The organism is Thalassobacillus sp. CUG 92003 (assembly GCF_013618635.1).
GTDB lineage: Bacteria > Bacillota > Bacilli > Bacillales > Halobacillaceae > CUG-92003.
Genome location: NZ_JABLSJ010000004.1, coordinates 346,029 through 391,023, shown reverse-complemented (window position 1 = coordinate 391,023; position 44,995 = coordinate 346,029). Strand labels below are relative to the sequence as shown.

Here is a 44,995-nt window from a genome sequence, read left to right as displayed (position 1 = left end):
AAAATCGCTCTTTTTTTATTCAGACCAAAAAACAGGACAGTATTTCAGTGGCCTCGGCGAAGCCTGAGGAGGCTTGCCCGTTCCCCCGCAGGAAAGCGAATCCTTCCCCAGCGGCCCTACACGCCCACAAACATCTCGAAATCGAGTCTTACAGAATTCTGCCTAAGTCTTGTCGTTTCACATTTGCCCCTTTCGACATAGAAAACAGCTTGAACTTTTGGGCTATTTATCTTCCGTTGGTCAATCCATAGTAGGATGGTGCATATACTGTTGTAGGGAGTGATGCTAAAATGAGAATATCCGACTTACAAATTAAAGACGTCATTGCACTGGAAACTGGAGAAAGATTAGGCCATATCAGTGATTTGGATATTGATACGAACCATGGCAGGTTGAAGGGTCTCATCATCACCTTAAAAGGAAAAGCGATGGGATTATTCGGTAAAGATGAGGAAATCATGATACCATGGAGTCAAATTGTGAACATTGGTGCGGATGTTATTTTAGTCAGAAAAGAAGGGTCCCCTTCTTTGTTGTCGTCTCCTAAATCAGAATAAATGTGAAACTAGGGGAAATACGCAAATAAATGTGGTAAAATGAAGATAAAATGAGGTGGTGCCCGTGTCAGAACTATTATTTCTTAGTCATCCTTCATACTTTACGATCCCCTCATGGCAAGACGAGAATGGATTAGTCGTAGCAGGGATTACAACGAAAAATGGAGGTGTGAGTCAGGCACCTCTTGAGTCATTTAATCAAGCTCTTCATGTCCATGATAATCCTGTAGACGTGATTGCTAACCGCAGACTTTTGGCGGAGCAACTAGCCTTTCCGCTTGAAACGTGGGTCATCGGGCAACAAACCCATGGAACAGGAATCAAGCGTGTGAATCAACAAGACATGGGAGCGGGCGCTTATTCACAAGAAACGGCAGTAACTGGGGTAGATGGTTTGATAACTGATGTTAAACACGTGCTGTTAGCTGCTCATTATGCTGATTGTACGCCGTTGTTCTTTTATGATCCCGAAGGTGAACGAATCGGCATTGCCCATGCGGGATGGAAAGGGACAGTCAAAGGAATGGCACGTGAAATGGTTCACGCATTCCAGGAGGCCGGGACAGATGTGGAGAATGTACGCGTTGCGATTGGGCCAGCTATCAGTGCCCGTCATTACCACGTGGATCGGAATGTCGTCGATCAGGTGGCCGATCATTTCCGCGGTCACGTCGTTTCCCAAGTGTCTGAAACGCATTATCAACTTGACTTGAAGTCGCTAAACAAACTTTACTGTTTAGAGGCAGGCGTCCCAGAGGATCGAATTGAAATGACTTCCCTTTGTACATATGAACAGTCTGATTTATTTTATTCCCATCGTCGCGATGATGGGGGCACAGGGCGGATGCTTGGTTTTATAGGTATGAGCCGTTAGGATTTACAGAGAAAGGAGTCTGGTCATGACCGTCGCAGATCACTTACAATCCCTTCAACAGAGCATACGTCAAGCTTGTGAAAAGAGTGGACGGGCTCCAAGTGATATTACCATTATTGCTGTTACGAAATATGTTACCATTGATAGAGCAAAAGAAGCGCTCGCAGCTGGAGTCAACCACTTGGGCGAAAATCGCAAGGAGGAATTTTTAGAAAAGTACCAGGCAATTGAAGGCGAAGCGTTTTGGCATTTTATCGGTTCGCTGCAATCTCGCAAAGTAAAAGATATCATTTCTTATGTCGATATGATTCATTCTTTGGACAGGCGCTCGCTTGCAAAAGAAATAAATAAGCGCGCTGATCAACACGTTGCCTGTTTTGTTCAGGTCAACGTAAGTGGTGAGGCTTCCAAACATGGGGTCGCCCCGGATGAAGTCGTTGATTTCGTCCATTCGTTAGAGGATTTCCCGAACATCAAAGTAGTCGGTTTGATGACCATGGCGCCTCACATTGAAGATGAGGATAAGCTCAGGGGGATTTTCCGAAACTTGAAAGCATTACAGATCGAGATTCAAAGTATGCATTTAAACCATGCGCCCTGTGATTATTTATCCATGGGAATGAGTAACGATTTTCAGATTGCGATCGAAGAAGGAGCTACTCATATCCGTATAGGTTCTAGTCTTGTGGGCGACTGATTAAAAAGAGGTGAAGCTTTATGAGTATGAAAAATAAATTCAAATCGTTCTTTACATTAGAGGATGAATACGAGTATGTTGATGATGAAGATGCTCTTGAAACCAATGAATACCGAAATGAACCGTCTTTAAAGCAAGACAATAAACAACAAAAAGGCAATTCTCAAAATGTTGTAAGTTTGAAGAGTGCTCAAAACTCCTCCAAAATGGTATTATTAGAACCACGGAGTTATAATGAAGCCCAGGAAATCGCTGATAATCTCGTGAACCGCAAAGCAGTGGTCATTAATTTGCAGCGCGTCGAACATCAACAAGCCAAACGCATTGTTGATTTTTTAAGCGGCACCGTGTATGCAGTAGGTGGAGATATTCAGAAACTCGGGGCACAGACGTTTTTATGTACACCAGAAAATATTGAAATCACAGGATCTATTTCTGATATTTTGACAGAGGACGATGACCTGGAAAAAAGGTGGTAAACAATGCTCATCCAATTATTTGAAATCTTATCATTAGCGCTCCGCTTATATAGCTGGGTTTTGATCATCTATATTCTTATGTCCTGGTTTCCAGGGGCAAGAGAATCATCGTTTGGTCAAGTTTTAGCGAGAATGGCTGAGCCTTATCTCGAACCCTTCCGTAAGATCATTCCTCCGTTGGGCATGATCGATATTTCCCCGATCGTCGGCATTTTGGTACTGCAATTTGCAGGGCGCGGGCTTGAAGAATTGTTCCGTATTCTATTAGGCTTATAACGGACGAGAGGTAAAAGTAAAGCTGGTGTATATTCAGCTTTACTTTTTCATTTCATTACTTTTGCAGGGTGGTCACACAATGGATATATATCAGCACTTTCGTGCGGAAGAACGACCTTTCATTGACCAGGTTCTTTCCTGGCAGACAGAAGTGGAACGGCAATTCCAAAGAAAACAGAGTGATTTTCTAGATCCGAGGGAACAGTATATATTTCAATCCCTCTTGGGGAACCATCCTGATCTCGTCTGGTCAATGAGTGGAGGAAAGGATCATACCGAGAGAAAACGCGCAATTTTAGCCCCATACTACGAAAATATCGCATTAGAAGATTTCGCGTTAACGCTGCTTGAAGCTGAGTATCCGGAAAAATTTATTCAAATCTCACATCGTGATGTGCTGGGCGCCTTTATGTCTTTGGGCATCAAGCGTCAAAAAGTGGGCGATTTGACAGCTGGTGATGGAAAAGTTCAAATAGTGGTCGCTTCGGAAATCAGTGATTTCGTTAAAATGAACTTAACCGGCATAAAAAAAGCGACGTTGAATTTTTCTCAGGTACCGATGGAGCACATGAATGAAAACCATGAGTATTGGATGCATCAAGATACAACGGTATCTTCGTTAAGGCTCGACAATATAGTGAAAGAAATTTACCGTATTTCTCGTAATAAAGCTGTTTTGTATATTGAAAGAGGGCTTGTGAAAGTTAATTTCAGGACGGTGGAACATCCCTCGTTTCAAATGGAGGCGGGAGATATCATTTCCTTAAGAGGTAAGGGCAGAAGCAAGTTGACGGAGATTCATGGGGTTACAAAAAAAGAAAAATATAAAATAACTACGGCAAAATTAAAATAATTGACCCCGGAGAGAAGGATTCAGCACATTTTTGTCGAAAACAGTTATCAACAGAAATGCCGGGTCGATAAAAACAAGGAGGTGGCGAGTGTGTCTTTAACACCACTTGACATTCATAATAAAGAATTCACACGAGGTTTCAGAGGTTATGACGAAGATGAAGTGAACGAATTTTTAGATCAGATCATTAAAGATTATGAAGCCGTAATCCGTGAGAAAAAGAACATGGAAGAAAAAGCTGAGCAGTTGAACGAACGGCTTAGTCATTTTAACAATATTGAAACGACGCTGAACAAGTCGATATTAGTGGCTCAGGAAACGGCAGAGGACGTTAAAAGCAGTGCTAATAAAGAATCTAAATTGATCATTAAAGAAGCTGAAAAAAATGCCGACCGGATTATCAATGAAGCCTTACAGAAATCCAGACGCATATCATTAGAAGTTGAAGAGATGAAAAAACAAGCTAAGGTCTTTAAAACCCGCTTGCGTATGCTGGTGGAGGCTCAAATCGATATGATCGACAACGATGACTGGGATCATTTATTCGATGTTGAAATCAATGAGGAGACCGAATACGAGCAAGAACTAGCGGAAAACAATCAATCCTGAAGGTCTTTCTTACATACAAGCGCTTATGGGTATATGGCAGGGATATGATGCACCAGGTTGAGTGAAACAGTGTTGTACATTCATACAACACTGTTTCTTTCTGCCATGTGGGGCCACTGCAGGAATTTAGCAGGCGGGCGCACATAAATTATGGTACAATGCATTATGAAAATGATTGTGGAGGATCGATATGATTTGGTATTATGTTTTGGCCTTAATTATCATAGTGGTTGATCAATGGACGAAGTGGCTGGTTGTAACGTACATGGAACTTGGTCAAAGCATGAGAATCATCGAAGGTTTTTTTTACTTAACCTCGCACCGTAATAAGGGAGCTGCATGGGGGATACTTCAAGGTCAGATGTGGTTCTTTTATATCATCACAGTGATCGTTATCTTCTTTGTCCTCTATTATTTACAGCAATACGCTAAAAAAAGTCCGTGGACCGGCTTAGCATTAGGGTTAATTCTGGCTGGTGCCATTGGTAATTTTATCGACCGGTTGTTCCGGAGAGAAGTCGTCGATTTTTTTGATTTCATTTTGTTTCGTTACGATTTTCCCATATTTAATGTTGCGGACTCTTCACTTGTCGTAGGGGTCGCGATAATTATGATCGCTACATTTGCTGATGATCGAAAGAAAGGAAGTACACGTACGTGAAGGAACACTATCAAGTTGTGGAAAAAGATGAAGGAAAACGCGTGGATAAGCTGCTGACTGAGTTAGCACCCGATGCGTCAAGAACCCAAGTCCAAACCTGGATCAACAAAGACGCTGTCTGGGTGAATCAAGCTGTCGTGAAAAGTAATTATAAAGTCCAGAACGGTGATACTGTTACGTGGAGCATCCCAGAGCCAGAAGCACTGAATATTGAAGCTGAACAAATTCCGCTTGAGATTATTTATGAAGACAGTGATATCATTGTGGTCAATAAACCGAGTGGCATGGTGGTCCATCCATCGGCCGGTCATATGTCCGGCACGTTAGTAAATGGATTGCTCCATCATTGTAAGGACTTATCTGGGATAAATGGTGTCGAACGCCCGGGTATCGTCCACCGGATCGATAAGGATACAAGCGGCCTGGTGATGGTGGCTAAACATGATCAGGCCCACCAATCACTTGGGGATCAATTAGCAGATAAGACGGTCGAACGAACGTATGAAGCGATTGTTCACGGCGAGATCAATCATGAATACGGTACAATTGATGCTCCTATCGGGCGAGACCCTAAAGACCGGCAGCGCATGGCGGTCATCGAAGCAGGAAAGTCTGCGGTCACCCACTTTAAAACAATCGAGCATTTTAAGGACTTCACTCATATTGAATGCGTACTGGAGACAGGTCGGACTCATCAAATTCGTGTGCATATGAAATATATTGGTCATCCGATTGCAGGAGACCCTAAGTACGGTCCTAGAAAGACGTGGGGGCTATCTGGACAAGCGCTTCATGCTAAATCGTTGGGGTTCAACCATCCGGTGACAGGTGAACATTTATCTTTTCACGCAGAGGCGCCTGAGGAATTTACTGATATGTTGACGTTTTTGCACAAGCGTAGTTGACAGTAGTCTCATTGTTTGCCATACTGTCTAATAGTATATGAATAGCCTTTAATAACAGTCCCGTGAGGCTGGAAAGGTGTCGTGAGCCCTGTGTCAATTGCAGGTAAACCCTTTTCTGCCTTTATGCGGAAAAGGGTTTTTTGTTGCTTAGGGAACTATAAAATTTGGGCCCTGTGGCTAACACATACGTTATACGCCACGTCCGGCTCCAGCGCCCAGCTCCTCGCGCCATAAGCAACCCACCCTGCGAAGGAAAGACCACCTTTCTCATGGTGTTTGCTTATGCGTGTAGGAGCTCCCGGGGCGCTTGCGCCTTTGTTCTTGAAGCGATCTGTTGAGGGGGGAATAAACATGGAGCAAAAAGCTAGCGTTATGGACGAAGCTGCGATTAGACGCGCATTGACGCGCATTTCGCATGAGATCATTGAAAAAAACAAAGGGGTTGAGGATCTTGTCTTGGTAGGCATAAAGACAAGAGGCGTCCCTTTGGCTGAACGTGTCAAAAAACGGATTAATGAAATTGAAGATGTCCACCTTCCCGGTGGAGAGCTTGACATTACCCTCTACCGTGATGATTTAACGTATAATAAAGAAAGTCGAGAACCGGAATTGGTAGATTCACATCTCGAAGTCCCTATTAATGGAAAAAAAGTCGTGTTAATTGATGATGTCCTTTATACTGGTCGGACTGTTCGAGCCGCAATGGACGCCCTTATGGACATAGGTCGACCGTCTCAAATACAATTGGCCGTACTTGCTGACCGCGGGCATCGGGAGTTGCCGATTCGAGCGGATTATGTCGGAAAGAATGTACCGACTTCCCAGAAAGAAGTGGTTACGGTCAGTTTAAATGAAAATGATGGGCTGGATGAAGTCTCCATCTTTCAAAAATGAAATGATTATCGCCTTTAATTGAGTCCAGAGAGACTTAAAAGGTCGAAACTAGGAAGCGTGTCCGAAAAGACACGTTCACCTCTTTGCGATCTTTTAAGCAAAGAGGTTTTTTATTTAGAAGAAGGAGGAGAAAAAATGAAGAAACATGAGACGGTGCTCGGCATTCGAGACATTCCGAGAGGGAAGCAATGGTTGATATTAAGCTTACAACATTTATTTGCTATGTTTGGCGCCACGATTTTAGTTCCTTTTCTCACGGATTTGCCTCCTTCAGTTGCCTTGATTTCCAGTGGTTTTGGTACTTTGGCATATTTACTGATTACACGTGGCAGAATACCAGCTTATTTAGGTTCGAGCTTTGCTTTCATCGCGCCGTTGACTGAAGTCTCTTCCTCTCATGGGGTGGCAGGCGCGATGGTTGGCAGCTTTTTAGCAGGTCTGGTTTATGGCGCTGTGGCTTTGTTAATCACACTATTTGGTCTCAAATGGTTGATTAAATTGCTGCCACCAATTGTGGTAGGACCAATCATCATTGTCATCGGACTTGCTCTTGCTTCAACGGCGATAGATATGGCGATGTATTTACCTGGAGATGAACAGGTGTATAGCGGGACTCATTTCATGGTTGCCCTCGTCACATTAGCTATCACCATCATCGCAGCGGTTTTCTTTAAGGGATTCTTCAATTTAATCCCGATTTTAGCCGGTATTCTGGGTGGCTATCTGTTTGCTTTGTCTCAAGGCATCGTGGATACCAGTGACCTTCAGGCAGAATGGGATGCGCTAATGTCAGCTGGTTCAATCGGTGCGTTTTTCACGGCGCTGTTCCAATGGCCGGATATAGTGGTTCCTTTCAAGGATTATGCTCCTATGGACGTGATAAACTGGGATATCGCCTTTCTCATGGTCCCTTTTGCACTCGTAACCATCGCTGAACACATAGGCGACCAAATGGTACTGTCCAAAGTGGTCGGGCAAAACTTTTTAAAGAAACCCGGATTAAACAAGTCCATTCTAGGTGACGGCGTTGCCACATTTATTGCTTCATGCCTGGGAGGGCCCCCGAACACGACATACGGTGAAAATATCGGCGTGCTTGCGATCACGAGAGTCTTCAGTGTATTTGTCATTGGTGGAGCGGCTGTGTTTGCCATTCTCTTTGGTTTTATTGGATTAAGTACGGCTCTGATTGGGTCAATCCCTTCCGCTGTTATGGGCGGCGTATCCATTTTACTGTTTGGCATTATAGCGTCGAGTGGTTTGCGCATGTTGATCGATAATCAAGTCGATTTAGGTGAAAAACGGAATCTGATTATCTCCTCCGTCATCTTAGTAATCGGAATAGGGGGAGCTTTTATCCAGGTGACAGACGACGTTCAGGTTTCCGGCATGGCCTTATCTGCTATTGTTGGTGTGCTTTTGAATCTTATCCTTCCCGGCAAAGAGTCAGGGATGGGCAATGGCAGTATGTTTGAAGTACCTGAAGAAGTTAAGGATGCTGATGATCAAAATAGTGTAGCGTAAAAACAGTGAACATGTTTTAACCAAGTCCTGAGAGGCTTAGAAAGGTGTTCGAGCGCGGATATTGTTCTCTCTAGTGAGATATGAACAATGAAGCCCTCTTGCACCTGCAAGAGGGTCTTTTAATGGAAGGAAGGTAGGAAATGATGAAACATTTTATTTCTGTGGAAGATCTATCACCGGAATCGATGTATCAGCTGTTTTCATTGGCCGAATCGTTGGAGACGAAGAAAATCAGACCGAAATGGGAGGATTACTTTGCTGTCAACGTGTTCCTCGAGCCCAGCACACGAACACGACACAGTTTCCAAATGGCAGAGCAGAAATTAGGGATCAACGTCTTAAATGCGACAAACGAAGATTGCAGTATGACAAAAGGAGAAAGCTTACTCGATACGATTAAAACGTTTGAAGCGCTAGGGGCTCACTTTGCTGTCATTCGTCAATCCGAAACAGGGGCTCTGCAGTCACTGGCAGATCATATCTCGCTTCCGATTATAAATGCGGGAGATGGGACCGGAGAGCATCCGACGCAAAGTTTGTTGGATCTCTATACCATCTATAAGGAGTTTGGCACATTTCATCAGCTGAAGGTGACGATTGCTGGAGATATTAAACACAGTCGTGTTGCACGATCAAATGCTTATATGCTCAAAAAGTTAGGCGCTCATATTCAATTTGCTGCCAAGCCGGCTTTCCGGGAGCCAGAGCGAGAGAGTGACTATCTGTCGATGGACGAGGCTGTTAAAGATAGTGATGTTCTGATGCTCTTGCGCATTCAACATGAGCGGCACGATTGCGCACATCATGACGCTGATTATCTTACGCAATATGGCTTGACCCTGGATCGGGAAAAACAAATGAAAGACCATGCCATTATCCTTCATCCCGCGCCCGTCAACCGCGGCGTCGAGATAGAAGGGTCGTTAGTGGAATCGCAGCGTTCCCGGATATTTAAACAGATGACCAATGGCGTCCATATCCGGATGGCCCTCATTCACCATATCTTAAAGGAGGAATATACGTATGAAAATTCTTTTCAAGAACGTCAAGCGACTTGAAGAAGAGAGTCTAATTGATCAAAATGTCTGGGTGGAAAATGGCCTCATTTGTAAACCTGACTCTTTTGACGAGTCTACTGCTGATCAGATCATAGACGGCAAAGGCAACCTTCTCATTCCAGGTTTGGTGGATGTCCACGTTCATTTACGAGAACCAGGAGGAGAAGCAAAGGAAACCATTGCGACAGGAACAGCTGCTGCAGCTAAAGGCGGATTTACAACGATATGTGCGATGCCGAATACGCGGCCTGTTCCAGATACTAGTCAACATATGGAGAACGTGCAGGCCAAAATTGCTTCAGATGCACGTGTCCGTGTCCTGCCTTATGCTTCGATTACGAAGAGACAGCTTGGGGATGAGCTTGTCGATATGAAAGGTTTGAAACATGCCGGCGCTTTTGCGTTCACCGATGATGGTGTCGGGGTGCAGGAGAGCAGGCGTATGTTAGAGGCTATGCAGACAGCGCGGTCCGCAAACGGCAGCATAGTAGCGCATTGTGAAGATAATAGTTTGACTTATAACGGTGTCTTGCATGAAGGTACAAAAAATCAGCAGCTTGATATGCCTGGTATTCCGTCTGCCTGTGAATCTGTTCAAATTGCTCGAGATGTGTTGCTGGCAGAAAGCGCAGATTGTCATTATCATGTTTGCCATGTTTCAACGAAGGAGTCCGTACGGGTCATCCGTGATGCCAAACGGGCTGGTATTCCAGTGACGACGGAAGTCACCCCTCATCACTTATTGTTGACTGAGGATGATATCCCGGGAGATAACGCCATGTTTAAAATGAATCCTCCTTTGAGAAGTGATGAAGATCGAGAAGCACTTCGGACAGGGTTATTAGACGGCACGATTGATTGTATTGCCACAGACCATGCCCCTCATACGGCTGAGGATAAAAAATTGGGATTATTGTCAGCCCCATTTGGCATTACGGGGTTAGAGATCGCTTTTCCACTGCTCTATACATACCTGGTTGAATCAGGCATGTTTACGCTCCGCCAGTTGGTGGATTGGCTTACCATACGACCAGCGGACATTTTCGACTTACCGTATGGTGTTTTAGAAATTGATCAACCAGCTGATCTTACTCTGATCGATTTGAACACGGAACAAAACATTGCCCCACAGTCGTTTCTTTCAAAAGGAAAAAACACGCCCTTTGACGGTTGGAGTGTGAAAGGATGGCCGATTCTTACCATGGTTAATGGTGAGATCGTCTGGAAGGAGGATCATGTATATGCGTAAACAATTGGTTTTAGAAGATGGAACCGTTCTGACAGGAGAAGGATTTGGCAGTGATCGTACCAGGTTTGCCGAAGTTGTCTTCAACACAGGGATGACAGGCTACCAGGAGGTTATATCCGACCCTTCGTATTGTGCCCAATTTGTGTGCTTCACCTATCCCTTAATTGGAAACTATGGGATCAATCGCGATGATTTCGAAACCGTCAATCCTGCTATTGCCGGTGTGATTGTCAAGGAACATTGTGAGCACCCTTCCAATTTTCGCAGTGAAGAAACGCTGGATGAATTTTTAAAGGCAAAAGATATACCAGGTATCGCAGGGGTGGACACACGGAAATTAACGAAACTCATTCGTCGGAATGGGACGATGAAGGCGATGATTACGTCCGTCGATGAGTCGATCGATCATGTGCTTAGGCAAATAGAATCGACGGAGCTGGCAAAAGATCAAGTCAAACACGTCTCTACCGTTAAACCTTATGTGGTGCCCGGTCGAGGACAACGCATCGTGTTGGTTGATTATGGGATGAAGCATGGTATCTTGCGAGAGTTAACGAAACGCTCTTGCCACATCACCGTCGTCCCTTACCACACGACAGCTGAAGAGATCATTCGGTTAAAGCCGGATGCCATTATGCTTTCTAATGGGCCTGGTGATCCTAAGGATGTGCCAGAAGCGATCGACACAATCCGTCAATTAATCGGCACCGTTCCTATTCTAGGAATCTGTTTAGGGCATCAGTTGATTGCTTTAGCATGCGGTGCAGATACGGTGAAGATGAAATTCGGGCACCGTGGAAACAATCAGCCAGTTAAGGACTTAAGGACGGGAAGGACGTATATTACCTCGCAAAACCATGGCTATGCCGTCGATCATACTTCTATTGATCATACTGCGCTGGAATTGACACAAGTGTCGTTAAACGACCAGACCGTTGAAGGTTTGAGCCATACCGACTATGCGGTCAGAACCTATCAATATCATCCAGAAAGTTCTCCCGGTCCTCAGGATACGGAACACTTATTTGATGAGTTTCTCGATTTGTTAGCGACAGAACCACGGAAACTTAAGGAGGTCGAATCATGCCACAGCGTCAAGATATAAAACGGATTCTCGTCATCGGGTCAGGGCCGATCATTATTGGGCAGGCAGCAGAGTTCGACTATTCAGGAACGCAGGCTTGCCAAGCATTAAAAGAAGAAGGGTACGAGGTCATTCTGTGCAATTCCAACCCCGCCACGATTATGACGGACCATACCTTTGCTGATGAAGTCTATATGGAGCCTTTAACGAGTGAATTTATAACTAAAATCATTCGTAAAGAACAACCAGATGCTATTCTCCCGACGCTTGGCGGCCAGATTGGGTTGAATTTGGCTGTAGAACTTAATGAGAGCGGGATATTAGCTGAATATGAGGTCGATTTATTAGGTACGCCGATTGACGCCATTCAAAAGGCTGAAGATCGGGAAATGTTCCGCAACTTAATGCATGAATTAGAACAGCCTGTACCAGACAGTGAAATTGTGCAGACCGTTGATGAGGCAGTAAATTTTGCAAACGCAATTGGTTATCCGGTAATTGTCCGGCCTGCCTACACGATGGGAGGAACGGGCGGAGGAATGTGTGATGATGAAACGCAATTACGAGAGATCGCTCGTAATGGTATAGCGTTGTCCCCCGTCAATCAATGTTTGATCGAAAAAAATATTTCAGGCTTTAAAGAGATTGAGTATGAAGTGATGAGAGATGGCTCTGACCATGCCATCGTTGTGTGTAATATGGAAAACTTTGACCCCGTCGGTATTCATACAGGGGATTCGATCGTGATGGCCCCTTCACAAACATTAAGCGACCGTGAATATCAATTGTTGCGAAATGCTTCTATTACCATTATCAGGGCCCTGGAAATTGAAGGAGGATGCAATGTGCAAATAGCGATTGATCCTCACAGCTTTCAGTACTATATCATTGAAGTTAACCCGAGAGTCAGTCGTTCTTCAGCGCTGGCATCCAAAGCGACGGGATACCCTATCGCCAAGCTCGCTGCAAAGATAGCTGTCGGGATGACACTTGATGAGATTAAAAATCCTGTGACCGGGACGACGTATGCTTGTTTCGAGCCTGCTCTTGACTACGTAATCACGAAAATACCGCGTTGGCCGTTCGATAAGTTTGCCGCGGGAAATCGTAAGCTGGGCACTCAAATGAAAGCTACAGGGGAAATCATGGCCATCGGACGAAACGTTGAAGAATCGTTATTGAAGGGTGTGCGTTCACTCGAAGGAGAAACCGAAGACTTGTTTCTTTCCACCGCTTTTGCTCTGACTGATTCAGAGTTGACGCTTCGCTTGCAAAAGGCAGATGATGAGCGGATATTCGTACTAGCAGAAGCAATTCGACGTGGATTCTCCGTTGATGACCTTCACGATCTTACACGTATTGATCGGTTCTTTCTTCACAAGATGCAAGGGATTATTGAACTTGAAGAAATCGCCAGGGAACGACGCTGGGATCCGGAAATCATCAAGCGGGCCAAGGAGCGAGGTTTTTCGGACGCTCAGCTTGCTCGGGTTTTGGAAACGACGATAGATGAGGTTTATGATTTTCGTATGAAGAACCGTCTAGCCCCTGTTTATAAAATGGTCGATACGTGTGCCGGTGAATTCGTTTCCGAAACGCCTTACTTCTATAGTACCTATGAGCAGGAAAATGAAGCGATTCCTTCCCCACAGAAGAAAGTATTGGTAGTCGGTTCAGGGCCGATCCGCATCGGTCAGGGGGTAGAGTTTGACTACGCTACAGTCCATTCGGTTCTGGCTTTAAAAGATATGGGATATGAAGCTATTATTATGAACAACAACCCTGAGACTGTGTCAACAGACTTCAGCGTTTCTGACAAATTGTACTTTGAGCCATTGACGCTGGAAGATGTCTTGCATGTCATAGAGTTGGAAAAGCCTGAAGGTGTGATTGTGCAGTTTGGCGGCCAAACAGCGATTAACCTGGTTCAAGGCCTGAACCGCCATGGCGTCAAAATTCTTGGAACGACGATGGATGCCATCAACCAGACAGAGGATCGTGATTTGTTTGAGCAGTTGATGAACAGGCTGGAAATAGCCAAACCAGGTGGAGAAAGTGTAACGAGTGTCTCAGAAGCAGTTACAGCAGCCGAACATATCGGCTACCCTATTGTTGTCAGGCCTTCTTACGTCCTGGGGGGCAGGGCGATGGAAATCGTCTATTCTAAACAAGAACTGCTTGCTTACATGGAAGAGAATGTTAAAGATTACAACGAGCATCCGATCTTAATCGATAAGTACTTGACCGGGATGGAGATCGAAGTGGATGCCATCAGTGATGGAGAAACAGTCGTCATTCCTGGTATTATGGAGCATATTGAACGTGCAGGCGTTCATTCCGGAGACTCAATGGCGGTCTATCCGACTCAACGTCTTGAACAAGAACTTGAGCAGCAATGTATTGATGCGACAGTCCTTATTGCCAAAGAACTGAACATGAAAGGGTTGATCAATATTCAGTTCGTTGTCCACAACGGCATAGCTTATGTCCTTGAAGTGAATCCGAGAGCAAGTCGCACAGTACCTTTCTTAAGCAAAATAACCGGTGTTCAAATGGCTTCGCTGGCTACGAAAGCGATCATGGGCGAAAACCTTCGGGAAGGAGGCTATACCACTGGTGTAGCAGGTAAACCGGAAGGTGTATATGTAAAGGTGCCGGTCTTTTCTTTTGAAAAATTGCGCAGCGTTGATACGACACTGGGCCCGGAAATGAAATCGACCGGCGAAGCAATTGGTTATGATCAAACCCTGGAAAAAGCGTTGTTCAAAGGGCTGACGGCTTCAGGTTTGACCATCCCCACAGAAGGATCTGTTTTGCTGACGGTAGCGGATAAGGACAAACAGGAAATGCTTTCGATCGCAGAAATATTCCATCAACTTGGCTTTCAACTGTATGCCACGGAAGGAACCGCGGCAGTTATCGCAGAATCCCAGATTCCTGTCACAGCAGTCGGCAAAGTGGGGGCTCATAACCAGGATGTCGTTGATACCATTCAAGCAGGGAAAGTCCAATTTGTGGTGAACACCTTGACAAAAGGACAGCGTTCGCGCTCAGATGGGTTCCGGATTCGTAGAGAAGCGGTCGAGCATGGCATCCCATGTTTGACAAGTCTTGATACAGCCATGGCTATCGTAAATGTCATCGATGCCATGACATTTACAGCTCGCTCCATCAAGCAGAGGGAGGTTTTGCCGGTATGATGAAGCAAGAACTGATGACCATCATGGAGCACTCCACTGTTGCCAAAGACACGTATATGCTCGTGATCCAGGGAGAAAGTGTTGCCCCACCTATAGACCCAGGGCAATTTGTCCATGTACTAGTCAGCCGGGATTTTTTTCTGCGTCGCCCCTTATCGATTGCTGATGTCAACTTTGCAAACGGCACATTAACGCTTCTTTATAAAGAGCTTGGGAAGGGAACCCAGGCTCTTTCCTTGAAGCAAGTTGGTGAGACATTAGATGTTTTAGGGCCTGGGGGACAGGGCTTTCCGGTTGAATCGCTAAATATTGAGAAGGCGCTTCTCGTCGGAGGTGGAATCGGCGTTCCGCCCCTTTACTATTTAGCTAAGCAACTGACGGATAAGGGAGTTGCAGTCGAGTCGGTTTTAGGTTTTCAAACGAAGGAGGATGTGTTCTATGAGGAACATTTCCGAGCTCTAGGGGAAGTTCGCGTTATGACCAATGACGGGAGTCGAGGCGATAAAGGTTTTGTGACCGATGGATTGCCAGAGGGGGAAGAAGCGTTTGATATGTACTTTTCCTGTGGGCCCGCTGTTATGCTGAAAGCTGTGTCCGACCAATTGGCTTCTTATCCAGGCTATATTTCAATTGAAGAACGCATGGGATGCGGGATTGGCGCTTGCTTTGCATGTGTTGTACCGGCAGATTCGGGAAAAGGCTATAAAAAAATATGCCGTGACGGTCCGGTATTCCGTCCGGAAGAGGTGATTTTATGAACACGTTAGCGGTGAAATTGCCGGGTCTTGATTTAAAAAATCCAGTCATGCCAGCTTCGGGATGCTTTGGCTTCGGACGAGAGTACAGTGAATTTTATCAATTATCAGAACTTGGAGCTATCATGATTAAGGCCGCTACAGTCGAGCAACGTTATGGAAATCCTACTCCCAGGGTAGCTGAAACCGCAAGTGGTATGTTAAATGCTATCGGGCTGCAAAACCCCGGGGTCGATCAAATCGTGGGTGAAGAGCTTCCTTTCCTTAATCAATATGACGTGCCCATTGTGGCGAATGTAGCAGGCAGCACAGTCGAAGATTATGCCCAGGTTACCGAAAAATTGACAGCTTCCAATCGCGTCTCAGCGCTTGAGTTGAATATTTCATGCCCCAATGTAAAAGAAGGAGGCGTGCAATTTGGGACGGATCCGGACTTAGCCTATAATGTGACGCAAATAACTAAACAACACACGCATCTCCCGGTATATGTGAAGCTTTCGCCTAATGTAACGGATATTACAGCAATGGCTCGGGCCGTTGAAGCGGCAGGGGCTGATGGATTAAGCATGATCAATACCCTGACAGGGATGAAAATGGACCTTCATAAACGAGAACCATTGATTGCCAATCAGACAGGCGGCCTTTCGGGACCGGCTATCAAGCCTGTAGCGATCCGGATGATCCATGAAGTCTACCGTTCCGTAAAGATACCGATTATCGGCATGGGGGGGATTGAATCGACCGAGGATATTTTGGAATTCATGCTGGCCGGTGCAAGTGCCGTGGCTGTAGGAAGCGCCAATTTCAAAAACCCGTATATATGTCCACAGTTGATTAAGGAGCTGCCAGCTACGCTTCATGAGCATGGTTGGTCATCCGTTCATGAGGTCATAGGAGGTGCTCATCGTGAAAACAATCAGTCCAGTGTATCTCGCGCTTGATTTTTCCAGTTCAAACCAAGCCATGGCGTTTTTAGCAGATCATCAACTCGATGATATCCCTGTTAAGGTAGGCATGGAACTGTATTTTCGGGAAGGACCGGCCATTATTCATAAATTAAAGGATAAAGGTCACGCTATATTTCTCGATCTCAAGCTGCACGATATTCCTCATACCGTCTATAACACGATGGTTAATTTATCCAAGCTTGATGTAGATATGGTCAACATTCATGCCGCCGGGGGCAGTGCTATGATCCAGGCAGCCAAATCAGGTTTAGAAGACGGCTCTTTTGAGCAGCGCCCTCTCTTAACCGCTGTGACACAACTGACCTCTACGGATGCAATGACCTTTCAATCAGAAAATTTAACCGCCCATTCGATTGAAGAAGCGGTTTTACATTATGCTGATTTGGCCAAACACGCCGGGGCAGATGGCGTAGTCAGTGCTGTTGGCGATGTTTCGCTCATTAAACAGCAATGCGGCTCTTCATTTATAACGGTTTCACCAGGTATTCGACTCGCTAACGACTCGATGGACGATCAAAAGCGGGTCTCTGATCCTGGTATGGCTTATGAGGCAGGGAGCGACGCCATCGTCGTAGGACGGGCTGTCACACGCTCAGCTGATCCTAAAGATACGTACGAACGCATTAGAAAGGAGTTTCAAAATGTCCCACACACTCGCAGGTAAGCTTCTGCAAATCGGAGCGGTGCAAATTAATGTGGAGCAGCCCTTCATTTGGACCTCTGGGATTGAATCGCCCATTTATTGTGATAATCGTTTGACGATGTCTTACCCTGAGATCAGAACGCAAATAGCTGAGTTTTTCATAGACAAGATTAAGGCCATGGATGAAGATGTGGATGTCATTGCCGGATGTGCTACGGCTGGCATACCTCATGCTGCTTTTGTAGCAGACCGTTTGAACCTCCCGATGGTTTATGTCCGGTCTTCAGCTAAAAAACACGGTAAGCAAAATCAAATTGAAGGGACATTTGCACGAGGGGAAAAAGTGGTGCTCATTGAAGATTTAGTATCAACCGGCCAATCATCTTTACACGCAGCACATGCGATTAGGGATGCCGGTGGAGAAGTCCTGCAGGTCCTGTCTATCTTCAGCTATGGTTTAAACCGTGCTCACCAAGCTTTTCAAGAAGCGTCCTATCCGTTTACCTCCTTGTTTGATCTGAACGAACTGATGACCATGATGAAAAGAGAAAATCAACTATCCTCACAAGATGAAACAAAATTACAAGAATGGTTGGAAAACCAATAATTGCAGAAACGCCTGAAGCAATGAGATATAAAGAACGAAGAGGCCGGTACCCCTCGTGGGCTATGGCCTCTTCGTTTCTTCAGTTGCCGTGTCTTCTTTTAATTCCCTTACAAACGATTCATCGGGCGTGACGAATAACGTTTGTTGATGGTCATACGTGACATATCCGGGCTTAGCACCGGATGGTTTCTTGACGTGATGGATTTTTGTGTAGTCGACTGGCACGGACGAAGAGTGCTTGGATTTGCTGAAAATGGCTGCTAATTGAGCCGCTTCAAGCAATGTATCCTCGCCCGGGTTTTCCCCGCGAATGACGACGTGAGAGCCTGGAATATTTTTGGTGTGGAGCCACGTATCGTTTTTATGGGCAAGGCGTGTCGTTAGGTACTCATTTTGTTTATTGTTTTTACCGACATAGATGGGCGTCCCTTCGCTCGATACGAACTGTTCCGGCGAAGGCCTTGTTTGTTTTTGTTTCTTTTTGGAACGACTTGGTTTTTTTCTCAAATAGCCTTGCTCACGCAGCTCTTCCCGGATTTCGTCGATGTCTTGTTCACGTGCTGTTTCGACTTGTTGAATGAGTTCTTCAAAATACGTGATTTCCTGCTTTGCTTTCTCGATCTCTTTGTGTACGACTTCCCCTGATTTTTTCATCTTTTGATACGTATGGAAAAAGTTTTGGGCATTAGTGCTGGGCGATTTGTTCGGGTTGAGTTCGATAGTCAATTCCCTTTGCTCGGGGTCATAATAATCAACTACCGTTACCGTTCGATCGCCAGCGCGAACCTTGTGAAGGTGTGCTGTCAGTAACTCGCCCATTTTTTGATAGTAATCAGCTGATTCAGCTCTTAGCAAGGTTTGCTCGTGCTTTTTGATTTTACGTTTGTTTTTGTCTCGTTCGTTTTTTAAGAATCGATACAAATCACCTGCTTGTTGTTTGACACGATCGCGCTCAGCTTTGCCTGAATAAAACGCATCCAGCATGCCGCTTACCGTTGTAAATGTCTCTTTCGCATGTTCGATCGTTTCTAAAGGCAGCACGTAAAAATACTCGTGCGACCCGCGCGCGACCCAGGGATGATAATCATGTTCAATAATTGCCTGCTGGACTTTTTCGAATTGATGCTTGTAGGCAGCTTGGGACCCCAGACGGGCTTGAAAGGCGATTTCTTTCGTCAGGAGGGGGGAAAACCCCATCACTATACTAAGAATTTGCCGGTCAAGTTTACCAGTGTTAAAATCAAGCTTCTTAACGAATGCGTCCGGGTGTAGTGTTGTAGGGTCAAGTTTACCTTGTTCAGGTGGTAATTTATAAGGTTGCCCTGGCATGATAATGCGGTGTCTATTTTGAGAAGGCGATATATGTTTCACGCTATCGAGTATGTGCCCTTCTTCGTCATCAACTAAATGGATGTTAGAATGTTTCCCCATTACTTCAATGATTAGGGTTTTGCGTGTTTCATCACCGACTTCATTCCGTGTGTGGACATGAATCTTCACAATCCGCTCCATGCTCACTTGTTCAATGGATTCAATAAAACCCCCGGTAAGATGTTTTCTGAGTAACATACAAAGCATAGGTGGTTCTTTCGGATTGCGATATTGGTCCTCAGTCAAATGGAAGCGGGCATAGCTGGGATGCGCCGATAGTAATAGACTGTGGTTCTTTCTGTTATGCCTGATCGTAAAGACTAATTCCGTATCAGTTGGTTGATAGATTTTCATTATTCTACCCGGCATGATGGTTTCTTGTAATTCGTGTACCATAGCCCGGGTTACAACGCCGTCAAATGACATGATCGTTCACCTCTCATGATTGCTAGTATAGCATGAATAGCCGGAGTTTCTCCATGTTGGAAGAGAAGTGGCATGTTAAACGGAGCAGTGCCGCGCATTATGCTTCCATATCGAAACACGTTGATTGATGATAGGTGATTAGAGAGAATTTTGAAATAAAAATACTTTTAAACCCCCGGTGGGCATTTCAGGGTTAGATTAGCCAGGCTGCAATTGTTTTTGCTAGAATATGGGTGAGATAAAAGGAGTGAGGTGACGCATCATGGTGTATAGCATGACGGGTTATGGGAGAGAAACGGTCCATTTTCAAGAAAGCTACATAACGGTGGAAGTTCGCAGCGTTAATTATCGCTATTTAGACATTTCCCCTAAACTCCCCGGGTCGCTGCTTTATTGGGAGGAGCGATTGAAGAAGGTCATTCACCATTACATCCACAGAGGCCGGGTCGATATCTTCGTGACCATTAAAGGTGCTGGAATCACGAAGCGAGCCTTGCATGTAGATTGGGATGTAATGGAGCAATACATGGCGTTTGTCCAACAAGCGAAACAAAAATACGACTTGACTGGAGACGTATCAGTTGATAATGTTACGAAGCTGGAAGCGTTATTTTCCGTCAATGAGCAGGAGACAGACATAGATGAGCTTGAAACCCCATTAATCACGGCATTGGAGCGGTCAATGGAACAGTTAGTTTCCATGAGAAGCCAAGAAGGGGATGTGTTGGCAGAGGATTTAATTGAGCGCATGACTGTCGTAAACAAACACATCGCTAACATCGAAGAACGAAGACCTTTGGTAGTTCGTGAATATCAGGAGCGAATCAAGGCAAGAATTGAAGCATATACGGAAAACGAATTCGCCTCAGATGATGGCAAAGTGGTGCAGGAAGTTGCGTTATTAGCGGAAAAAGGCGATGTGTCAGAGGAAATTACGCGATTAGCGTCTCATTCTGAGCATTTTATGCAAACGATCAGGCAGGATACGCCTCTCGGTCGCCGCCTTGATTTTATCGTGCAAGAGATGCATAGGGAAGTGAATACGATTGGTTCTAAAGCGAATGATCCCAAAATTAGCGAATGGGTCGTCTCATTAAAGAGTGAACTTGAGAAAATTAAAGAACAGGTACAAAATATAGAGTAATTATTTGAGATTTGACCGTTTTTTCTCATATAATAGAAATAGTGAACAGAGACGCGGATTGAGCGTCAAGAAGGAGGAGCCAGTTTTGAGCTTAAAATTAATTAACATTGGATTCGGTAACGTCGTATCTGCCAATCGAATCATTTCGATCGTTTCGCCCGAATCCGCACCCATTAAACGAATCGTGACAGTAGCGCGTGATAACAATAGATTAGTTGACGCTACATACGGAAGGCGGACGCGAGCTGTCATTATTACCGATAGTGACCACGTTGTGTTATCTGCAGTACAGCCGGAAACAGTGGGTCAGCGTGTGTTGAGTAGTGATGAAGTATCAGATGAAAACTAGGAGGGTATGATATGATAGATGAAAAGGGGATTTTATTTATACTATCAGGCCCTTCTGGTGTTGGAAAAGGCACCATTCGCAAGGCGTTGTTCGACAAATCAACTAATCTCCGCTATTCGATATCCATGACGACCCGCGCTCCTCGTGAGGGCGAAGAGAACGGGGTTGATTATTTTTTCAAATCACGCGAAGAATTTGAAAGGTTGATTCAGGAGAACCAGCTGATCGAACACGCTGAATATGTCGGGAATTATTATGGTACCCCTAAAGCATACGTCGAACAAACATTAGATGAAGGAAAAGATGTGTTTCTAGAAATCGAAGTACAGGGTGCCTTGCAAGTAAAGCGAAATTTCCCGCAAGGCGTATTCATTTTCCTGATTCCGCCTAGTTTAAAAGAATTAAAGGATAGAATTGTGAATAGGGGAACTGAATCGGAAGAAAAAGTGAACAACCGCTTAACGGCTGCGAAAGATGAGATTGATATGATGGATGCCTACGATTACGTGGTCGTCAATGACGAAATCGATTCAGCAGTCAACAAAATCCAGGCGATTGTAGCCAGTGAGCATTGTAAGCGGGAACGCGTAGCGAAACAATATAAACAAGCTTTGGAGGCTGATCAATCATGATGCTAGAACCGTCTATTGATTCATTGCAGAAAAAGATCAAATCAAAATACACACTTGTAGCGCTTTCTGCCCGTCGTGCAAGAGAGTTGAAACTGGGCAGTGAGACAACGCTCGATACAAAACCGACTTCTTTTCAAGATGTAGGTGTGGCGTTGGAAGAAATTAGAGATGGGAAATTGCATTATATTGAATCAGATGATATTCAGTCTCGCTAATCGGGGCTGAGTAAACATACGTATCAAACTTTCTAAAAGAGCCGCGCTGGACTGAGTATGTTAGCGCGGCTCTTCGTTATCATTACGGAGAAAACGAGGTGAATGTGATGCTTAAGGGGAAGAAAATTATGCTTGGTGTATCAGGTGGGATAGCGGCTTATAAAGCCTGTGCATTAACGAGTAAGCTTGTTCAATCAGGCGCAGAAGTAAAAGTTGTGATGACTGAGAGTGCGACAAAGTTTGTCAACCCATTGACGTTCCAGGCGCTTTCGAGAGAACCCGTGTACACTGATACATTTGACGAAGAAGATCCTTCCGGAATCCAGCATATTGATGTAGCGGATTGGGCGGATGTGGTGCTGCTTGCTCCGGCCACTGCCAACATTCTAGGTAAACTGTCGAACGGGATTGCCGACGATATGCTCTCCACAACACTCTTAGCCACTGAGGCGCCAGTTTATATTGCGCCTGCCATGAATGTACACATGTATGCTCATCCTTCTGTGATACAAAACATGCAGCGATTAGATGAGTGGGGTTTTAAGTTTATCGAGCCTGGAGAAGGTTACCTCGCCTGTGGTTATGTAGGAAAAGGGAGATTAGAAGAACCCGAAACGATTATTCAAGTACTTGAGAAGGATAGCAGTCAAGCGGCTTTTTTACATGGGAGGCGTGTATTGATTACAGCAGGTCCAACACGTGAGCGGATCGATCCAGTTCGGTATTTTTCCAACCCTTCTTCAGGGAAAATGGGGTTTGCTTTAGCAAGGCAGGCGGCCCGCTTAGGAGCGGACGTTACGTTGATTACTGGACCGGTGGAGTTAGCGACGCCCTCAGGAGTGAACCGCATTGATGTTATGTCAGCTGAAGATATGTATCAAGCGGTTTTGGCTCATTTTGAACAGGCTGATATTGTCATCAAAGCAGCCGCTGTGGCGGATTATCGCCCCAAACATACGTATCAAGAAAAAATGAAAAAACAACCTGGCGATTACACGGTGGAAATGGAACGGACGAAAGATATTCTTTACACGCTAGGCGAAAAGAAATCGGACCAATTTCTAGTCGGGTTTGCTGCTGAATCGGAGAGACCGCTTGAATATGGTTTGCAAAAACTGAGCAAGAAAAACCTTGATGCCATTGTTGTGAACAATATTAAAGAGGAGGGGGCAGGGTTTGGACAGGATACGAATATTGCTGTGTATGTGAACAAGCAAGAGCACACGGTGGAGATGCCCATCATGTCCAAAGATGACTTGGCCACAAAAATTTTCGAACACATTGCGAACGATTTAAAGGATGACCTGTTGTGAACATTGCGCGTGTCATTGTTGATGTACCTTCCACCCAAACGGATCGCCCTTTTGATTATAAAATCCCTGAGGCTTACCAGCATATCGTGCAGCCTGGCGTCAGGGTGATTGTGCCATTCGGTTCCCGAAAAGTAATGGGGTTTGTTGTGGGACTTGCCGCCGAGAGTGATTTTAATAAGCTGAAGTCCTTATCCGATGTTCTTGATTTGGAACCCGTTTTGACGGAAGAATTACTGGATTTGGGCAAATGGTTGTCGAAACAAACGCTTAGTTTTTACATTTCCTGTTTTCAGGTGATGCTGCCTCAAGTGCTGAAAGCTAAATATGATAAAGATTTAGAACGAAACGGTGATGTTGTGTTAGAGGAGGATTTGGAAGAATTGTTTGCTGGCCGGGACATTGTACCGTATGCGGAGTTCGAAGAATCCCACATAACGTACAATCGGCTTCAAAAGCAGGTCCGAGAAGGGCTGATAGAAGTCCGGTACAAAGTGAAGAGCAGGGAAACAACGAAAACAACCACCATGATTGAACCTGCCCATGATCCGACAGCTCTCGAAGAAGCTATCGTCGACCTGCCAAAGCAAGCGACTAAACAGAAAGATCTGCTGAATTACTTTGCAGAGCAGCCGACAGCGATTCCTCAAGCGCAACTGCTCGACCATTTACAGACGACCAGAGCATCACTAAAGCCGCTTTTGAAAAAAGGTTTGCTCACTACGTACCAGCAGGAAATATACCGTGATCCGTACCAACATAGAGATTTTGCAAGAACGGAGCCGTTTCCGTTAACAGACGAGCAGCGTGATGCGATCACCCCTATACTAACGACGATGAACCAACAAGACCAGGGTGTTTTTTTACTCCATGGCGTGACAGGAAGCGGCAAGACGGAGATCTATTTGCAATCCATACAACAGGCGATCGATCAAGGGAAAGAAGCGATCATGCTCGTCCCGGAAATTGCGCTTACTCCGCAAATGGTCGAACGTTTCAAAGGTCGTTTCGGCTCTCGTGTAGCTGTGTTTCATAGTGCTTTGTCTGCAGGGGAGAAATATGATGAGTGGCGTAAAATACAAAAAAAAGAAGTGCAAGTTGTTGTCGGAGCACGATCAGCTATTTTCGCGCCGTTTACGAATTTAGGTATCATCATTATTGACGAAGAACATGAATCCAGTTATAAGCAAGAAGACCGCACACGATATCATGCGCGTGACGTAGCGATTTATCGAAGTGAAAACCATGCTTGCCCAGTCGTGCTTGGGAGTGCTACCCCCACTCTTGAGACCTATGCGAGGGCTCAGAAAGGCAATTACACGCTTCTCACGCTGACGAAACGCATGATGGATGCCAACATGCCCGAGGTTGAGTTGGTGGATATGAGAGATGAGCTTCATGCGGGCAATCGGTCGATGTTCTCACGTGCTTTAATCGAAAAGATCAAGGAACGGATAGAAAAAAATGAACAGACGGTCTTGTTTTTAAACCGACGCGGGTATTCCACGTTTGTCATGTGCCGGGATTGCGGCGAAGTTATGGAATGTCCGCATTGTGATATTGCCTTAACCTACCACCGTAACCATGAGGCGCTAAAATGCCATTATTGTTCCTATGAGGAACCAATGCCTGCTCAATGCCCTGAATGTGAAAGTGAGACGATCCGGTATTTCGGAACAGGGACTCAAAAAGTCGAAGAATCTCTTCAGCAATTATTACCGGAAGCTGAAGTCATCCGGATGGACGTGGATACCACCCGGAGAAAAGGCGCCCATGAAAAGTTGTTGAAACAGTTTGGGGACGGCAAGGCTGATATTCTATTAGGGACACAAATGATTGCCAAAGGGCTTGACTTTGGGAATGTCACACTGGTGGGGGTATTGGCTGCAGATACCCTATTGAATCTTCCTGATTTTCGGGCTTCTGAAAAAACGTTTCAATTGCTGACACAAGTGAGTGGGAGAGCGGGAAGGCACTATAAACCCGGCGAAGTGATTGTGCAGACTTATTCACCTGAGCATTACAGTATCGAGCTTGCCAGTCGCTATGATTATGGATCTTTTTTTCATGAGGAAATGAAACTGAGGAAGGCTTTTCAGTATCCCCCCTATTATTTTTTGACCTTGATTACGATTTCGCATCCGAACCAGCTTCGTGTCAAAGAAGCCGCGATGAAAATTGCTCAATTTATGAAAACGAAACTGTCTGACCAGGCTAATGTGCTCGGCCCTACACCTTCCGCTTTAACGCGGATCAATAATAGATATCGCTATCAATGCATGATAAAATACAAAAAGGAACCTGAGCAGCGAAAACTGATAAAACGCATTCTGCATTACTATGAAGATGAAATGAAAGAAGAGAATGGACTGCAGATTACGGTAGATTTTCAACCATACCAGCTGATGTAAAAGGAGAGACCTTGAAATATGAAACGAATCGTTTTTATGGGCACACCGGACTTTGCGGTGCCGGTACTAAACCGCATCGTCGCTGACGGCTACGAGGTCGTATTGGCGGTTACACAGCCAGACCGCCCTAAAGGGAGAAAACGTGTGCTTACCCCGCCCCCTGTCAAAGAAGCAGCTCATCACCATGACATTCCTGTACTGCAACCAGAGAAAATCAATGAGGAATATCATAAAGTTTTGGCGTATCAACCTGATCTTATTGTGACGGCTGCGTATGGTCAAATTCTACCGGTTGAGTTATTGGAAAGGCCGGAGTATGGCTGCATCAATGTCCATGCATCGCTGCTTCCTGAATTAAGAGGCGGAGCTCCTATTCATTATGCTCTTTTGGAAGGTAAAAAGAAAACCGGCATTACCATTATGTATATGGTTAAGAAACTGGATGCAGGGGATATTTTAACGCAGACGGAAGTTCCCATAACTGAAGAGGATCACGTTGGGTCCCTTCATGATAAACTCGCTTCTGCCGGAGCCGAACTTCTATCCGAGACGATCCCTCGCTTGTTTAAACAAGCGATCCAGCCGATTCAACAAAATGAAGCGGATGTGTCATTTGCCCGAAATATCAAACGGGACCAGGAATGGATCAATTGGCAGGAATCGCAGCAACACGTCTATAACCATATTAGAGGATTACACCCTTGGCCGGTAGCCGCAACCTACTATCAAGGGAAACCGCTCAAAGTATGGTGGGGGACCCCTGTTAACCAGACCTTTAATGGAGCAGCCGGAGAAGTTGCAGCCATTGAAGCTGATGGATTTATTGTTCAAACGGGTGATCAAAAAGGTATTAAATTGACCAGTGTCCAACCCTCAGGCAAGAAACGTATGTCTGCAACAGACTTTTTAAATGGCACCGGAAGTTCCTTAAGTATCGGAGATAAGCTGGGTGAACAGAATGAGTAGTTTTACGTTAAGAGAAACGGCGTTGGACATACTGACAAAAATCGGGGATCAGGGTGGGTTCAGTCACGTCCTGATTGACCAGGCGATGCACCACAAGGGGCTATCGGATCGTGATGGCGCTTTGCTCACCGAAATCGTGTACGGTACCTTGCAGCGTCGCGACTTGATTGAATTTTATACAGCACCTTTTATTACGAAACAGAAAAAATTACACGCCTGGGTAAAATGGTTGTTATACATGTCAGTCTACCAAATGAAGTTTTTAGATAAAGTGCCGGACCACGCGATTATCCATGAAGCGGTTAATATAGCTAAGGATAAGGGTCATAAAGGGGTGGCTTCCTTGGTGAACGGCGTACTCCGGAATATTCAACGCAAGGGGGTCCCTTCGCTTGAAACAATTGAAGATCCTGTTGAGCGTTTAGCGATTGAAACGAGCCATCCTCGCTGGATGATTCAACGATGGATCGGAATGTACGGGTTTGAAGTGACGGAACGAATGGCCCATGCTAATATTCATCAAAAGCCTGCTGCTGTTCGAATCCAACCTCTCAAGATTGATCGTGAAGAAGCCATGCGGATGCTTCAAGAAGATGGCTTCGAGGTGACGGCCAGCCAATTGTCTCCTCAAGGCATCGTGATTGACTCAGGTAATATTTTAAAACACCCTCTCTTTTCTGAAGGAAAATTGACTATCCAAGACCAAAGCTCTATGCTTGTTGCAGAGTTGATGGATTTAGGTCCGGGCTTGGATGTGTTGGATGCTTGCAGTGCTCCGGGCGGAAAAACGACACATATGGCGGAGCTCATGCATGATAAAGGGCACATTACAGCTTATGATCTCCACAGTAATAAAGCCAAAATGGTAGAAGAGAAAGCGGTCCACTTGAATCTTACGACAATAACCGCTTCCCAGGCTGATTCGAGACATTTACAGGGTAAGCATTCCCCGGAAACCTTTGACCGGATATTGATCGATGCACCTTGTTCGGGGTTAGGCGTATTGCGAAGTAAACCGGATATTAAATACCATAAGTCTGAAAAAGATATTGAAGCGTTGAGTGTCATTCAAGGAGAATTGCTTAAAGAAATCGCCCCGCTGTTGAAACCAGGTGGTAAACTAGTCTACAGCACCTGTACAGTGGACCGTGCTGAAAATGAGAATGTGATTGGAGCATTTTTGGAGCATCATCAAGATTTTGAAATGGATCAGGCATTTTTCCATTATTTACCGGAAATGTTAAAGAACAGCTCTGGCCAGAGTGATGTCGGTCTGCAAATATTTCCGTACCAATTTGACTCTGATGGCTTCTTTTTAACCAGGCTTCAAAAACGATAGGAAAGAGCAAATGACGTACGTAACCAAGAAATGAGGTGAGAACTTATGAACGGTTACTTTTTGACCGATCAGGGACAGGTAAGACAACATAATGAAGATGCAGGCGGTCTGTACCACAATGCTAACAACCAGATACTCGCCGTGGTGGCTGATGGGATGGGAGGCCACCGGGCTGGTGATGTGGCGAGTGAAATGACTGCGTCCAATTTACATACAAAGTGGCAACAGGCTGGCAGGATGGCGACCCCGGAACAGGCAGAAGGGTGGTTAACTCAGGCTATCCACGAGGTGAATGAGGACATATTGAATTATGCATCTCATCATGAAGACTGTATAGGGATGGGGACAACTGTCGTGGCGGCTATATGCACTGAACAGTTCGTCACAGTCGCTCATATTGGCGATAGTCGCTGTTACTTGTACAATTCGTATGGATTCAAGCAAATTACTCAGGATCATTCTCTTGTCAATGAGCTGGTGCGATCGGGTCAGATCAGTAAAGAAGAAGCAGAACATCATCCAAGGAAAAATGTTCTGTTAAAGGCTCTAGGAACAGAGTCTGGCATAACCGTGGAACGAAAATCGCTCATGTTTGAATACGGCGATATGCTCTTACTGTGTTCGGATGGATTAACGAATAAAGTAACAGATGAGGAACTTACTGTAATGGCATCTTATCAAGGTAAACTTCATGAGTTTTCCCATGAAATGATCAGACTCGCAAACCAACGAGGCGGGGAAGATAATATTACGTTAGCCGTTGTGGAATATGATTCACCTGATGCGAAAGAAGGTGAAGCATAATGTTGCACCATCGGCTGCTGAATGATCGTTATCTGATCGATAATATGATCGGTGGCGGCGGAATGGCTAATGTTTATCATGCTCGGGATAAAATTCTTGACCGGGATGTTGCAATCAAAGTGCTCCGGTTGGAATACGGAGACGATGAAGAATTTATTGCGCGCTTTCACCGAGAGGCCCATTCTGCTACAAGTTTATCCCATGCTAATATTGTCAATATATATGATGTCGGGGAAGAAGACGATATTTATTATATGGTCATGGAATATGTTGATGGACTAACGCTGAAACAATACATACAGCAGAATAGTCCGATCAGTGTAGAAGAAGCACTCGATATCATGCGCCAAATCACGTCAGCCATTTCCCATGCCCATGACAACGGCATCGTTCATCGTGATATTAAGCCGCAAAATATATTAATCGATCATTATGGTCATGCGAAAGTGACCGATTTTGGGATTGCAATGGCGCTCAGCGCGACAGCTTTGACTCAGACGAATTCGGTTTTGGGGTCAGTTCATTATTTATCACCTGAGCAGGCTAGGGGAGGGATGGCCACAAAAAAATCCGATATCTATTCCCTTGGCATCGTCTTATTTGAACTTTTGACAGGCAGATTGCCATTTTCAGGCGAATCCCCTGTTTCGATCGCGCTCAAACATTTACAACATGACACACCTTCATTGAAACGATGGAATCCTGATACTCCACAAAGCGTTGAGAATATTGTGTTAAAAGCAACTGCAAAAGACCCGTTTCATCGTTATGAGTCGGTCAGTGAGATGGAAGAAGCGATTGAAGTTGCGTTCGATCCTGACCATATAAATGAACCTGTGTTCACAATTCCAGACGATGAAGACGAACAAACGAAGGCGATCCCGGTCATTACTGAGGAATCTTTCTCGAATAATCAAGAGGGGGATACCATCGTTCATACGAATGGGCAGCAAACCAAAACCCATCCTGAAAAAGAAACGCCTCCTCCTAAGAAGAAAAAGAAAAAGCGATGGATATGGGCTGTATCGATTGTGACTGTTCTCCTCCTTGCTGCTATTGCTGCAATTTTCATGATTCCCGGCATTATTCAGCCAAAAGATGTGGAAATGATTAATGTGGATGGAATGGAATATGAAGAAGCGTACAGTGAACTGAATAATTTGAATTTAAATGTTGAACGAGAAACAATGTATTCAGAAAACATTGAAGAAGGATATGTTATTAAATCAGACCCTGAAGCCGGAAGAATTATTGAAGAAGGTTCGACTGTGACACTTTATTCCAGCCGCGGGAAGGAAAAGGTCGCGTTTGGCAGTTATGTAGGCGACGATTATGAAAGCGTTAAAGCCGAGCTTGAAGAGAAAGGTTATGGGAACATTATCCCGATTGAAGAGACGTCTGACCAACCTGATGGGCAAATTATAGAGCAAATCCAGCCCCAGTCCGAAGAAGAAGTCGTACCTGAAGAAGCACGCGTCATTTTCAAAGTGAGCGTCGGACCGCCTACCGTGATGTTGAAACAACTTGAAGGGGAGACCCGGGAAGATGCGGAAAGCTATTTAAATGAAAATGACCTTAATGTGGAATTCGAGGAAGCCCACTCAGAGGATGTCTCAGAAGGGCATATCATTTCTCAGGAACCGGAAGCTTTTTCTCAAGTTGAAGTGGGTTCCACTGTCACCCTTACAGAATCGATAGGGCCAAAAGAGGAACCCCCTCGGACAGAGACCGTCAGTGTTACGGTCCCGTACCAGCCAGACAACTCAGATGATGAAGATTCTTCAGGCAATAATGGTAACGGCGCCAACAATGGCAACAACGGAAATAATGGAAACAACAACGAGAATAATAACCAAAATAATGACTCAAAGGAACAGAAGGTGCTCATCTATATTGATGATATGAATAACGATATTTCTGAAGTCTTCCGGGAAGAAACGATAACCGAAGAAACAGAATTTGAATTTGATTTAACGATAGCACCGGATCGTCAAGCCACATATAAAGTCGTGCGTGACGATGAAGTCATTAAGGAAGAAACTGTTTCCTACTAAGAAGGTGGAGCAAAATGGCAATAGGTAAAATAATCAAATCGATCAGCGGATTCTATTATGTCTTATCGGGAGAGACACTTTACCAGTGTAAAGGCCGGGGTATCTTTCGTAAAAGGAAAGTCACCCCGCTAGTCGGCGATGTGGTCGAGTTTGAGGAATCGAATCAGGGAGAGGGCTCCATTCATACGATTCACGATAGAAAAAATGAGTTGATCCGCCCCCCCATTGCTAATGTGGACCAAGCTATTATCGTCACGTCAGCTATACAGCCTGAGTTCAATCCGCTGTTATTAGATCGCTTTCTGGTCCTGATTGAATCGAAGAATATTCAACCGCTTATCATCATTTCGAAGATGGATGAAGTAGATGACGCCCATTTTCAAGACATCATGGATTATCGGGAGATTTACGAAGCAGCAGGGTACCCGGTCGTGTTATCCGCGACTAACGACCAGGAAGGAATTGAACGCATTACGTCCCTCCTTGAAGGTAAAATCACGGTGATTGCGGGGCAATCAGGGGTGGGAAAATCCTCTTTACTGAACGTAATTGACCCGCGCTTATCAATCGAGACCAATGAAATATCGACCAGTCTAGGCAGAGGAAAGCACACAACGCGACACGTAGAATTGTACGAGGTATCCGGCGGCTTTGTAGCTGATACTCCCGGATTCAGTTCGCTTGATTTTGACGGCCTTGAATCAGAAGATTTGCCATCTTGTTTTCCTGAGTTTGAAGCTGTTAAACATGAATGTAAGTTTCGCGGCTGTCTTCATAATAAAGAACCGAAATGTGCCGTGAAAGACTACGTGGAAAGCGGTTATATTGCCAGACGACGCTATCAGCATTATTTGCAATTTCTTGAAGAAATCCAGACGAGAAAGCCGAGGTATTAGCATGACTAAAGTTGCGCCTTCGATCTTAGCATCAGATTTTGCCCAGTTAAGAAATGAAATCGAATCCGTCGACCACGCGGGAGCGGATTATATTCATGTCGATGTGATGGATGGACATTTCGTCCCTAACATTTCGATTGGTCCCTTGATAGTAAATGCCATCAGACCGATCACCGATCTTCCTTTGGACGTTCATTTGATGATTGAACATCCGGAGCAGTATATTGAGGCCTTTGCCCAGGCGGGAGCGGATTATATCACCGTGCATCAAGAAGCATGCCCCCACCTTCACCGGACGATCCAATTGATCAAACAGTATAATGTTAAAGCAGGTGTTGTGTTGAATCCGGCTACACCCGCCGACACAATCCGACCGATTTTAGGCGATATCGATATGGTATTGCTGATGACTGTTAATCCTGGGTTTGGTGGTCAAACGTTTATCGATGCAGTGATCCCTAAAATTGAACGCCTCCACCAATGGCGGTGTGAGCAGAATCTTTCATTCGAATTGGAGGTGGACGGAGGTGTCAATTCAGACACTGCAAAAACGTGTATAAATGCGGGAGCTGACGTCCTTGTAGCTGGAAGTGCGATCTTTAAAGAAGAGGATCGTCATGCCGCTATAGCAGCCATCCGCCAGACTTAAGTAAAAGCCGTGCGTGTCTTCCTCGTGCGGCTTTTGAATGTTTCCTGAGTTTTGTACATAAGGGGTGAATGAGGGTGAAGCGAATAGCGATCGTTGGGGGCGGGCCGAAAACGGATATTCCCCATCTGACATTATATAAAGATGACATCGATTTATGGATCGGAGCAGACCGGGGAGCAGAAGTTCTTGTGGAGCACGGCATTCCTATCGATGTTGCCGTTGGGGACTTTGATTCTATTACGGCTGATTCCTTGCAGGCTGTTAAACAAAACGCAGTGACTGTGGAGCAATATCCTGCTGAAAAAAACGAAACGGATTTGGAGTTAGCTGTAAAATCGGCATGGGACGTAGCTGGTGAGAAACAAATCGTCCTGTTTGGTGTCACAGGCGGACGGTTTGACCATAGTTTATCAAATGTGCAGTTGCTTTATGAATTAGTCGAGCGCGGGTGCCGAAGTGTGATTGTAGATGTACAGAATGAAATCGAACTATTTCACCCAGGTACCTATAGTCTTGAGCATAAAGCGCGATTTCCTTATGTATCTTTTGTGCCTATTTCGTTTAACGTTCACGGGCTGACATTAACGGGTTTCCGTTATCCATTAACCGGTCACAGCGTAGCGTTCGGCTCGACATTATGTATTTCAAACAAGCTCATTTCAGAAACAGGTACTTTTTCATTTGAGGAAGGCATACTATTGTTAATAAGGAGCAGAGACATGGGGTAATCATTCTGTCCATTATAATGGGATTTGCTTAAGAGGAGGGGGACTCATTGAAATTTTATACTATTAAACTCCCTAGATTTGTTGGAGGGATAGTTCGGGCTGTTATAGGTACGTTTAAAAAAGGATAACAAAAAAAGCACCCGGTTAAGGGTGCTTTTTTTGTAGGGTTATACGCGTTCTACTTTACCGGATCTTAATTCGCGGGCAGAAACATATACTTTCTTAGGTTTCCCGTCTACTAAAATGCGGACTTTTTGAACGTTTGCTTTGAATTTACGTTTATTAGCGTTCATAGCGTGAGAACGGTTGTTACCTGTATGAGTGCGACGTCCGGATACAACACATTTACGTCCCATGTAAATCCCTCCTGTTACATACATAAATCTTGAAACACTTTCTCAATATATCACACAGGTTGGACATTTGCAATCCACCTTTGCATATTATATCAAGAATTTTCTCTTGACAGATAAACAGAATTGTTACAAAGTATAATGGGGATTGAGATAGAACGATGTATGTATTCATTGCGATATTTATGATACTGCAAGCGCTCTCAGTGAGCCTTGTGGTATAATGAAGAGACTAAAGGTTGTATTAAAAGGAGGATATTTATGTCCGTTGATTTGAATACGAAATATGGTCATGTGACGATAAGCAATGAAGTCATCTCTACAATTGCCGGAGGCGCAGCAGTAGAGTGTTATGGCATTGTTGGAATGGCGTCCAAAAACCAACTGAGGGACGGACTTGCTGAAATGCTGCGCAAAGAGAACTTTTCAAAAGGGGTTGTCGTCAGGCAGGAGTCTGATTACCTTCATATTGATATGTACATCATAGTAAGTTATGGGACGAAAATTTCTGAAGTAGCTCATAATGTTCAATCTCAGGTGAAATACACCTTAAGCAAAACAGTGGGGTTATCTGTTAACTCTGTCAATATATATATCCAGGGTGTACGGGTGACAAACACCTAGAGAGATGTACATGGCGATCAAAGGAGGAATATAGTGTGACGGTACGAAATCTTGATGGTCAGATGCTCGCAGAGATGGTTCTGCTGGGCGCGAACCATTTAAAAAATAATGCTCAAACCATTGATGCTCTCAATGTTTTCCCTGTACCAGACGGGGACACCGGGACGAATATGAATCTATCGATGAGTTCTGGGGCAGAAGAAGTCAAACATGTGAATCAAAATCACGCAGGGGTTGTCTCTACTGCGCTGGCAAAAGGATTGTTGATGGGAGCCCGGGGAAATTCCGGTGTCATTTTATCTCAGCTTTTCAGGGGATTTTCTAAAGCTGTCGAACAGCGTGAAACTGTGACTACGAAAGAATTTGCTTCAGCGTTGCAACGAGGGGTGGAAACAGCTTATAAAGCTGTTATGAAACCGGTTGAGGGAACCATTCTTACAGTAGCTAAAGATACCGCTGAAGAAGCTGTCAAATGTGCTGAAACAGAAGCGGATTTCATTCCTTTCTTTGAGAATGTCGTGTCTTCAGCAAAAACGTCCTTGCGTCATACACCAGAGCTTCTACCGGTCTTGAAGGAGGTCGGGGTTGTTGATAGCGGGGGACAAGGGCTGCTCACGATCTATGAAGGAATGCTTTCAAGTTTAAAGGGCACGCCGTTACCCGAAGACGATACGGAAGTTACGATGAACGAAATGGTCAATGCTGAGCACCACAAACTGGCTCAGGATTTTATGAAAACAGAAGATATCGAATTTGGCTATTGCACGGAATTTATGGTGAAATTTGAAGAGGACAAGCTAGACGAAACACCTTACAGCGATGACGATTTCCGTCAACAGTTGAGCACCCTCGGGGATTCGCTGCTTGTTGTATCAGATGAAGAGCTTGTAAAGGTGCATATCCATGCTGAACACCCAGGAGATGCGTTAACAATGGGTCAGCAATACGGAAGTCTTATTAATATGAAAATTGAAAATATGCGTGAACAGCATACATCGCTTGTCGGGGAAAAGAAATCGACCACTCCTGTTGAAAAAACCAAATCACAATATGGCATTGTCACGGTTTCGATGGGTGAAGGGCTCAAAGCACTATTTGAAAGTCTTGGAGCAACGGTGGTCATTCAAGGCGGTCAGACCATGAACCCGAGTACACAGGACATTTCTGATGCCATCACTGAAGCGCATGCGCACAAAGTGATCATTTTGCCAAATAACAAAAATATCATTATGGCGGCAGAGCAGGCAGCTGAACTTGCTGAAGAAGATGCTGTGGTCGTTCCTTCTAAGACGATTCCTCAAGGCATGAGCGCCCTGCTTGGTTTCAATCCTGAATTGGAATTGCTCGAAAACTTTGAAGAAATGAAGTCGTTGTTAAACGAAGTTAAAACAGGACAAATAACGTATGCCGTGCGGGACACTTCGCTTGACGGCATGACAATCGAAAAAGGTCAATTCATGGGTATTCAAGACGGCGCGATTAAATCCACACAAAAAGACAAAATCTCAGCTGCAAAAGAGCTTCTCTCGAGTATGATCGATGAAGAGGAAGACGAAATCATCACGATTTTACGAGGAGAAGAAGCGACGGACGACGAAGTGAGCCAGCTCGAAACCTATCTAGAAGAAAATTATGAAGATTTAGAAGTTGAAATCCATGAAGGCGGCCAGCCGATTTATTCCTACATTTTTTCGATTGAATAATATTAAATTAAAAAACCTCTCCCGGTTGTAATCGGGAGAGGTTTTTTTATCGGTTGGGTGGCGCAAAAATGAGGGGGACCGGAATGTATGAAGAGCGTTTATGTTAACCAGAGGAAGATCGTTTGGATTTTTTGTTGTGTTTTTTCATTTTTTCAATGGCTGCAGCCATCGGATGTAACGCCTTCTTTTCTAAAAACCCTTGAGTCTGAGGAGCCGAGTTAACTTCAATGATCCACATGTTACCTTCTTTATCGAGAGCAAGGTCACACCCCCAAATCAGGTGATAGTGAAAACAGCGTGTTAAACAGCTTGAAATCGAAACAGTCGTTTCATCCAATCGCTTTAACACGTCCGAAGGGGGGGCTATTAATGTACTATTTTCTAAAGCTTCATCAACCGTGTAAATAGACGAGCCGAGAGAGAAATTCGTAATGGCGACGTTTGGCTCTGCAACACGGGCATATTTGCCCGTAATCGACCAATCATGTCTCAGCCCTTTGCGTTGGGTAATAAACCTGAAGTCAACATTTCTCCCGTTGATGGTAAGGAGTGGAATATATTGCTGAATTAAGTAAGCTTGTGACCCGCTTACTTTTTTTGATAAATAGTGCACCAATTCTTCCCTTATCTTAAAAGTGTACGTTTTATTGAACGTGCATACCTCATAGCTTTGAGGGGCGTGTTCTGTGACAATGATGATCCCTTTGCCGGCTGAACCTTTAACGGGCTTGATAATGATTTTAGAGAAGTCATCCAGTAATTGTTGCACATTTGTTTCATTAAATAGCTTCGTTTGAGGTAAGTATGGTGCCAATACAGGATCGCCACTTAAAATTTGGTGTTTGTGCCACTTGTTATTTACTTTCCATTTTCCCACTGCTCCACACTCCTAAAGTCAAAAAATATCCATTGTGTGTGTAATGATGCTCTGGTATATAGATTATCTTATGACAGAAGACAGATTATGACGATAGCCGGACCGGATCAGTTTGAATGGCGAAACCAACTCTATAAGGACGTGTGGCAGGGAGGTGCATACAATAGCAATGGAAAGCGAACACAAGATATTGGCGTCACAAGGAGGTGTTTGGAAATGGATCATTTGGGGATATTAGTCAGCTCAATGCTCTTTAATAAGATCCGAATGAATCGAAAGACATATGAATGTATAGCATGTTACGAAAAGGCTTCTGAACGCTATGGCTTAAAACCCTGTTTTTTTAAAATCCAGGATCTCACACGAGACCACCGATCTTGCCGTGCCCTTATGCGCAACAATAAAGGGGCTTATTCCGTACAGACCATTAACACCCCACGCGTCATTCATAACCGCAAATTGAATCATGATGGGAAGGACCAAAAGGCGATTTCAGCCCTTCAGAAAAACGGGGTCATCGTTTTCAACGATTTTACACGCTATAACAAGTTGCATATCTATCACCTATTAAATAAGTCCGCTCATTTAACGCCACATCTTCCGTTTACGGCTTTAGCTACAGAGAAAAATGTTCGACTGCTTTCATCCATGTCCAACAATTTGATCATTAAGCCCGCTATCGGCAGTCTGGGTGATGGGATAATGACGTTGACACGGAGAAATAAACGGATATGGTCGTATACGACACATGATGGTAAAACAGCGACTTTTTCATTAGGTCAAAAATGGCCATCTGATTTAGCAACTATATTTCAACAAGGCAGCCACATTATTCAAGAGAGAATTTCTCTGGCAACGTATGAGGGCAGACCTTATGATATCCGGGTCGCTGTTCAAAAAAATCGCGTGGGGGAATGGCACATAACCGGTTTAGTTGCCAAAGCTGCGAAAAAAGGAAGATGGGTCACCAACGTCGCATCAGGAGGAACGTGTTATCCGTTGGACGTCGTGTTCAATCAAACACTCCTTAATAATAAAGCAAAGCACCTCCAAGATGTGAAAGAGCTTGCTTTACGCGTAGCAGCGCAATTGAATACGAGCTATCCGAATATGGCTGACTTGGGTCTGGATATCGGTATTACCGAACAAGGTTTTCCCATGTTTATCGAATGCAATGGTCGTGATCAGCGTTATTCATTTCTTGAAGCAGGGTTAACAGAGATTTGGGAGGCGACCTATTCCACAGTCATCGAATATGCGGATTATCAATTCAAACAGCTCCAAAAGGAAAGATAAAGATGAATGCGTTACATGTATCCTAATTGTTTCATTTCACGTTTGCAGACTCTTTCTGCTTCTCTCAAATATGCGCTATTCTCGGTGTCCTTTTTCCATCTGCCAATGGCTGAAGTAGATAATCCTCCGGAAAATGTGTTGTTAAAAGAGGAATTTTGAAGAAATTCCTCTCCTTCACGGTCTTTGTAAGTCTTTAGAGACCAATCCAGTTTACAATTTAAGAAGTCTGCTAGTTCTTTGCTTACGCTATTTTGAACAAAATCTTCATATTTTAGGATATAAAAGGAGTCAGGATATTTTTTCTGCAGACGCATAGCATGGTTGACTTCTGTTTTCCACTGGTTACATTGTTTAGTCATGATGGATTCACGAAAAGATGATTGATTAAGATATCGTTGTTTTGTCGACAATAAGACATCGCGTATATCTCTAACGACATATAATCCTAATACGTCAGGATCAGTCATTAAGGGCTCCAGAGCAAAGAGGGATTGCGTGCACTTATTTCCTACGATAATATCGTTTGGTGAGGAGATAGCACGTAATGAAGCTTTATAAATATCGATCAGCTGGTTAGAGTCAGAATAATTAACTCTAGGTAGCAGGCTAAAGTTATCGAACTCTTTTTGTAAGCCAGTAATCAAGTTGGACTTTTCGCCTTCTGTCAAAACACTTTTGTCTATTTTTTGATTTCGCAACGAAATAAGAAAATCCCGATAAATGGTAACATGGTCTTGCGTGTTAAGGAAGTTGGCTACAATCGTGGTTCCACTACGCATCAATCCACTAATATAGAGGTATTTCATAATTAATTCTCCTTTCTAATTTTCTTTTCATTTGAGGTACGTATTAACCAATTGGCTAATCTGATCCGATGGAGGAGCAGAGAGATCCAACGATTGATTTAATAAGGTTTGGCCGTGCTCGATCAGTTTAGCTCGATACCGGTTATATTTGACAATTTTTTTCATCGTCCTGTAAAACACTTTTTTATTACGTACTATTGCTCCCGCCCTTGCATTAGCTAAATGACGATGATACCCGTTATAGTTTTTTCTATAGTGGTAATCGATTTTGGGCTGAAGTACAATAATTCCTTTGTTAAACAATGTGGCTTCAATAGCAGTCGTCGAAGAAATGGTCATAAGAAAATCACTGTGATGGAGGATTTCATATAAATCCAGTGAAGGAGGAGATAAGATTATTTTGTTGGATTGGACATAGCTTAGATAATAAGCTCTATCTTTAGGACGTGTTTTAATCAAAATGGTGATAGGAAGATTTTCGGCAACAGATTCAAACCAGGGCATAATGTCAGCGATCACTTTCTCTGAAATAGGTTGAGAGAAGTTTTGAGTTGCAAATGTAATGATGATGTTTTCCTTAGGAATGTTTAATCGATTGTTAAAATTGTCTCGTGTTAATCTCGGTTTCCGATTTTCATTTTCAAAACGGAGACTGCCAACTGTTCGGATTCTTCCAGAGTCTATCCCTTTATTTTCCATCCATCGTTTGTAATTATCTCCCCATACACAATAGTGGGTAGCAAATGCAGGTAGTATAGAGGCGTCAGTAAGTAACCAATATTGAACCCAAATAAAAGGCAAATTATATTTTTGACAGAGTATCGATAATGCTTTTCCTGGAAATCCAACTAAATCCAATCCTAAGATGACTTTGATATTATGTTTCAAAATTAATTCCTCGAGTACTTTGATGATTTTCATAGAAACTAACATAATCCCGAAAATGCGTTTCCTAAACGAAGTTGAACCGAAGATTTCATGTTTTCGGTGTTTATTTAATACTTTTTTTACAGCTGATTTATACTTTTTTCGCGATTGAGCGGATATTTTTGTATTATTGGTAATGTTTTGCAACTGTATGGTTTTATAATTTTTGGGGAGATGTCGATTTTTTAGTGAGTCTTCATCCATTTTGTTGGATATCGTCAATATAACAGGATGATTTGGATATTTTTTGAGTGCGAATGTTAGGAAAGCTGCAGGCATCATAATTGCATTTCGTTCAGTGTCGTTTAATAGATTCTTAGCGACACGGGGGGGCGTGAAATATTTCATAGGGTCCTTAGTCGAGTGGATCTTGTACTGACTGATAAGCGACTTGGTGGGTTTAGTCATTCGTTTTTCAACCACAGGTGAGATGATGCTTTGAAATGATGTGAACATCATAAGTGTAAGGGGGATCCCCCTATACTTAATGTGTTTAAAAGCATCATGAAATTGCTTCATTAACCCGTAAGTTATGATGAAATGGTTATCGAGGGGTTCACCTCCGTACATAAAAGGTTACCTTCTTTCTTTTGGTTTAATAATAAAAACTTATTCAATACTCATGAGACAGGAGTTGACCTACTTAGGGTATAATCATGTGAGATCGTCGATCAAACGTCTTAGACGCAAAGAAGGTAAATCCGCATCGTCTATTGTATATTTGAGACAGTGCTGACCTTTCTCAATTAATGCGCTCTCAGCTTGAGTGGAGTGAAGCAGATTATTAATCGTATGCATCATATCGTGTTTATTACGAATGATGGCCCCAGCATTTGCACTAGCAAGGTGACGGTAAAAGTCGTTGTAATTATAACGAAAGTCGTAAGCGATACTCGGCTGTAAGATAATGATCCCTTTTTTGAACATAGCACCTTCAATTGCTATATTTGAAGAAATGGCCATAATATGATCACTTGCATTCAGAAGATCATAGGAGTGAAAATTAGAAGGAGCCAAGATAATCTGTTTATGTTTTACAAAATGCGAATAGTCTTGATGGTCTCTTCGATGGGGCTTGATAACGACTGTTACAGGCTTATTAGAAATGGAATGAGTGATCCAGTTCATCATAGATGAGTTGACTTTTCCAGGATAATCCTGGGTAAAAAATGTGATGAGTTTGTGATTATGGGGTATCCGCAGCCTTTTATCTACTGTCAATCGGTTCTTAAGTTTGGCTGGGGTTTTTTGGATTTCGAATCGCAGGCTGCCGATTGACAAGATCTTGCTTCCGGCTATTCCACGTTCTTCCAGCCATTTTTTATAGTACGTACCCCAAACGCAATAGTAATGAGCTCTGGAAGGGATGATCGAAGCATCTGTTGATAAATAGTATTGAACATTTATGAATGTGAGGTTGAATTTGTGAGCCAACAGGGCAAGGATATTACCCGGAGCAATATATTCATTCAAATATAAAATTATTTTGATTTTCCTTTTACGGATCAGATTTTGCAACACGTATATTTGCTTCATGGAATTGACGATTTGTTTGTGAAGCATTCTCTTGAAGGAAGAGGTTCCGAACACTTCATGATTCTTTTGTTTACGAATCAGATTGTTAGCTCTGTGCTTCATGTTCTTGAACGCCTTCTTAGGCATCTTGGTGGAGAGTGTGCTTTGCTTGAGATTAAATATTGAAAAGTTGGCTGGAATCCGGGGGTATTCTTTTATGGTATTTTCATCGTTTTTATTTGAGATGAGCAAAACGACCTGATGATGTTTCAATGATTTCAATGCCATGGGCAAAAATGCACCTGGTACTAATACAGCTTTCCGCCCGGGTTCATTAGCCAAGTTCTTTTGGCATAATGGAGCCCGGTACAGGGTCTTTTGAACTTCTTTCATCGATTTAAAGTTATAGGATTTTTTCTTGATATAGCTGTTATTGGTTTGGTGCTTGTTGACGAATGGTTTTATAACACTGAAATGATAGTGATAAATCATAGTCAGGGGCAGTTCAATGGAGGAGTAAGACAGTGAACTGAACGTTTCAAAAAACTCTTTTGTTAATCCATACCTTATGCGGAGATGATTGTTTAATTTATGATCACCGTACAAATGTTTTCCTCCTTGCTTCGTAGTATAGTGTTTCATGAGTGAGCTATTGATATCATATGTTTTATCTATCAGTCCGTATAGTTCATTCCCCAGTTTTGATAAAAGATTTCTGATTCTCTCGCCATAAAATTAATAAGGGGTGGACAAATTCCTTTCGATGCTTTGAAAATATGGTAATACCCTGGTAAAAGTTTTAGGTTTAACTCACATAATGCTGTACATACAAAACCGCTTGGATTTAGTACCCAAGCGGTTTGTTTCCATTATTTTACTCCAGCACAGTCCAGCCTCTACGCGGATATTACTGTTCGATAGTTTAAGAGAATTTTGGCATAGTCCATAACACAAAACGGCAGAGTTTCACCGCTTTTTTTATTACCTAAAGTCACTCTCTAACAATCACTTTAGCAGGTACTCCTACGGCTGTACAGTCATCAGGAATGTCAGTGATTACGACAGACCCGGCTCCAATGACACAGCCCTTCCCTATTCTAATATTGGGAATGACAATGGTGCCTGCCCCTAAATCACTTAGAGATTCGATCTGAACGTTCCCAGCCACATGACTCCCTGGTCCAATATTCACGTAAGATGCAATGGAACAATCATGATCAATGCTTGAGGATGTATTTATAATGCAGTTTTCACCGATCGTAGAGGAAGGATTGACAACGGCACCTGCCATGATGGAACTTCCAGCGCCGATTACACTACTCTTTGCTATGACACTTTTTGGATGGATGGCAGTGATGAGAGACAAATGCTGCGCGGTTAATTGGTCAGCCTTGTGTTTTCGTATCGAGGGCGAGCCGATAGCGATATGCCAGCCTGTGATCGTGGAAGCTTCTGATTGGAGTGAATCAAGGGAATCTGAAAATGTTGTAGGTGTTCCCTCGAGCTGAGCAGGTGAAGAAGTGAAATACACCAAACGATGGTGAGGGCATGTGAGCTGGAAAATATCTGTTATGACTTTCGCATGCCCTCCTGCGCCGATTATACCAATCATGTCATCACGCCTCCGTTCAATCGGAACGATCCTGCATAAGCAGGGAAGCGATTTGAAAATCGAGAGCCGTATCAATATCAATGGAATGTTCGCGTGACATGATATAAGGAAGAGTGGATGGGCCGAAAAAGGATTTATTTTTATATAGACTCGCTGTCTTGATGGCATAAATAGCTCCGTTTATCCGATAAAGCTCCTGATTGGTTCCGTTTTTTAATAAATCGGAGTCGGAACAAAAGGGGGAGATCATGCCTTCTGTCGTTTTCTCCAATAGCGTATTGGGGTGGTATTCAAGGGTAGACATACTTACGATGGACTGCGCGTCTTGCTGCTCCATGAGAGCAAGGGCTTCATCGATGTGATGTTCTGTACGCAAGGGGGATGTAGCCTGAAGCAGGACAAGAATCTCGGGCTCAAAGCCTTCACTGGACTTGCAGTAATCTAATACGTGGAGACAAGCGTCCATAGCGCTCGCAGTATCATTTGCCAGTGACGCAGGACGCAGGAACGGCACTTGTGCACCGGCATTTGCTGCAACATCTGCGATTTGCTGATCATCGGTAGAGACAATATAACGATCGATATGTCGAGACTTTCGTGCTGCGTTTATTGTATATTCGATCAAAGGTAAACCTTGAAGTTTTTTTATGTTTTTGCGAGGCAGACGTTTAGATCCGCCTCTCGCAAGAGTTATGCCTAACACGGAGACCATGCTGATCACTCCTTCTTAGAGGGTGGGGGATGAACTGTAAGTGATAGGGTGGTACCATTGCGCTGCTTTTCGATACTGCTCGCTCACAGTTAAAAGTTTAGGATCAGGATCAGGATCAACATCAACATTAAGAAACGCTTTAACTAAACGGTACAACCCGGGTTTATACTTTGCGTCAAGCTCATCGTCTGTCCTGGTTTGCTTGAAGTCGAATGAATCAAGCATTTGTACGCGCAATTCCTCTAACGGTTGTAAACGAAGCCTTCTGTTGTCCGTTACAAGTTCAATTCCCCATCGACCTGGAGCATTCCAATTGGCATGATATGAAAAAAGTGCTCCCTTTTTGGTCTTGCCTGCCCCACAAAACACAGCTCCTGGCGGATGCCAATTAAGAGGAGTAGCTTGGTGGGTCGTAATGGTTTGAGGCTCGCCCCCTAAATGAAAAGCTAAATCGATAACATGTGTGGAGTTGGCTAACAACCAATTCTTCTTAATGTCAGCAGGCGTGTTGGATGATTGAATGCGACGACCTAATTCTGTGAAATCGAATGTGAACGATTTCACACCACCATCCTCACGAATGAATGCTTCCGCTTTGAGCGCGGAACTATAAAAGCGGCGGTTATACGCTACATAGACATTGGCTTTTTGAAAAGTGGTTATCTGGTTTAGCTGGCGCAGCTCATCGATGTTAAGAGCAGCAGGTTTTTCAACAAGAATCTGTTTAACGCCATGTTTAAGCAAGCTTCTTGTAACTGGGGCGAGTTGATCGACGCCCACACTAACAATGGCCTGCAAGGGGAGAGAGGAAGACGTAGATAAATAGGCATCCACTCCGCCCGAAATGGCAGAATGCCCCGTCATATCAGTGAAGCGTTCAGCACTCTTCTGACTGCGACCAATACACAAATAGTCGATGTTTTGAGCTTCCAGTACTTTCGCATATTCCATCGCCATTGATCCGGCTCCGATTAACACTATGCGCTTTAGGATATCGGACATTTCGTTACATCCTCTTTTCGCTGATTATTAAAATGATTGGTCAACGACTGAAGTAAAGGCAGATGGAGCTGCCACGATAAGGAAAAAGAGGGCAACTCGCACGTTCGGTCATCTAAAATGCTTTGTGCAACGAAATGAGTCAGTTGACTCTGATAGGGGAAGACGCAGTTTGTCTCCCTCCATGTCCAGTTATTCACAGGCTCTGAAATCCAAGCTTTTTGTTCAGATGGCCGTACGATACAGCGCACGTTTGCGGTATGCACGTCGATAACGAGAGGAGCTGAACCTTCAGCAAACGATGTCATGGTAATGTGCTGCCCGTTTCTTCCTGTTCCTGTTAAAGACCCAGTTACTTCCAGGAAACCATCCCGCTTACTGTCA

At 44.1% G+C, this 44,995-nt stretch carries 47 protein-coding genes (1 of these 47 running past the window's edge); 37 read left to right on the top strand and 10 right to left on the bottom strand.

Annotated features, from left to right (window positions below; all coding sequences use genetic code 11):
* From HOP45_RS20540 to pyrE, 20 genes are all read left to right on the top strand, one after another.
* The coding region (locus tag HOP45_RS20540) for a hypothetical protein (RefSeq protein ID WP_219914543.1) at nt 1-251 on the top strand (251 nt) is incomplete at its 5' end.
* A gap of 39 nt (nt 252-290) precedes the next feature.
* Entirely contained in the window at nt 291-557 is a 267-nt protein-coding gene (locus tag HOP45_RS08750; protein WP_181348880.1) for a YlmC/YmxH family sporulation protein, read from the top strand.
* Nucleotides 558-621: 64 nt separating this feature from the next.
* Entirely contained in the window at nt 622-1,431 is an 810-nt protein-coding gene (gene pgeF, locus HOP45_RS08745) for a peptidoglycan editing factor PgeF (protein ID WP_370457986.1), read from the top strand.
* Between the two features lie 25 nt (nt 1,432-1,456).
* Entirely contained in the window at nt 1,457-2,128 is a 672-nt protein-coding gene (locus tag HOP45_RS08740; protein ID WP_181348879.1) for a YggS family pyridoxal phosphate-dependent enzyme, read from the top strand.
* 20 nt (nt 2,129-2,148) lie between these two features.
* Nucleotides 2,149-2,607 (top strand): cell division protein SepF, encoded by a 459-nt coding sequence (locus HOP45_RS08735; RefSeq protein WP_181348878.1) that lies wholly within the window; start codon nt 2,149-2,151, stop codon nt 2,605-2,607.
* Between the two features lie 3 nt (nt 2,608-2,610).
* Nucleotides 2,611-2,883 (top strand): YggT family protein, encoded by a 273-nt coding sequence (locus tag HOP45_RS08730; RefSeq protein ID WP_181348877.1) that lies wholly within the window; start codon nt 2,611-2,613, stop codon nt 2,881-2,883.
* A 79-nt stretch (nt 2,884-2,962) separates the two neighbouring features.
* A complete protein-coding gene (locus HOP45_RS08725) occupies nt 2,963-3,736 on the top strand; it encodes a YlmH family RNA-binding protein (protein ID WP_181348876.1) in 774 nt (257 codons plus the stop codon).
* A gap of 90 nt (nt 3,737-3,826) precedes the next feature.
* A complete protein-coding gene (locus tag HOP45_RS08720; protein WP_181348875.1) occupies nt 3,827-4,345 on the top strand; it encodes a DivIVA domain-containing protein in 519 nt (172 codons plus the stop codon).
* A gap of 190 nt (nt 4,346-4,535) precedes the next feature.
* On the top strand, nt 4,536-5,006 hold the full coding sequence (gene lspA, locus HOP45_RS08715) for a signal peptidase II (RefSeq protein ID WP_219914541.1): 471 nt from the start codon (nt 4,536-4,538) through the stop codon (nt 5,004-5,006).
* Nucleotides 5,003-5,911, top strand: a complete 909-nt coding sequence (locus HOP45_RS08710; RefSeq protein WP_181348874.1) for an RluA family pseudouridine synthase — start codon at nt 5,003-5,005, stop codon at nt 5,909-5,911. The genes lspA and HOP45_RS08710 overlap by 4 nt, the downstream gene beginning before the upstream one ends.
* Nucleotides 5,912-6,262: 351 nt before the next feature.
* Nucleotides 6,263-6,805: a bifunctional pyr operon transcriptional regulator/uracil phosphoribosyltransferase PyrR gene (pyrR, locus tag HOP45_RS08705; protein WP_181348873.1), complete on the top strand. Its 543-nt coding sequence runs from the start codon at nt 6,263-6,265 to the stop codon at nt 6,803-6,805.
* A 135-nt stretch (nt 6,806-6,940) separates the two neighbouring features.
* On the top strand, nt 6,941-8,329 hold the full coding sequence (locus tag HOP45_RS08700) for a solute carrier family 23 protein (protein WP_181348872.1): 1,389 nt from the start codon (nt 6,941-6,943) through the stop codon (nt 8,327-8,329).
* Between the two features lie 143 nt (nt 8,330-8,472).
* Nucleotides 8,473-9,387 carry an aspartate carbamoyltransferase catalytic subunit gene (locus HOP45_RS08695; protein WP_181348902.1) on the top strand — a complete coding sequence of 305 codons (915 nt, stop codon included), beginning with the start codon at nt 8,473-8,475 and terminating at the stop codon, nt 9,385-9,387.
* Nucleotides 9,353-10,636, top strand: a complete 1,284-nt coding sequence (locus HOP45_RS08690; protein ID WP_181348871.1) for a dihydroorotase — start codon at nt 9,353-9,355, stop codon at nt 10,634-10,636. Before HOP45_RS08695 ends, HOP45_RS08690 begins: the two co-directional genes overlap by 35 nt.
* Nucleotides 10,629-11,741 carry a carbamoyl phosphate synthase small subunit gene (locus tag HOP45_RS08685; protein WP_181348870.1) on the top strand — a complete coding sequence of 371 codons (1,113 nt, stop codon included), beginning with the start codon at nt 10,629-10,631 and terminating at the stop codon, nt 11,739-11,741. Before HOP45_RS08690 ends, HOP45_RS08685 begins: the two co-directional genes overlap by 8 nt.
* A complete protein-coding gene (gene carB / locus HOP45_RS08680) occupies nt 11,720-14,920 on the top strand; it encodes a carbamoyl-phosphate synthase large subunit (protein WP_181348869.1) in 3,201 nt (1,066 codons plus the stop codon). The genes HOP45_RS08685 and carB overlap by 22 nt, the downstream gene beginning before the upstream one ends.
* On the top strand, nt 14,917-15,678 hold the full coding sequence (locus tag HOP45_RS08675; RefSeq protein WP_181348868.1) for a dihydroorotate dehydrogenase electron transfer subunit: 762 nt from the start codon (nt 14,917-14,919) through the stop codon (nt 15,676-15,678). Before carB ends, HOP45_RS08675 begins: the two co-directional genes overlap by 4 nt.
* Nucleotides 15,675-16,616 (top strand): dihydroorotate dehydrogenase, encoded by a 942-nt coding sequence (locus tag HOP45_RS08670; protein WP_181348867.1) that lies wholly within the window; start codon nt 15,675-15,677, stop codon nt 16,614-16,616. Before HOP45_RS08675 ends, HOP45_RS08670 begins: the two co-directional genes overlap by 4 nt.
* Nucleotides 16,617-16,638: 22 nt before the next feature.
* On the top strand, nt 16,639-17,307 hold the full coding sequence (gene pyrF / locus HOP45_RS08665) for an orotidine-5'-phosphate decarboxylase (protein ID WP_219914562.1): 669 nt from the start codon (nt 16,639-16,641) through the stop codon (nt 17,305-17,307).
* The gene (gene pyrE / locus HOP45_RS08660; RefSeq protein ID WP_181348865.1) at nt 17,285-17,893 is read left to right on the top strand and encodes an orotate phosphoribosyltransferase; all 609 of its coding nucleotides are present in this window, start codon (nt 17,285-17,287) and stop codon (nt 17,891-17,893) included. The genes pyrF and pyrE overlap by 23 nt, the downstream gene beginning before the upstream one ends.
* A gap of 60 nt (nt 17,894-17,953) precedes the next feature.
* Here pyrE and HOP45_RS08655 read toward each other — a convergent pair whose 3' ends face one another.
* Complete coding sequence (locus HOP45_RS08655; RefSeq protein ID WP_181348864.1) at nt 17,954-19,690, bottom strand: Rqc2 family fibronectin-binding protein; 1,737 nt, start codon at nt 19,688-19,690, stop codon at nt 17,954-17,956.
* A 262-nt stretch (nt 19,691-19,952) separates the two neighbouring features.
* Here HOP45_RS08655 and HOP45_RS08650 point away from each other — a divergent pair, with 262 nt between their 5' ends.
* From HOP45_RS08650 to spoVM, 14 genes are all read left to right on the top strand, one after another.
* Nucleotides 19,953-20,834, top strand: a complete 882-nt coding sequence (locus tag HOP45_RS08650; protein WP_181348863.1) for a YicC/YloC family endoribonuclease — start codon at nt 19,953-19,955, stop codon at nt 20,832-20,834.
* An 85-nt stretch (nt 20,835-20,919) separates the two neighbouring features.
* Nucleotides 20,920-21,183 (top strand): extracellular matrix/biofilm regulator RemA, encoded by a 264-nt coding sequence (remA, locus tag HOP45_RS08645; protein ID WP_181348862.1) that lies wholly within the window; start codon nt 20,920-20,922, stop codon nt 21,181-21,183.
* A gap of 11 nt (nt 21,184-21,194) precedes the next feature.
* Nucleotides 21,195-21,815 carry a guanylate kinase gene (gene gmk, locus HOP45_RS08640; RefSeq protein WP_181348861.1) on the top strand — a complete coding sequence of 207 codons (621 nt, stop codon included), beginning with the start codon at nt 21,195-21,197 and terminating at the stop codon, nt 21,813-21,815.
* The gene (gene rpoZ / locus HOP45_RS08635; protein ID WP_181348860.1) at nt 21,812-22,030 is read left to right on the top strand and encodes a DNA-directed RNA polymerase subunit omega; all 219 of its coding nucleotides are present in this window, start codon (nt 21,812-21,814) and stop codon (nt 22,028-22,030) included. The genes gmk and rpoZ overlap by 4 nt, the downstream gene beginning before the upstream one ends.
* A 107-nt stretch (nt 22,031-22,137) precedes the next feature.
* Nucleotides 22,138-23,343: a bifunctional phosphopantothenoylcysteine decarboxylase/phosphopantothenate--cysteine ligase CoaBC gene (gene coaBC / locus HOP45_RS08630; protein ID WP_181348901.1), complete on the top strand. Its 1,206-nt coding sequence runs from the start codon at nt 22,138-22,140 to the stop codon at nt 23,341-23,343.
* A complete protein-coding gene (priA, locus tag HOP45_RS08625) occupies nt 23,340-25,751 on the top strand; it encodes a primosomal protein N' (RefSeq protein ID WP_181348859.1) in 2,412 nt (803 codons plus the stop codon). Before coaBC ends, priA begins: the two co-directional genes overlap by 4 nt.
* An 18-nt stretch (nt 25,752-25,769) precedes the next feature.
* Nucleotides 25,770-26,717 carry a methionyl-tRNA formyltransferase gene (gene fmt, locus HOP45_RS08620; protein WP_181348858.1) on the top strand — a complete coding sequence of 316 codons (948 nt, stop codon included), beginning with the start codon at nt 25,770-25,772 and terminating at the stop codon, nt 26,715-26,717.
* A complete protein-coding gene (rsmB, locus tag HOP45_RS08615) occupies nt 26,710-28,056 on the top strand; it encodes a 16S rRNA (cytosine(967)-C(5))-methyltransferase RsmB (protein ID WP_181348857.1) in 1,347 nt (448 codons plus the stop codon). Before fmt ends, rsmB begins: the two co-directional genes overlap by 8 nt.
* A gap of 45 nt (nt 28,057-28,101) precedes the next feature.
* Nucleotides 28,102-28,860: a Stp1/IreP family PP2C-type Ser/Thr phosphatase gene (locus HOP45_RS08610; RefSeq protein ID WP_181348856.1), complete on the top strand. Its 759-nt coding sequence runs from the start codon at nt 28,102-28,104 to the stop codon at nt 28,858-28,860.
* The gene (pknB, locus tag HOP45_RS08605; RefSeq protein ID WP_181348855.1) at nt 28,860-30,914 is read left to right on the top strand and encodes a Stk1 family PASTA domain-containing Ser/Thr kinase; all 2,055 of its coding nucleotides are present in this window, start codon (nt 28,860-28,862) and stop codon (nt 30,912-30,914) included. The genes HOP45_RS08610 and pknB overlap by 1 nt, the downstream gene beginning before the upstream one ends.
* A gap of 14 nt (nt 30,915-30,928) precedes the next feature.
* On the top strand, nt 30,929-31,810 hold the full coding sequence (rsgA, locus tag HOP45_RS08600) for a ribosome small subunit-dependent GTPase A (RefSeq protein WP_181348854.1): 882 nt from the start codon (nt 30,929-30,931) through the stop codon (nt 31,808-31,810).
* A 1-nt stretch (nt 31,811) separates the two neighbouring features.
* A complete protein-coding gene (gene rpe, locus HOP45_RS08595) occupies nt 31,812-32,459 on the top strand; it encodes a ribulose-phosphate 3-epimerase (RefSeq protein ID WP_181348853.1) in 648 nt (215 codons plus the stop codon).
* Nucleotides 32,460-32,533: 74 nt separating this feature from the next.
* On the top strand, nt 32,534-33,187 hold the full coding sequence (locus tag HOP45_RS08590; RefSeq protein ID WP_181348852.1) for a thiamine diphosphokinase: 654 nt from the start codon (nt 32,534-32,536) through the stop codon (nt 33,185-33,187).
* A gap of 47 nt (nt 33,188-33,234) precedes the next feature.
* Nucleotides 33,235-33,315 (top strand): stage V sporulation protein SpoVM, encoded by an 81-nt coding sequence (spoVM, locus tag HOP45_RS08585; RefSeq protein ID WP_181348900.1) that lies wholly within the window; start codon nt 33,235-33,237, stop codon nt 33,313-33,315.
* A 39-nt stretch (nt 33,316-33,354) separates the two neighbouring features.
* Here spoVM and rpmB read toward each other — a convergent pair whose 3' ends face one another.
* Entirely contained in the window at nt 33,355-33,543 is a 189-nt protein-coding gene (gene rpmB, locus HOP45_RS08580; RefSeq protein ID WP_181348851.1) for a 50S ribosomal protein L28, read from the bottom strand.
* Between the two features lie 258 nt (nt 33,544-33,801).
* On the opposite strand from rpmB, the gene HOP45_RS08575 reads away from it, so the two are divergent.
* Together HOP45_RS08575 and HOP45_RS08570 are read left to right on the top strand one after the other, a co-directional pair.
* Complete coding sequence (locus tag HOP45_RS08575) at nt 33,802-34,164, top strand: Asp23/Gls24 family envelope stress response protein (protein ID WP_181348850.1); 363 nt, start codon at nt 33,802-33,804, stop codon at nt 34,162-34,164.
* A gap of 35 nt (nt 34,165-34,199) precedes the next feature.
* Nucleotides 34,200-35,867, top strand: a complete 1,668-nt coding sequence (locus tag HOP45_RS08570) for a DAK2 domain-containing protein (RefSeq protein ID WP_181348849.1) — start codon at nt 34,200-34,202, stop codon at nt 35,865-35,867.
* A gap of 103 nt (nt 35,868-35,970) precedes the next feature.
* Here HOP45_RS08570 and HOP45_RS08565 read toward each other — a convergent pair whose 3' ends face one another.
* Nucleotides 35,971-36,744 carry a YheC/YheD family protein gene (locus tag HOP45_RS08565; protein WP_181348848.1) on the bottom strand — a complete coding sequence of 258 codons (774 nt, stop codon included), beginning with the start codon at nt 36,742-36,744 and terminating at the stop codon, nt 35,971-35,973.
* Between the two features lie 216 nt (nt 36,745-36,960).
* Between HOP45_RS08565 and HOP45_RS08560 the strand changes: the two genes are divergently transcribed.
* Nucleotides 36,961-38,040 (top strand): YheC/YheD family protein, encoded by a 1,080-nt coding sequence (locus tag HOP45_RS08560; protein WP_181348847.1) that lies wholly within the window; start codon nt 36,961-36,963, stop codon nt 38,038-38,040.
* Between the two features lie 11 nt (nt 38,041-38,051).
* On the opposite strand, the gene HOP45_RS08555 is transcribed toward HOP45_RS08560, so the two are convergent.
* The 7 genes from HOP45_RS08555 to HOP45_RS08525 form a co-directional block, all read right to left on the bottom strand.
* The gene (locus HOP45_RS08555) at nt 38,052-38,846 is read right to left on the bottom strand and encodes a sulfotransferase (RefSeq protein WP_181348846.1); all 795 of its coding nucleotides are present in this window, start codon (nt 38,844-38,846) and stop codon (nt 38,052-38,054) included.
* Nucleotides 38,847-38,873: 27 nt separating this feature from the next.
* On the bottom strand, nt 38,874-40,232 hold the full coding sequence (locus tag HOP45_RS08550) for a glycosyltransferase family protein (protein WP_181348845.1): 1,359 nt from the start codon (nt 40,230-40,232) through the stop codon (nt 38,874-38,876).
* A 195-nt stretch (nt 40,233-40,427) separates the two neighbouring features.
* Complete coding sequence (locus tag HOP45_RS08545) at nt 40,428-41,894, bottom strand: CDP-glycerol glycerophosphotransferase family protein (RefSeq protein ID WP_181348844.1); 1,467 nt, start codon at nt 41,892-41,894, stop codon at nt 40,428-40,430.
* Nucleotides 41,895-42,279: 385 nt separating this feature from the next.
* The gene (locus HOP45_RS08540) at nt 42,280-42,900 is read right to left on the bottom strand and encodes an acetyltransferase (RefSeq protein ID WP_181348843.1); all 621 of its coding nucleotides are present in this window, start codon (nt 42,898-42,900) and stop codon (nt 42,280-42,282) included.
* A gap of 16 nt (nt 42,901-42,916) precedes the next feature.
* Nucleotides 42,917-43,612: an acylneuraminate cytidylyltransferase family protein gene (locus HOP45_RS08535; RefSeq protein ID WP_181348842.1), complete on the bottom strand. Its 696-nt coding sequence runs from the start codon at nt 43,610-43,612 to the stop codon at nt 42,917-42,919.
* A gap of 15 nt (nt 43,613-43,627) precedes the next feature.
* A complete protein-coding gene (locus tag HOP45_RS08530) occupies nt 43,628-44,614 on the bottom strand; it encodes a Gfo/Idh/MocA family protein (protein ID WP_181348841.1) in 987 nt (328 codons plus the stop codon).
* Nucleotides 44,599-44,995 carry the final stretch of a Gfo/Idh/MocA family oxidoreductase gene (locus HOP45_RS08525; protein ID WP_181348840.1) on the bottom strand. The gene runs 599 nt beyond the window's last position, so the window shows 397 of its 996 coding nt (coding positions 600-996); its start codon lies off the right edge, out of view; it ends in the stop codon at nt 44,599-44,601. Before HOP45_RS08525 ends, HOP45_RS08530 begins: the two co-directional genes overlap by 16 nt.

What these genes read in the sequence shown, in the direction of transcription:
- HOP45_RS08750 (WP_181348880.1), top strand. Translation starts at nt 291, where the DNA reads ATGAGAATATCCGACTTACAAATTAAAGACGTCATTGCACTGGAAACT.
- HOP45_RS08740 (WP_181348879.1), top strand. Translation starts at nt 1,457, where the DNA reads ATGACCGTCGCAGATCACTTACAATCCCTTCAACAGAGCATACGTCAA.
- HOP45_RS08735 (WP_181348878.1), top strand. Translation starts at nt 2,149, where the DNA reads ATGAGTATGAAAAATAAATTCAAATCGTTCTTTACATTAGAGGATGAA.
- HOP45_RS08730 (WP_181348877.1), top strand. Translation starts at nt 2,611, where the DNA reads ATGCTCATCCAATTATTTGAAATCTTATCATTAGCGCTCCGCTTATAT.
- HOP45_RS08725 (WP_181348876.1), top strand. Translation starts at nt 2,963, where the DNA reads ATGGATATATATCAGCACTTTCGTGCGGAAGAACGACCTTTCATTGAC.
- lspA (WP_219914541.1), top strand. Translation starts at nt 4,536, where the DNA reads ATGATTTGGTATTATGTTTTGGCCTTAATTATCATAGTGGTTGATCAA.
- pyrR (WP_181348873.1), top strand. Translation starts at nt 6,263, where the DNA reads ATGGAGCAAAAAGCTAGCGTTATGGACGAAGCTGCGATTAGACGCGCA.
- HOP45_RS08700 (WP_181348872.1), top strand. Translation starts at nt 6,941, where the DNA reads ATGAAGAAACATGAGACGGTGCTCGGCATTCGAGACATTCCGAGAGGG.
- HOP45_RS08695 (WP_181348902.1), top strand. Translation starts at nt 8,473, where the DNA reads ATGAAACATTTTATTTCTGTGGAAGATCTATCACCGGAATCGATGTAT.
- HOP45_RS08690 (WP_181348871.1), top strand. Translation starts at nt 9,353, where the DNA reads ATGAAAATTCTTTTCAAGAACGTCAAGCGACTTGAAGAAGAGAGTCTA.
- HOP45_RS08685 (WP_181348870.1), top strand. Translation starts at nt 10,629, where the DNA reads ATGCGTAAACAATTGGTTTTAGAAGATGGAACCGTTCTGACAGGAGAA.
- carB (WP_181348869.1), top strand. Translation starts at nt 11,720, where the DNA reads ATGCCACAGCGTCAAGATATAAAACGGATTCTCGTCATCGGGTCAGGG.
- HOP45_RS08675 (WP_181348868.1), top strand. Translation starts at nt 14,917, where the DNA reads ATGATGAAGCAAGAACTGATGACCATCATGGAGCACTCCACTGTTGCC.
- HOP45_RS08670 (WP_181348867.1), top strand. Translation starts at nt 15,675, where the DNA reads ATGAACACGTTAGCGGTGAAATTGCCGGGTCTTGATTTAAAAAATCCA.
- pyrF (WP_219914562.1), top strand. Translation starts at nt 16,639, where the DNA reads ATGGCGTTTTTAGCAGATCATCAACTCGATGATATCCCTGTTAAGGTA.
- pyrE (WP_181348865.1), top strand. Translation starts at nt 17,285, where the DNA reads ATGTCCCACACACTCGCAGGTAAGCTTCTGCAAATCGGAGCGGTGCAA.
- HOP45_RS08655 (WP_181348864.1), bottom strand. Translation starts at nt 19,690, where the DNA reads ATGTCATTTGACGGCGTTGTAACCCGGGCTATGGTACACGAATTACAA.
- HOP45_RS08650 (WP_181348863.1), top strand. Translation starts at nt 19,953, where the DNA reads ATGGTGTATAGCATGACGGGTTATGGGAGAGAAACGGTCCATTTTCAA.
- gmk (WP_181348861.1), top strand. Translation starts at nt 21,195, where the DNA reads ATGATAGATGAAAAGGGGATTTTATTTATACTATCAGGCCCTTCTGGT.
- rpoZ (WP_181348860.1), top strand. Translation starts at nt 21,812, where the DNA reads ATGATGCTAGAACCGTCTATTGATTCATTGCAGAAAAAGATCAAATCA.
- coaBC (WP_181348901.1), top strand. Translation starts at nt 22,138, where the DNA reads ATGCTTAAGGGGAAGAAAATTATGCTTGGTGTATCAGGTGGGATAGCG.
- fmt (WP_181348858.1), top strand. Translation starts at nt 25,770, where the DNA reads ATGAAACGAATCGTTTTTATGGGCACACCGGACTTTGCGGTGCCGGTA.
- rsmB (WP_181348857.1), top strand. Translation starts at nt 26,710, where the DNA reads ATGAGTAGTTTTACGTTAAGAGAAACGGCGTTGGACATACTGACAAAA.
- HOP45_RS08610 (WP_181348856.1), top strand. Translation starts at nt 28,102, where the DNA reads ATGAACGGTTACTTTTTGACCGATCAGGGACAGGTAAGACAACATAAT.
- pknB (WP_181348855.1), top strand. Translation starts at nt 28,860, where the DNA reads ATGTTGCACCATCGGCTGCTGAATGATCGTTATCTGATCGATAATATG.
- rsgA (WP_181348854.1), top strand. Translation starts at nt 30,929, where the DNA reads ATGGCAATAGGTAAAATAATCAAATCGATCAGCGGATTCTATTATGTC.
- rpe (WP_181348853.1), top strand. Translation starts at nt 31,812, where the DNA reads ATGACTAAAGTTGCGCCTTCGATCTTAGCATCAGATTTTGCCCAGTTA.
- rpmB (WP_181348851.1), bottom strand. Translation starts at nt 33,543, where the DNA reads ATGGGACGTAAATGTGTTGTATCCGGACGTCGCACTCATACAGGTAAC.
- HOP45_RS08575 (WP_181348850.1), top strand. Translation starts at nt 33,802, where the DNA reads ATGTCCGTTGATTTGAATACGAAATATGGTCATGTGACGATAAGCAAT.
- HOP45_RS08560 (WP_181348847.1), top strand. Translation starts at nt 36,961, where the DNA reads ATGGATCATTTGGGGATATTAGTCAGCTCAATGCTCTTTAATAAGATC.
- HOP45_RS08555 (WP_181348846.1), bottom strand. Translation starts at nt 38,846, where the DNA reads ATGAAATACCTCTATATTAGTGGATTGATGCGTAGTGGAACCACGATT.
- HOP45_RS08550 (WP_181348845.1), bottom strand. Translation starts at nt 40,232, where the DNA reads ATGATGTTCACATCATTTCAAAGCATCATCTCACCTGTGGTTGAAAAA.
- HOP45_RS08540 (WP_181348843.1), bottom strand. Translation starts at nt 42,900, where the DNA reads ATGATTGGTATAATCGGCGCAGGAGGGCATGCGAAAGTCATAACAGAT.
- HOP45_RS08535 (WP_181348842.1), bottom strand. Translation starts at nt 43,612, where the DNA reads ATGGTCTCCGTGTTAGGCATAACTCTTGCGAGAGGCGGATCTAAACGT.
- HOP45_RS08530 (WP_181348841.1), bottom strand. Translation starts at nt 44,614, where the DNA reads ATGTCCGATATCCTAAAGCGCATAGTGTTAATCGGAGCCGGATCAATG.